Origin of the sequence: Micromonospora halotolerans (assembly GCF_032108445.1) — a bacterium.
Lineage (GTDB): Bacteria > Actinomycetota > Actinomycetes > Mycobacteriales > Micromonosporaceae > Micromonospora > Micromonospora halotolerans.
The window spans coordinates 4524485-4581617 of sequence record NZ_CP134876.1; the positions used below are offsets into that span (position 1 = coordinate 4524485).

Consider the following 57133-nt stretch of genomic DNA (forward strand, 5'->3'; position numbering starts at 1 on the left):
GTCTCCCGCGCGACGGCGACGGCCTCCGGCTCGTCCGCGTCACCCGCGGGCACCTCGTCGAGCAGCCGGTCCGGGTAGGGCTGCAACCACGGGACCTCGCCGCCGGTCGCGGGATCCGGGCGGCACCTGGCGAGCAGGTCCAGGCAGGCGTTGGTGGCGATCCGGTACAGCCAGGCCCGGAACGTCGACCGCCCCTCGAAGGTCTCCCGCCGGCGCCAGGCACGCAGGAACGTCTCCTGCACGGCGTCCTCGGCGTCCTCGAACGACCCGAGCATCCGGTAGCAGTGCACGTGCAGCTCCCGCCGGTGCCGCTGCGCCAGCCCCGAGAACGCCGGCTCGTCGACCTCGCCGAGCCCGCTCCCACCCAGACCGCCCACGCCCAGCTCCTCCAGCCGCGTTTCCGCACCCATCACGTCATCCTTCCGCCGCGTCGTGTCCCGTCACAGGTGTGACGGGTGCGGGCGCCACAACTCATCACCATCGGCTGGGAAATGCTCAATATGTGCCCAGCGGGACGTCGGCCGTGGCGCACCACGCTCGGCGCGAAGCGCAGTTCGTCGGGCCCACGGACTAGAGTCGCTGCCGTGACAGCTACGACGCCGCGCCTGCTCCTCGTCGACGGACATTCCCTGGCATACCGGGCGTTCTTCGCCCTGCCGGTGGAAAACTTCTCCACCACCACGGGGCAGCCGACCAACGCCGTCTACGGCTTCACCTCGATGCTGATCAACGTGCTCCGCGACGAGCAGCCCAGCCACATCGTGGTCGCCTTCGACGTCTCCCGCCGGTCCTTCCGCACCGAGAAGTACGCGGAGTACAAGGCCGGCCGCAGCGAGACCCCGACCGACTTCAAGGGCCAGGTCAGCCTGGTCAAGGAGGTCCTCGCGGCGCTGCGCATCCCGGTGGTGGAGAAGGAGGGCTACGAGGCCGACGACGTCATCGCCACCCTCGCCTGCCAGGCCCGCGACCAGGGCATGGACGTGCTGATCACCACCGGCGACCGGGACGCCTTCCAGCTCGTCGGCGACCGGGTCACCGTGCTCTACCCGCGCAAGGGCGTCTCCGACCTGGCCCGGATGGACCCGGCCGCGGTCGAGGCGAAGTACGGCGTCGGTCCCGGCCGCTACCGCGACCTGGCCGCCCTGGTCGGCGAGACCAGCGACAACCTCCCCGGCGTCCCCGGCGTCGGCCCGAAGACCGCCGCCAAGTGGATCAACCTCTACGACGGGGTCGAGGGTGTGGTCGCCCGGGCCGACGAGATCAAGGGCAAGGCCGGCGACAGCCTCCGCGAGCGGCTCGCCGACGTGATCCGCAACTACGAGATCAACTGCCTGGTCACCGACCTGGAGCTGCCGGTGCGTCCGGAGGACGCCCGCTGGCAGGGCTGGGACCGGGAGGCCGTGCACCAGGTGTTCGACACCCTCCAGTTCCGCATCCTGCGCGACCGGCTCTACCAGTACCTGGAGGCCGTCGAGCCGGAGGCCGAGGCCGGCTTCGAGCTGGCCGGGCAGGTGCTCACCGAGCCGGGTGCGCTCGCCGGCTGGCTGGCCACGCACGCCCCGGCCGGCACCCCGGTCGGCCTGGCGGTCAAGCTCGACACCGGCCCGAACCGCCGGCACACCGCCGCGGTGACCGGCATGGCGCTGGCCACCGTCGACGGCGCGGGCGCCTGGTTCGACCCCGCGCTGCTGGCGGCCGACGACGAGGCCGCGCTGGCCGGCTGGCTCGCCGACGAGGCCCGCCCCAAGGTGCTGCACGACAGCAAGCCGGCCGTGCTGGCCTTCGCCGCGCACGGCTGGGACCTGCAGGGCATCTCCCGCGACACCCAGATCGCCGCCTACCTGGCCCGGCCCGACCAGCGCTCCTACGACCTCACCGACCTGGCGCTGCGCTATCTGCACCGGGAGCTGCGGGTCGACGCGCCGCAGAGCGGCCAGCTCACCCTCGACGGGCTCGGCGACGACGAGGCGGCCGAGCAGAACCTGATGCTCCAGGCCCGCGCGACCCTCGACCTGGCCGACGCGATCGACGCCGAGCTGTCCCGCGACGGCGAGCAGTCCGCCCGGCTGATGGTCGGCGTCGAGCTGCCGCTCATGCGGGTGCTGGCCACCATGGAGCGCACCGGCATCGCGGCCGACACCCACTACCTCTCCGAGCTGGAGGCGCACTTCGCCGCCGAGGTGAAGGCCGCCGCCCAGGGCGCCTACGCGGCGGTCGGGCGGGAGTTCAACCTGGGCTCGCCCAAGCAGCTCCAGGAGATCCTCTTCGGTGAGCTGGGCCTGCCCAAGACCAAGAAGATCAAGACCGGCTACACCACCGACGCGGACGCCCTCCAGTGGCTCTACGCGCAGAACCCGCACCCGGTGCTCGAGCACCTGCTGCGCCACCGCGACGTCGCCAAGCTCAAGATGACCGTCGACGGGCTGCTCAAGTCGGTCTCCGACGACGGCCGGATCCACACCACCTTCAACCAGACGGTGGCGGCCACCGGCCGACTCTCCTCGACCGAGCCCAACCTGCAGAACATCCCGATCCGCACCGAGGAGGGGCGGCGGATCCGGCGCGCCTTCGTGGTCGGCGAGGGCTACGAGTGCCTGCTCACCGCCGACTACAGCCAGATCGAGATGCGGATCATGGCGCACCTGTCCTCCGACGACGCGCTGATCGAGGCGTTCAACTCCGGGCACGACTTCCACGCCGCCACCGCCTCCTCGGTCTTCACCGTCGAGGTCGACCAGGTCACCGCCGACCAGCGCCGCAAGATCAAGGCCATGAACTACGGCCTGGCGTACGGGTTGAGCGCGTTCGGCCTGTCCCAGCAGCTCGGGATCACCGCCGAGGAGGCGCGCGGGCTGATGGAGAACTACTTCGCCGGCTTCGGCGGGGTGCGCGACTACCTCCAGGAGGTGGTGGCGCGGGCCCGGCAGGACGGCTACACCTCCACCATCCTGGGCCGCCGCCGCTACCTGCCGGACCTGGTCAGCGACAACCGGCAGCGCCGGGAGATGGCCGAGCGGATGGCGCTCAACGCCCCCATCCAGGGCTCCGCGGCCGACATCATCAAGGTCGCCATGCTGCGCGTGGACACCGCGCTGCGCGACGCCGGGCTGCGCTCCCGGATGCTGCTCCAGGTGCACGACGAGCTGGTCTTCGAGGTCGCCCCGGGCGAGCGGGAGACCCTGGAGGCGCTGGTGCGCAGGGAGATGGGCGGGGCGCACCCGCTCTCCGTGCCGCTGGAGGTCTCCGTCGGCGAGGGCCGCGACTGGAACAGCGCCGACCACTGACCGGCGCGCCGAGACTCGGGCACCTCGGCCGGGTGCCGTTCGCCCCGAACGGCACCCGGCCGGGTTCTCCCGGCGTCGAGGGCTATGAGCTGATGAGGGTGCGGCCCGTTCCCGGCCGCGGGTCGTCGTCGGTGGCCGGGGTGGCGGCGGCGTCGCGTAGGGCGGCGGCGAGCCGGTCCCGCACCGCCAGCTGCGCGGCGATCCGGGCGTCCAGCACGGCCAGCCGCTCCCGCCCCACCCGCAGTCCGGCCGGGGAGGGCGGCGCGGCGGCCACGTCCCCGTCCAGGCAGGGCAGGAACACCCGGACGTCGTCCAGGGTCAGCCCGGCGCCGAGCAGGTGCCGGATGTTGCGCACCCGGGTGACCGTCGCGTCGTCGTACTCGCGGTAGCCGTTCGCCGCCCGCGTCGCGGCGATCAGCCCCTGCTCCTCGTAGTGCCGCAGGGCGCGCGGGGTGCAGCCGGTGACCTTCGCCAACTCGCCGATCCTCACGCGCCCGCCTCCGTCCCGCCCCGTCCCCCGCGCCCGCCCGTCAGGCGACCAGGGCGCCGCCGTCCACCGGCAGCACCACGCCGGTGACGAAGGCCGCCCCCGGGTCGCTGAGCCGCAGGATGGCCCAGGCTACGTCGTCGGGCCGGCCGATCCGTCCCAGGGGAGTGTGGTCGAGCTGCCAGCGGCGTACCGCGGCGCGCTGGTCGGGGGAGAGGCCCTGGTGTTCGCCGATGGGCGTGTCGATCGCGCCGGGTGCCACCGCCACCACCCGCACGCCGTGCGGGGCCAGCTCCACGGCCCAGCTACGGGTCAGCGAGTCGAGGGCGGCCTTGCCGGCCGCGTACACGGAGCTGCCCGGCCAGGCGCGCTGGCCGACGGTGGTGGTGACGTTCACGATCACGCCGCGGCTCGCGGTCAGCGGCTCGACCGCCGCGTGCGCCAGCCGGACGGGCGCCAGCAGGTTCGTGTCGAGCTGGCGGCGGGCCGCGGGCTCGTCCAGCCCGGCGAGCGGGCCACCGCCGGCGATCCCGGCGTTGTTGACCAGCACGTCGAGCCGGCCGTACCGGTCGAGGGCGGCGCCGACCACCCGGGCCGGCGCGTCGTCGTCGGTCACGTCGGCGGTGACCGGGGTGATCAGGGGGTGGCCGGCAGCCGTCTCCGTCAGTGGCGCGGCGCGCCGGCCGACGGCGAGGACGCGGGCGTCCGCGCCGGCGAAGGCGCGGGCGGTGGCCCGGCCGATGCCGGTGCCCGCGCCGGTGACCACCACGACCCGCTGCTGTTCGTCGTTCATGCCGCCGATCGTCCGACCCTGCCGTTAGTGGCAGGGTCAAGCGGCCGCCGTCAACGTCCCGGTCCCCGGCGTTCCTTCGGTGGGGCGCCGTGGCGTTCGAGGGCCTTGCGCGACGGGCCGCCGGGCGGCGGGAGCGGCCCCTTCACCGGGTCGTGGCCCCAGTTCATGAGGGAGTACCGCCACCGGGTCCGGCGCACGTCGCCGCTGGGTCGCTGGGCCATGTGGCGCCGGACGTACCCGACGACCTTGCGCATGTGCTTGTAGTCGGCGGCGGTGAGCTGGTCGCGCTTGCGGCGCAGCAGGTCGATGATCCGCCGGCCGGACTCGTGGCCCACCGATTCGCCGCCCCGGGTGCCCTTCCGCCAGCCGACGTGCTTGGACTCGTCGGTCTCCAACCACTGCTGGAGTTCACCCGGCTTCATGTTCACCGCGTCGGTGAACTCCCGGTAGGTCTGCTGCGGGTCGTCACCTCGGCTCACGGCGCAGCACCTCCGGTCGATGGGCGACGTCGCGGCCCGAGTCGTCGTTGCGGATCCGGTACTGCGGCTCCTCCGGCGACGCGTTCACGGCGTGCCCGCGCACGTGCGTGCGGTCGATGAGCTTCTCCCTGACGACCCCGTGCGCCCGGCCGCTGTGGCTGGCCCAGGAGACGTGGTCGCCCCGGCGGAACTCCTCCTTCTCGGCCATGCCGTCCGGTTACCCGGGGCCGGCGGGCGGAAACGGCGGCTCAGCCGGCGGCCGGCTTCTCCGCCACGAAGATGGCGGTGCCGGGGAAGAGCCGGCCGCGCAGCGGGCTCCACTGCCCCCAGATCCCCTCGTGCCCCGCCGGCCACTCCGGTTCCACGAGGTCCAGCAGGCGGAAGCCGGCGCCGACCAGCTCGCGGATCCGGTCGCCGAGCGTGCGGTGCTGCTCGACGTAGGTGGCCGCGCCGTGCTCGTCCTGCTCGACGTAGGGGGAGCGGTCGAAGTAGGAGTGCACGGCGGTCAGCCCGCCCTCGCCCGGGTCGTCCAGGAAGATCCAGCGCATCGGGTGGGTGACCGAGAAGACCCACCGGCCGCCCGGGCGCAGCACCCGCGCCACCTCCCGCATCGCCGCCGCCGAGTCGTCCACGAACGGGATCGCGCCGAACGCCGTGCACACCGTGTCGAAGGCGGCGTCGGCGAACGGCAGGGCGAGGGCGTCGGCCTGCACGAGCGGCACGCGTACGCCGGTCCGGGCGGCGGCCTCGGCGGCGTGGCGCAACATGCCGGCGGACAGGTCCAGGGCGACCGGCCGGGCGCCCTGCGCGGCGAGCCAGCGGGCGGCGGCGGCCGCGCCGCAGCCGAGTTCCAGGATCCGCCGGCCGGTCACCTCGCCGAGCAGCCGGGCGTCGGCCTCGCGCAGCCCCTCCGGGCACCACACGAAGTCCACCTCGCCGAGGAACGCGCCGTGCTCGGCCTGGTAGGCGTCGGCGTCGGCGTCCCACCAGCCCCGGTTGGCGCGGCGTACCTCGGCGGCGCCCACCCGGCGCCGGGCCACCCTGTCGTCGTCCACCCGCCCACGCTAGGCCCACGGACGGGTTGCGCGGCGGCCGGGCCGCTCCCGGCGACGGCGTGGCGGGTGGGACGGATGTGACGGACGAGACAGGTGTGGCACCTTACCGCGCGAAATCTCCGCTTTCGCAGCTGACGAGCCCGAGGAGACCCGGGAGGGCTTGCACGCTGTGGTAATGCAGCGGGTAGGCTAGACGATGCGCTCGCGGATCGTGTGCCTCGGCAGGGAGCAGGTGCGCGGTCACCGGAGCCACTAATGATCTTCTGATGGCGATCGTTCGGTGTGCCCGGTGGCGGATCCGCTGGCGCGGACTGAGTCACCGCGACGCCCACGCCTGCTGTGACAACCCATCCGACCGGAGCAACCGCCCACATGACGAGCAGCATCGAGGCCACCTCGAGCGCCAACAAGGTCACCGTCGACGACCTCGGCTCTGAGGAAGCTTTCCTCGCCGCGATCGACGAGACCATCAAGTACTTCAACGACGGCGACATTGTCGAAGGCACCGTCGTCAAGGTCGATCGGGACGAGGTCCTGCTCGACATCGGCTACAAGACCGAGGGCGTGATCCCCTCTCGGGAGCTGTCGATCAAGCACGACGTGGACCCGGCCGAGGTCGTTTCGGTCGGCGACCACATCGAGGCCCTGGTCCTCCAGAAGGAGGACAAGGAGGGTCGCCTGATCCTCTCCAAGAAGCGGGCGCAGTACGAGCGGGCCTGGGGCACGATCGAGAAGATCAAGGACGAGGACGGCGTCGTCCGCGGTTCGGTCATCGAGGTCGTCAAGGGTGGTCTCATCCTCGACATCGGGCTGCGCGGCTTCCTGCCCGCCTCGCTCGTCGAGATGCGGCGGGTCCGTGACCTGCAGCCGTACGTCGGCCGCGAACTCGAAGCCAAGATCATCGAGCTGGACAAGAACCGCAACAACGTGGTCCTGTCCCGCCGGGCCTGGCTCGAGCAGACGCAGTCCGAGGTGCGCACCGAGTTCCTCAACAAGCTGCAGAAGGGCCAGGTCCGCAAGGGCGTCGTGTCCTCGATCGTCAACTTCGGCGCGTTCGTGGACCTGGGCGGCGTGGACGGCCTGGTGCACGTCTCCGAGCTCTCCTGGAAGCACATCGACCACCCGTCCGAGGTCGTCGAGGTGGGCCAGGAGGTCGAGGTCGAGGTCCTGGACGTCGACCTGGACCGCGAGCGGGTCTCGCTGTCGCTGAAGGCGACCCAGGAGGACCCGTGGCGGCAGTTCGCCCGCACCCACGCGATCCAGCAGATCGTGCCGGGTAAGGTCACCAAGCTCGTGCCGTTCGGCGCCTTCGTCCGGGTGGACGACGGCATCGAGGGCCTGGTCCACATCTCCGAGCTGGCCGAGCGCCACGTGGAGATCCCGGAGCAGGTCGTGCAGGTCGGTTCCGAGGTCATGGTCAAGGTCATCGACATCGACCTGGAGCGCCGCCGGATCTCGCTGTCGCTCAAGCAGGCCAACGAGGGCTTCGTCGAGGGCGAGGAGCACTTCGACCCGACCCTCTACGGCATGGCCGCGACCTACGACGAGCAGGGCAACTACATCTACCCGGAGGGCTTCGACCCGGAGACGGGCGAGTGGCTCGAGGGCTACGACAAGCAGCGCGAGGCGTGGGAGCAGCAGTACGCCGAGGCGCGCCAGCGCTGGGAGGCCCACACCAAGCAGGTGCAGACCTCCCGTGCCGCCGACGCCGAGGCCGCTGCCAACCCGGCCCCGGCCGTGACCGGCACGACCTCGACCTCGACCGCGGCCCCGAGCCGTCAGGCCGAGGAGCCGGCCGGCACGCTGGCCACCGACGAGGCGCTCGCCGCGCTGCGGGAGAAGCTCGCCGGCGGCAAGTGACCCGGTGACGACACCGCCTCGGCACGTCCGAGGCCGGCGCAGTCGCTGACGGGCCCCGTCCCCGCGATCCGGTACCACCGGGTCGCCGGGGGCGGGGCCCTCGCCATGTCCGGGGCCGGTTGGCGCCGGACACGGCCATCGGGTTGACTGTTCCGGTGCTGAGGGTGGGGTTGACCGGCGGGATCGGGTCCGGCAAGAGTGCGGTGTCCAGCCGGCTGGCCGCGCTCGGCGCGGTGATCATCGACGCGGACCGGATCGCCCGCGAGGTGGTCGCCCCGGGCAGCGAGGGCCTCGCCGAGATCGTGGCGACCTTCTCCGACGCGGTCCTCGATGCCGACGGGGCGCTGGACCGGGCCGCCCTGGGCGCTCTGGTCTTCGGTGACGAGGGCGCCCGTCGCCGGCTGGAGGCGATCACCCACCCCCGGGTCCGCGCTCGCACCGCCGCGCTGATCGCCGCGGCGCCCTCCGACGCCGTCGTGGTCAACGACGTGCCGCTGCTGGTCGAGGTGGGGCTCGCGCCCACGTACCACCTGGTGCTCGTCGTGCAGGCGGCGGTGACCACCCGGCTGGAGCGGCTGGCCCGCGACCGCGGCATGGACCGCGCGGAGGCCGAGCGGCGGATCGCCGCCCAGGCCGACGACGCCCGCCGGCAGGCGGCGGCCGACGTGCTGCTCGGCAACGACGGCACGCTGGCCGACCTGCACGCCGCCGTGGACGCCCTCTGGCGCGAGCGGCTGCTGCCCTACGAGCGCAACGTGCGGGAACGTCACGCCGTCCGGCCCGAGCAGGTGGTGCTCGCCGAGCCCGACCCGACGTGGCCCCAGCAGTACGCCCGGCTGGCCGCCCGGATCCGGCACGCGGCCGGCGCCGAGCTGCGGATCGACCACATCGGCTCCACCGCCGTGCCCGGGCTGGCCGCCAAGGACGTCATCGACATCCAGCTCACCGTGCCGTCGCTCGCCGAGGCGGACGGACCGCTCGCCGATCGGCTGGCCGACGCCGGCTTTCCCCGGTTGCCCGGCGACTGGTGGGACAACCCCCGCCCGCCGGGCAGCCGCCGGTGGGAGAAGCGGCTGCACGGCAGCGCCGACCCGGGTCGCCCGGTGTACCTGCACCTGCGGGTGGCCGACTCGCCCGGCTGGCGGTATGCGCTGCTGATGCGCGACCACCTCCGCGCCGACCCGGGGCAGCGGTCCGCGTACCTGCAGCTCAAGCGGGAGCTGGCCGCCTCGGCGCCGGACAGCGCCACCTACGGCACGTTGAAGGACCCCTGGTTCGACGAGGAGCACCTGCGGGCCGAGGAGTGGGCCGCGCAGACCGGCTGGCGGCCCTGAGCGGGCTCAGCGGCGTTTCGCCGGCGGGCTGACCGCCCGCTCGGCGCCGGGCAGCGCCGGCACCCGCCCGGGCGCGAGGTCCAGCCAGACCCAGACGCCCCGGCCGGTCCGCAGCTCGAGGCGGCGCGGCAGCCCGCTCCGGTCGATCCACCAGCGCAGCCCGGGGCGTACCTCGATGACGTCCACCGTCCGGTCCGCCACCCGGTCGTCGCGGATCCGGACCGCCGCGGCGGCCGCGCCGCCGCCTCGCAGCGCGGCGTCGAGCAGCCGCTCCACGTCGTCGCGGGGCGGTCGCCCGCCCACCCGCACCAGCCCGGCCGGGGCGGGCAGCGGCGGGGCCGCCGGGCCGCCCGCCGGCATCACGAGCCGGGCCACGCTTCCCGGCCGTGCCCGCAGCAGCGTGCGGCGTCCCGGGTCGTCGCCGCCCACCGTCGAGAGGTACGCGGCGGAGCCCGCCCAGCTCACCCACCCGGAGCCGCTCAGGTCGGCGGAGGGGGCGGCCAGGGTCAGGCCGGCTCCGCCGGCCGCTCGCAGCCGGGCGGGCAACCGGGCCAGCCGGTCGGCCTCGGCGTCGGTGAGGGCCCGGGGCAGCCCGGGACGCCCGCCGAGCGCGTCCACCGGGCGCAGCGTGGGACGGTCGGCGCGGGCCAGCTCGACGGTCACCGGGGTCCCGTCCGGCAGCCGGCCGGCCAGCCGGTGGAGCCGGGCGTCCCGGTCGACCCAGAGGCGGGGCAGCCGGTCTGGTGGCGGGGTGCTCCGGTCGGCCGGCCGGAGTGTGGCGAGCGGGGCCTGGATGACGTCCACCGGGACCCCGTCGAGGGTCTCCCCGCGCAGCCAGTGGGCCTCCGGTTCGGCCGGGTCGACGCGGGCCGCGCCGAGCCCGAGCAGCAGGTCCCGCACCGCCGGCAGGCCCCGCCCGCCCGGCAGCTCCCGCAGCCGCCACCGGTCGCCCGGGGGCACCAGCGGGGGCGGCGCCGGGGCGGACGTCGCGCCGGGATCGGGCCGCACCAGCAGCGTCGACGTGGTCGCTTGGACGAGGCCCCGTTCGGCGCCCGCGCCGGGGCCGCTGACGTCCAGGTAGACCAGCGGCCGGGCCCAGTCGACCCAGCCGACCAGCTCGGTACGGCCACCCCCCGCACCCACGCTGACCCGGACCCCGGCACGGACGTCCCGCTGGTTGGTGACCCGCACGGCGGCCAGCCGGTCGGCCTCGGCGGCGGTGAGCGGGCGGGCCGCCTCGGTGGGCTCGGCCGGCTCGGGCGACCAGCTCAGCAGCCCGGCGACCAGAGCGGCCGCCGAGGCCGCGGCGGTGGCCGCGAGCGCGATCAGGACGGCGCGGCGGCGGCTGGGCCGCTCGACGGCGTCGCCGGTGCCGTCCACCTCCGGGTCGGCGGAGGGCTCGGCGGAGGCGGGCAGCCGTGGGGTGCTGGCCGCAGCGGCGCGTGGACCGCCGGGGGAGCCGGCGGGCGGGCTGGTGCTGGCGCGGCGGTGGCCGCGTCCGGGAGAGGTCTCCACGAGTGCACAACGCGGCTGCCGGGTTCCGGTGACGAAGCAGGGGCGCTCGCGGCGGCCGGTCAGCGCGTCGAGCGCGACCACCTCGGGTGCGCACGCCGGTTTCTCGGGTGCTGCGACCCCCGGTGCCGGGGACGGCCGGGCCCCGAAGGGGCGGCCACCTTGCCCGGTCGGCCGCCGCGAGCGGCCTACGGTACGAGGGTAGTCCGGTGAGATGAGCCACACAATGGGAATATCGAAGCCGATCAGGGACGGTGCGCGCTCGGCCCGGAAGTGTCGGAGCTCCGGCGTACCGTTGACGTCATGGCGCTCGACATTCCCCGGCTCGACGGCCGCTTCCAGGTCATCAGCGAGTTCCAGCCGGCCGGTGACCAGCCGGCAGCCATCGACGAGCTTGAGCGTCGTGTGCGACGCGGCGACCGCAACACGGTGCTGCTCGGCGCGACCGGCACCGGCAAGAGCGCCACCACGGCGTGGCTGGTCGAGCGGCTGCAGCGGCCCACCCTGGTGCTCGCGCCCAACAAGACCCTCGCCGCGCAGCTCGCCAAGGAGTTCAGCGAGCTGCTGCCGCAGAACGCGGTCGAATACTTCGTCTCCTACTACGACTACTACCAGCCCGAGGCCTACATCCCGCAGACCGACACCTACATCGAGAAGGACTCCTCGGTCAACGAGGAGGTCGAGCGGCTGCGGCACTCGGCGACCATGTCGCTGCTCACCCGGCGCGACGTGATCGTGGTGGCCACGGTGTCGGCGATCTACGGCCTGGGCACCCCGGAGGAATACCTGGACCGGGCCGTGCGGGTCGCCGTGGGGCAGGAGCTCGACCGTGACCAGCTGCTGCGCCGGCTGGTCGACATCCAGTACACGCGCAACGACATGGCCTTCCAGCGCGGCACCTTCCGGGTCCGCGGCGACACGCTGGAGATCATCCCGGCCTACGAGGAACTGGCCGTCCGGATCGAGCTGTTCGGCGACGAGATCGAGAAGCTCTACTACCTCAACCCGCTGACCGGCGACGTGGTCAAGGAGGTCGACCAGTTGGTCATCTTCCCGGCCACCCACTACGCGGCCGGCCCGGAGCGGATGGAGCGGGCGATCCGCGACATCGAGGCCGAGCTGGGCGAGCGGCTGGCCGAGCTGGAGCGGCAGGGCAAGCTGCTGGAGGCGCAGCGGCTGCGGATGCGCACCACCTACGACATCGAGATGATGCGTCAGGTCGGCTTCTGCTCGGGCATCGAGAACTACTCGATGCACATGGACGGGCGGCTGCCCGGCAGCCCGCCGCACTGCCTCCTCGACTACTTCCCCGACGACTTCCTGACCGTGGTCGACGAGTCACACGTGACCATCCCGCAGATCGGCGGCATGTACGAGGGCGACGCCTCCCGCAAGCGGATGCTGATCGACCACGGCTTCCGGCTGCCCAGCGCGGCCGACAACCGGCCGCTGCGCTTCGACGAGTTCCTGGAGCGGGTCGGCCAGATGGTCTTCCTCTCCGCCACCCCCGGCCCGTGGGAGCTGGAACAGGCCCAGGGCGAGTTCGTCGAGCAGGTGATCCGCCCCACCGGCCTGATCGACCCCGAGGTCATCGTGAAGCCGACCAAGGGCCAGATCGACGACCTGATGCACGAGATCAAGCTGCGGACCGAGCGCGACGAGCGGGTCCTGGTCACCACGCTGACCAAGAAGATGGCCGAGGACCTCTCCGACTACCTGCTGGAGAACGGCATCCGGGTGCGCTACCTGCACTCCGAGGTCGACACGCTGCGCCGGGTGGAGCTGCTGCGCGAGCTGCGCAAGGGCGACTACGACGTGCTGGTCGGCATCAACCTGCTCCGCGAGGGCCTCGACCTGCCCGAGGTCTCCCTGGTGGCGATCCTCGACGCCGACAAGGAGGGCTTCCTGCGCAGCGGCCGGTCGCTGATCCAGACCATCGGCCGCGCGGCCCGTAACGTCTCGGGCCAGGTCCACATGTACGCCGACAAGATCACCCCGTCGATGGCCGACGCGATCGACGAGACGAACCGGCGCCGGGCCAAGCAGATCGCGCACAACGAGGCCAACGGGATCAGCCCGGAGCCGCTGCGCAAGAAGATCCACGACATCCTCGACGACATCTACCGCGAGGCGGAGGACACCGAGAACAGCCGGGTCGGCGGGGCCGTCCGGCAGCTCTCGCGGGGCAAGGCGCCGGTCAAGGAGACCCGCAGCCGCAGCCGCGGCGGCGCGGCGACCCCGTCCCGGGAGGGCATGGCCCGGGCCGACCTGGCCAACCTCATCCAGGAGCTCAACGACCAGATGCTCGCCGCCGCGCGGGAGCTGCAGTTCGAGCTGGCCGCCCGGATCCGCGACGAGGTCGCCGACCTGAAGAAGGAACTCCGCGGGATGGACGCCGCCGGGGTGAAGTGACAGGTCGGGGTCGGGGGAGGCCGCCGTGCTGACCGAGGCCGTGGTCGGGCTTCCCGACCCCCGGCTCACGCCCTACGTGGACCGCTACCTCGGTTACCGCGAGCACGCGGTCGGTCCGCTGGTGCGCCGGGAGGCGGCCGGCGCCTTCGTGGTGCTGATCCTCGGGTGGGGCGCCCCGCTCGACGTCACCGACCCGCGCGCCGCCGACCGGGGCGCGTGGGGCACGAGCGCCTTCCTGGCCGGGCCGTTCGACGGCTGGTGCGTGACGCGTACGGCCGGTGAGGGCATGGGCGTGCAGGTGCTGCTGACCGCCCCGGCCGCCCGCCGGCTGCTCGGGCTGCCGCTGGGCGAGCTGGCCAACCGCGCGCTGCCGGTCGACCGGCTCGGCGGGTGGCTGGTCCGGCTCCGCGACGAGCTGGCCGATCTGCCCGACTGGGCGGGCCGGTTCGCCCGGCTCGACGCCGCGTTCGCCGCCCGGCTGGCGGTGACCGGGCCGGTCGATCCGCGCCTGGTGGGGGCCTGGCGGCTCCTCGCCGCCAGCGGCGGCGGCCTGGGCGTCGGCGCGCTGGCCGACGAGGTCGGGTGGAGCCGCCGCCACCTGGCGGTCCGGTTCCGGCGGGAGTTCGGGCTCCCGCCGAAGACGGTCGCCCGGCTGCTGCGCTTCCAGCGGGCGTACGCGATGGTGGGCGCCACGCCGGTCGGTGGCGGGGAGACCGGGCCGGGGTGGGCGGAGCTGGCCGTGCGGCTCGGCTACTACGACCAGTCGCACCTGATCCGGGAGTTCCGCGAGTTCGCCGGCGCGACGCCCGCGGCGCTGGCCGGATCACATTCGTCCAATCCGGGCTGACACCCCCGGCGGCACACTGGGACCCATGCGAAGCATCTATCCGGTCCTCCGGTATCCCGACCCCCGTGCCGCCGTCGACTTCCTCCGGTCCGCGTTCGACCTCACCGTCCACGAGCTGCACGAGGGGCCCGACGGCGAGGTGCGGCACGCCGAGCTCGGCTACGGCGGCAGCCTCGTCATGCTCGGCCCGGGGCCCGCCCCGGCGACCCGGCCGGCCGACGACGACTACCGCGTCTACGTGGCCGTCGACGACGTCGACGCGCACCACGAGCGGGCCCGGGCGGCCGGCGCGGAGATCGTCCGGTCGCCGTTCGACACCGACTACGGCTCCCGCGACTACGCCGCCCGCGATCTGGCCGGCCTGGTCTGGTCCTTCGGCACCTACCGTCCCTGACGGCCGGCCATAGCTCTGCGCGAGCAAGGTATTGCCCTGCGTGACGGTCATGCGTACTCTCCCTCGGTGGGGAGGCGCACATGCCGTTGTCAGCAAGTCCTGTCGTCCGGCGGGTGCGGCTCGGCGCGGAGCTGCGCCGGCTGCGCCGCCGGGAGTCGCTCACCCTGGAGCAGGTGTGCGGCCGGCTCGGCTGGGCATCCACATCGAAGCTGTCCCGCATCGAGCTGGGGCAGAGCCGGCCGGACCTGGCCGACGTGCTCGACCTGCTCGACGTCTACGGCGTGCCACCCCACCAGCGGGACGAGCTGATCGTCATCGCGCGGGACGCGGCCACCGGCCGCGGCTGGTCCCGGGCGCTGGGTGAGATGGGGGAGCGGCAGCGGGCGTACGCGGAGCTGGAGGCGGGCGCCGTCCGCATCGTGGACTACCAGCCGGTGCTGGTGCCCGGGCTGCTCCAGACCCCCGAGTACGCCCGGCTGCGGGTGTCGGCCGGCGCGCTGCTCGCCGAGGACGTCGACGTGGAGGCCGATGTCCGTGCCCGGGCGGTGCGCCAGGAGGTGCTGCGCCGGCCCGACCCGCCGCACTACACCGCGCTGATCGACGAACGTGCCTGCGACCCGGGCAGCCTCCCCGCCGAGGTGTGGCGGGAGCAGATCCGGCACCTGGCCGTCCTCGCCGAGTGGCCGCACGTGACCGTCCGGCTGCTGCCCCGCGACGCGGCGCCCCACGGCGACCTGCATCCGCTCGCGCCGTTCTCCTACTACGCGTATCCGGACCCGGCCGACCCGCGCACGGTGCTCGTGGAGACGCTCACCACCGACCTGCGGCTGGTGACCGAGGCGGACGTCGCCCGCTACGAGCAGCTGGTCGACTGGCTGCTCCTGGCGGCGCTGCCGGAGGAGGAGACGGTGGAGCTGCTGACCCGCCGGCTCGGCCCCGCGCCGGTGCCCCGGCCCCGCGAACCGCGCGAGGCAGACTGAGCGGGCCCGTCAGCCCGGCGCGGCGTCGGGCGCGCGGCCGCCGGGTCCGGCGCCCCCGATGCCCGTCGGGTACCGGCGGCCGGCGCGTCGCGCGCAGGCTATGCCAGGGGTACGACAGCGTCAGGCGGGCACGTCGACGAAGTGCTCGACGAGCGGCGGGCCGGCGAAGTGCGGGCCGATCAGTGCCCGCCACTGCGCGAAGCGCTCGCTCTGCCGGAAGTTGACGTCGTGCGCCTCGACCGAGTCCCACTCGACCAGCAGCACGAACCGGGACGGCGACTCGACGCCGCGGGTCATCCGCACCGAGCGGCAACCCTCGGTGCCGGCGAGGATCGGGCGCGCCGTCGCGTACGCGGCGGCGAAGTCGTCCTCGTGTCCGGGCGTCACGTCGATGAGCGCGACCTCAAGAACCATGCCCGAAGCCTCGCACGCCGCCCGTCGGCGGGTACGCCCCGGGGGCTGTTCCCCGCGCCACACCGCCTCTAGGGTGTTCGCGCGGGAAACGGGGAGGAACAGATGCTCGACTGGCTCACCGCCACGGCGTTCACGGTCCTGGGCGCCGGCACCACCTGGGCCGAGTTGCTCGGCTTCGCCACCGGTGTGGTCAACGTCTGGCTGGTGGCCCGGCAGCACATCGCCAACTGGCCGATCGGCATCGCCAACGTGCTGCTGCTCATGCTGCTGTTCTGGACCGCCGGCCTGTACGCCGACGCCGGCCTCCAGATCGTCTACGTCGTCCTCGGCCTGTACGGCTGGTGGCACTGGCTCTTCGGCGGGGAGCGGCGGAGCCGGCTGACCGTGGCCCGTACCGGCCGGCGGGAGTGGTGGGCGCTCGGGGTGGCCGGGGTGCTGCTCACGGCCGGGCTCTGGGCGTTGCTGGACCGGGCCACCGACTCCACGGTGCCGCTGGCCGACGCGGTCACCACCGCGCTGTCGCTGCTGGCCACCTACGGCCAGACCCGCAAGCTGGTGGAGAGCTGGTGGCTGTGGATCGCCGCCGACCTGATCTACATCCCGCTCTACGCGTACAAGGGACTCTGGCTGACCGGCGGCCTCTACCTGATCTTCCTGGCGCTCTGCGTGGTCGGCCTGCGGGAGTGGCGGGCGGACCTGCGCCGGCGGTCGGCGGCGATCCCGGTGCCGCCCGGCCCGGCCCCCGTCGCCGCGTGAGCGGGGGGAGCGGGCCGGGCCGGGAGTTCCGGCACGGCCTGGTGGTGGGCAAGTTCTACCCGCCGCACGCCGGGCACCACGCGCTCGTCGAGGCGGCCGCGGCCCGGTGCGCGGCGGTCACCGTGGTGGTCGCGCCGTCCCGGCGCGAGTCGATCCCGCTCGACCTGCGGGTCGCCTGGCTGCGCGAGGCGCACGCCGCCACGCCGTGGGTGCGGTTCGTCGGCCGCTACGACGACCACCCGGTCGACTACGCCGACCCGGCGATCTGGGACCTGCACTGCGCGGTGTTCGCCGACGCGCTCGGCGGGGAGCCGGTGGATGCGGTCTTCTCCTCCGAGGCGTACGGGACGGAGTTGGCCCGTCGTTTCGACGCGGTCGCGGTCTGCGTCGACCTGGACCGGCGGGTGGTGCCGGTCTCCGGCACCGCGGTGCGCGCGGACCCGGTGGCGCACTGGCGGCGCCTGAGCCCGCCGGTGCGGGCGTGGCTGGTCCGCCGGGTCGTGGTGGTCGGGGCCGAGTCGACCGGCACCACGACGATGGCGGCGGCGCTCGCCGCCCACTACGGCACCGCCTGGGTCCCGGAGTACGGCCGCGAGCTGACCGAGCGCAAGCTCGCCGGGCTGCGGCGCGTCCGGCCGGACGCGACGATCTTCGACGTCACGTGGGACCGGGCCGACTTCGTCGAGGTGGTCCGGGCGCAGCAGGCCGCCGAGGACGCGGCGGCCCGCACCAGCGGCCCACTGCTGTTCTGCGACACCGACGCGCGGGCCACCGCGATCTGGGAGGAGCGCTACCTGGGGTCCTCGTCGGAGGCGGTCCGGGTGGCCGCCCGCCGGCCGGCGCTGTACCTGCTGACCGGCCACGAGGGGGTGCCCTTCGCCGACGACGGGCTGCGCGACGGTGAGCACCTGCGGGGCTGGATGACCGGGCGGTTCCGGGAGGAGCTGGCCGGCTGCGGGGTGCCGGTGGTCGAGCTGCGCGGGCCGCACGAGGAGCGGCTGGCGGCGGCCGTCGCCGCCTGCGACGCCCTGCTGGCCGCCGGCTGGTCCTTCACCGACCCGCTGCTTCCGGCCTTGTAGGACCCGGCGCGCGAGGGGCCCCAGGTGGATCCCTAGCCTCCTAGGACGCCGTGCGCCGCGAGACCTGCCCCACACCAGAAGACCCTTACCCCGGCAAACGGGACCCCCGAAGATGCGGCGACCCGGGCCGATGGTGAACAATGGCGGCCGAGGAGGGGAGTATTCCCCCGCGACGGAGTCGTCAGCACGGAAGCGCGCCGGCCCCCCGGTGGCACGACCCGGCTCCGTCGGTCAGCGACCCTTCGGGGTCGGTGGCGGAAGAGACCTCCGACAGTCACCAGAGTCAGCGTCGACGCACCCCGGCTCCTCACCCGGCGTACGGTGTGCCCGACGCTGTGTGTCTGCCGGAGGATGGATTTGAACGTGTCCGGATGGGTGTGGGCGGGAACCCTGGTCGGGATGACCGCGGTCCTGCTGGTCGACCTGTTCATCATCGGTCGCCGCCCGCACGAGCCCAGCGTCCGCGAGTCGAGCCTGTGGGTCGGCTTGTACGTGGGGCTGGCCCTGCTCTTCGGGGCGGGCCTGTGGCTCACCTCAGGCCCCAGCATTGCGGGCCAGTTCTACACCGGGTGGCTCACCGAGTACAGCCTCTCGGTGGACAACCTCTTCGTCTTCGTGATCATCATGGCGCGCTTCGGGGTGCCCCGGCAGTATCAGCAGAAGGTGCTGCTCATCGGCATCCTGCTGGCGCTGGTCATGCGGGGTGGCTTCATCGCCGCCGGCGCGGCGCTGATCTCCCAGTTCTCCTGGGTGTTCTACATCTTCGGCGCGTTCCTGATCTACACGGCGGTCAACCTGGCCCGCCAGGGTGAGCCGGACGAGGACGAGTTCAGCGAGAACGTGCTGATCCGGTGGAGCCGCAAGGCGTTGCCGCTGTCCCGGGACTTCGACGGGGCGCGGATGACCACCCACGAGAACGGGCGGCGGCTGTTCACCCCGATGCTGATCGTGATGATCGCGATCGGCACCACCGACCTGATCTTCGCCCTCGACTCGATCCCGGCGATCTTCGGCATCACCCAGGAGCCGTACCTGGTCTTCACCGCGAACGTGTTCGCGCTGATGGGGCTGCGGCAGCTCTACTTCCTGCTCGGCGGCCTGCTGGACCGCCTGATCTACCTGAGCTACGGCCTGGCCGTGGTGCTCGGCTTCATCGGGGTCAAGCTGGTCCTGGAGGCCCTCGCCGACAACAACCTGCCGTTCGTCAACGGCGGCGAGCACGTGGGCTGGGCCCCGCACATTCCGATCTGGCTGTCGCTCACCGTCATCCTGGGCACCCTGGCCGCGGCCACCGTGGCCAGCCTGGTCAAGTCGTCCCGGGACCGGCGCCGCGAGCTGGCCGAGGCCCGTCGCTGACCGGACCGCACACGAAAGGGGCGCCCCGCGGTCGGGGGCACCCCTTTCGGCGTACGGGGGTCAGATGCGGTGCGCCCCGACCAGGGTGGCCTCCCGGTCCGGCGGGAGCCGCTCCTCGACGACCCGGCGCTTCACGTAGCAGGCGTGCAGCATCCGCCGCACCTCGCCCTGCGGCTCGGTGCTGACGATGCCGACGTGGTGGATCCGCCGGCCGGGCCGGGCGAAGAAGTAGAGGTCGCCGGGGCGTTCCTCGCCCAGCGCCAGGGGAGTGGTCGCCTCCGCCTGGTCGTCGGCGTCCCGGGGCAGGGTCAGGCCGTGCCGGCGCCAGGCCAGGTGCACCAGACCCGAGCAGTCGATGCCGTCGGTGGACAGCCCGCCCCAGATGTAGATCAGGTCGCGCAGGCGCTCGGCGAGGGCGAGCACCTCCTTGGCCTCCGGCCGCTCGGCGGGCAGCGGGACCAGGTCGCCCTCCGGGGCCCAGAGCGGGTCGGCCCGACCGGGCGCGAGGACCGGCCGCCAGCCGTCCACGGGCCGCCCGGCCGGGGCCAGGCGGGTGCCGAGGACCACGCCGGCCAGGACCGGCGGGCCGTCGGGGACGGCGCGCAGCGCGGTGTGTGCGGTGTCCACGACCAGCGGGGTGGCCGGTGAACCGGACTCCGCCGGGGCGCTGAGCTGGGCGGCGGGCAGCCACCCCGGATAGCCGCGTACGTCGAGCTTGGGGGCGGGCTGCGCCAGGGCGACGACGTGTGCCCAGCCGTCCGCGCGCAGCTCGGTGACCAGCACCCGCTCGCCGAGCAGCAGCTGGGTCAGGACGCAGTCGCCGACCTGCTGGTCGCGGTCCATGCCGGCGATCCAGGCGGCGACGTCCGGCGGATCGTCCAGCGCGGGGCGGTCGACGGGGCGGACCGCCTCGGGGCTGGCCCAGAGGGTCGCCACCGGGACCCGGACGACGGCCTCGCGGCCCGGTTGAAGCTTCATGCCCACCCCCACCTCACGACCCTATGAAAAATTCCAACGGCGCTCAACCATGCGATTGAACCTTTGCTTCACTCACGTTGGCGATCCCGAGGCCGGGCGCGTCCGGCAGCACGACGGTCGCGCCGTCGTACCGGATCCCGCCGGCGACCGGCGACCAGGCCAGCCACCAGGCGGCGTCGAGGTCCGACACGGCCGTGGTGCCGTAGGCGGCGACCAGGCTCGCCGCCGCGCCGAGGCCCACCTGGCTCTCCATCATCGAGCCCACGATGGTGCCCATGCCGTGCGCGGCGGCCAGGTCGAGCAGCGTCCGCGCGGTGTGCAACCCGCCGCACTTGGCCAGCTTGACGTTGACCATGTCGGCCGCCCGCCGCCGGATCACCTCGACCAGGTCGCGCAGGTCGAAGACCGACTCGTCGGCGAGGATCGGCAGCTCCACCCGGTCGCTGACCCAGGCCAGCCCGTCCAGGTCCCGCCGGTGCACCGGCTGCTCGACCAGCTCGACGTCCAGCCCGGCGTCCTCGATCCCGCGGATCACCCGGACGGCCTCGCGCGGCGTCCAGCCCTGGTTGGCGTCCAGCCGGATCCGCACGTCGGGCCCCACCGCGGCGCGGACCGCGCGGACCCGGTCCAGGTCGCCCGGCGCGTCCGTGCCGACCTTGAGCTTCAGCACGGTGAACCCCTCGGCCCGGCGCCGGGTGGCCGCCGCCGCCAGGTCCACCGCGTCCCCCGCGGCCAGCGTGACGTCCGTCGGGACGCGCAGGGTGGTGCCGCCGAGCAACCGCACCAGGGGTACGCCGAGCCGCCGCGCGGCCAGGTCGTGCAGGGCGACGTCGACGGCCGCCTGGGCCGACTCGTTGCCCACCACGGCCCGGCGCACCTCGGCGCAGCGGGCCTGGAGGTCGTCGGCGTCCCGCCCGGTCAGCAGCGGCCCGAGCAGTTGCCGGACGCACGCCTCGGCGCCGGCGACCGACGCGCCGGTCACCTGCCAGACCTGCGGCGCCTCGCCGAAACCCGAGCGGCCGTCGGCGTCCACCACCTCGACGACCAGGGTGTCCACGGTGGTGGTGCGGCGCAGCGCGGTGACGAACGGGGTGTGTAAGGGGGCCGAGAGCCGGTGGGTGCGTACCGCGGCGATCGTCATGTGCGGCACCCTATACGGAGCCGGTGGCGAACAGGGGAGGGCCGACGATGAGGCGGGACTGGGAGCTGGTGGGCGCGCCGAACGCCCGTGACCTGGGCGGGCTGCCCACCAGGGACGGGCGGCGGGTACGCGCCGGCCGGCTGCTCCGCACCGCGGCGCTCGGCCGGCTCACCGACGAGGACCTGCCGGTGCTGGGCAAGCTGGCCCCGGCCTGCGTGGTGGACCTGCGGCACGCCACCGAGCAGGCGGTCGCGCCGCCCGACCGCCTGGCCGGCGAGCCGCGGGTGGTGCACCTGCCGGTCTACGACGCGGCCCACCCGGTGTTCACCTACGTCTCGGCGGTGCTGCTCGGCCACGACCTCGACGCGTACGAGGAGCTGGCCCGGGAGGGCATGCCGGGGGCGATGGCGGCCATCTACCGCTGGTTCGTCACCGGCGAGTCGGCCCGGGCGGGGTTCGGGACGGCGGTGCGGCTGGCCGCCGACGGCGCGAACCTGCCGCTGCTGTTCCACTGTTCGGCCGGTAAGGACCGCACGGGCTGGCTGGCGGTGGTGCTGCTCACCGCGCTCGGGGTGGACGAGCCGGCGATCCGGGCGGACTACCTGCGGCACAACGAGCTGACCGAGAGCCTGCGCGAGGTGCTGCTGGCCGCCATGACCCGCCGCCGGCCGAACCTGGACCCGGCGGTCGCCCGGCCGCTGCTGGAGGTGCGGCCGGAATACCTGGACGCCGCCTATGACGAGGTGCGCCGCGTGCACGGCACCTTCGACGCGTACCTGCGCGACGGGCTGGGGCTGACCGACCGGACGCTGGCCGCGTTGCGGGCGAACCTGCTGGAGTGACCGGTCACCCGGCCAGGTCGTGCCGGGCCGCCCAGACCCGCTCGGAGACGTGCGCGATCAGGCGGCAGGCGTCGTCCTCGACCTCCTCGCCGCTCGGCCCGCCGTCGGCCAGCTCGGTGGTGGTGCAGACCACGACGGCGTACGGCGGGGCGTCGTCGGGGAAGACCACGCCGGCGCCGTGCCGGACGCCGCGTACCCAGCCGTTCTTGTGCGCGATCCGGGTCCCCTCGGGCAGCCCGGCGGCGAGGTCCTCGCGGTGCTCCTGGGCGAACAGCACGTCCAGCATGGCCGCGCAGCCGGCCGGCGAGGCCAGCGGGCCGGGCCGGCCGGCGCCGAGCGTCAGGCCCCCGAGCAGCGCGGCCAGGTCGGCGGCGGTGACCAGGTTGTCGATGCCGGCGTCGCGGGCCGCGAAGTCCTCGATGCCCCGGCCCGTGACGCTGTGCCGGGCCCCGGCCAGCGTCCAGGCCTCGGCCACGGCGGGCAGTCCGACCTGCGCGATGCAGACGTTGGTGGCCAGGTTGCTGGAGCGGACGATCATCCGTTCGGCGAGCCAGCGCAGCGGTGCCTCACCGCCCACCCGCGCCCAGACCGCGTCGTCGTTGTCGTAGTGCTGGGCGTTGCTGAAGCTCGGCGTGCCGGGCAGGGCGGACTCGAAGCTGTTGCGCACGGGGACCGGCCGGTCCAGGTCCAGCCGGCCGGCCTCGGCGGCGCGGTGCAGCGCCACCAGCACGGCGACCTTCATGGTGCTGGCCGCGTAGTGGGTGGCGTCGGCGTGCCGCGTCCAGGTGGGCGAGGCGCCGAGCCGCCCCACGTACGCCGAGACGGTGCCGGGCACCTTGTCCAGGTGCGCGTCGAGTTCCTCCCAGATCATGCCGGTGACCGTAGCGGATCATCGCGGGGGCTGCGGTGCGGCCCGGCCCGGGTCTAGCGTGCGGAGATGACGACCGCCGCGTACGACGCCATCGCCGACTGGTACGACGACTACGTCACGACCACCGCCACCGACTACAGCGACCGGGTCCGGTCGGTGCTGGCCGAGCTGCTCGGTCACGGTGCCGGGCGCTGCCTGGACCTGTGCTGCGGCACCGGGGCGCACGCCGCCGAGCTGCGCCGGCTGGGGTGGCGGCCGGTCGGGGTGGACCTGTCGGGCGGGCAGCTGCGCCACGCGCGGGGGCGCCTTCCGGTGGCCCGGGGCGACGCGACCGCGCTGCCCCTGCCGGCCGGCGCCGTGCCGGCGGTGGCCTGCGTGCTCGCCCACACGGACATGCCCGACTACCCGGCGGCGATCGCCGAGGCGGCCCGGGTGCTGGCGCCCGGCGGGCGGCTGGTCCACGTCGGCGTGCACCCCTGCTTCGTCGGGGCGTTCGCCGACCGCTCCGAGCCGGGGCGGGCCGTGATCGACGGCGGGTACGCCGAGCGGGAGCGCAGCTTCCGGTCCTGGAACACGGTCGGCGTGCGCGCCCGGGTCGGCGCCTGGCACCTGCCCCTGGCCGACCTGCTCAACGCGGTCACCGCCGCCGGCCTGACGCTGACCGCCGTCCGCGAGTCCGGCTCCGGCCCGGTCCCCGACATCCTCGCCCTCCAGGCCACCAAACCCTGACCCCACCTCCACCACCTCACCGCCCTGACCCGTTGATCATGAGGTTAGCGGCGGTGTCGATCTCCGAAACTGCCGCCAACTTCATGATCGAGGGCGGTGGGCGGAGGCCGGGTGGGGAGGGGGCCAGGGGGAGGGAGGGCGGGAATGGGTGGAGCCCGGTCCGCCGAGGGCGGGCCGGGCTCCGGGTGGGGCGTGTGTGGTCAGCCGGCGTGCTTGCGGCGGGCGGCCATCCGGCCGCGCTGGGTCTGGTCCAGCACCACCTTGCGGATCCGCACCGCGGTCGGGGTCACCTCGACGCACTCGTCCTCGCGGCAGAACTCGAGGGCCTGCTCCAGCGACAGCTTGCGCGGCGGGATCAGCTTCTCGGTCTCGTCGGAGGTCGAGGCCCGCATGTTGGTGAGCTTCTTCTCCTTGGTGATGTTGACGTCCATGTCGTCGGAGCGGGAGTTCTCCCCGACGATCATGCCCTCGTACACCTCGGTGGTCGGCTCGACGAAGAGCTGGCCGCGCTCCTGCAGGTTGATCATTGCGAACGAGGTGACCGCGCCGGCGCGGTCGGCGACCAGCGAACCGTTCTGCCGGGTCCGCAGCTCGCCGAACCACGGCTCGTACGACTCGAAGACGTGGTGCAGGATGCCGGTGCCCCGGGTGTCGGTGAGGAACTCGGTGCGGAAGCCGATCAGGCCGCGCGCCGGGACCAGCCACTCCATCCGGATCCAGCCGGTGCCGTGGTTGACCAGCTGTTCCATCCGGCCCTTGCGGGTGGCGAGGAGCTGCGTGATCGCGCCCAGGTACTCCTCCGGGGCGTCGATGGTCAGCCGCTCGACCGGCTCGCAGGTCTTCCCGTCGATCTCCTTGGTGACCACCTGCGGCTTGCCGACGGTCAGCTCGTAGGACTCGCGGCGCATCTGCTCGACCAGGATGGCCAGGGCCAGCTCACCGCGGCCCTGCACCTCCCAGGCGTCCGGCCGCTCGGTGGGCAGCACCCGCAGCGACACGTTGCCGACGAGCTCCTTGTCGAGCCGGTCCTTGACCATCCGGGCGGTGACCTTGGCGCCCTTGACCCGGCCGACCAGCGGCGAGGTGTTGGTGCCGATGGTCATCGAGATGGCCGGCTCGTCGACGGTGATCAGCGGCAGCGGGATCGGGTTCTCGGCGTCGGCCAGGGTCTCGCCGATCATGATCTCCGGGATGCCGGCGACCGCGATGATGTCGCCCGGGCCGGCGCTGTCGGCCGGCTTGCGCTCCAGGCCCTCGGTCATCAGCAGCTCCGAGATGCGGACCCGCTGGCTGCTGCCGTCGGTGCGGCACCAGGTGACCGTCTGGCCCTTGCTGATGGTGCCCTGGCGGACCCGGCACAGCGCCAGCCGGCCGAGGAACGGCGAGGCGTCGAGGTTGGTGACGTGCGCCTGCAGCGGCGCGTCCTCCTCGTACGCGGGGGCCGGGATGGTGTCCAGCAGGGTGCGGAACAGCGGCTCCAGGCTGTGGCTGTCGTCGGGCACCGAGCCGTCGGCCGGCTGGGTCAGCGAGGCGATGCCGTCGCGGGCGCAGGCGTAGACGATCGGGAAGTCGATCTGCTCCTCGTCGGCGTCCAGGTCGAGGAAGAGCTCGTAGGTGTCGTCCACGACCTCCTTGATCCGGGCGTCCGGCCGGTCCACCTTGTTGATCACCAAGATGATCGGCATCCGGGCCTTGAGGGCCTTGCGCAGCACGAACCGGGTCTGCGGCAGCGGGCCCTCGCTGGCGTCGACCAGCAGCACCACCCCGTCGACCATGGTCAGGCCGCGCTCCACCTCGCCGCCGAAGTCGGCGTGGCCGGGGGTGTCGATGATGTTGATGGTGACCGCGTCGGAGCCGTCCGCCGGCATGTACCGCACGCCGGTGTTCTTGGCCAGGATGGTGATGCCCTTTTCCCGCTCGAGGTCCATCGAGTCCATGACCCGCTCGGTGTCCTCACCACGGGCGCCGTAGGCGCCGGCCTGCCGCAACATGGCGTCGACCAGGGTCGTCTTGCCGTGGTCGACGTGGGCGATGATGGCGACGTTGCGGAGGTCGGTGCGAAGCTGCATACCCTCCATACTCCTGTCTGCGGTTGCCGGGGCACGCCTCGGGGTCACCCCGAGATCGCCCGGATCTCTGCCGAAAGTGCTGTCCCGACCGTTCCAGGGACTGGCATGCTGGCTCCCGTGCGGGGGACCGGATGCCTGACCTGCTGAACTGGCTGCAGGAGCTGCCGCCTCTGCTGATCTACCTGGTCGCCGCGACAATCGTCGCGGGCGAAACCGCGGTGATCTTCGGGCTGCTGGTGCCGGGTGAGGCGACCCTGCTGCTGGTCGGCTTCTTAGCCTACGCGGGGACGCTGCGGATTATTCCGGCGCTGCTGGCCATGACGGCGGCCGCCGTGATCGGAGACACACTCGCCTATCGCGCCGGCCGGCGGTACGGGCCGAAACTGCGCGCCTCCGGCCTCGGTGCCCGGATCGGGCCGCACCGGTGGCGGCGCGCCGACTCGCTGCTCGACCGCCTCGGCGGCCGGGGTGTGCTGGCCGCCCGCTGGGTGGCCTTCGCCCGCACCCTGGCGCCCCGGCTGGCCGGCGCGGCGGGCCTGCCGTACCGGCGGTTCGCCCCGTGGAACTTGGCCGGGGTGGTGAGCTGGGTGGGGGCGTCCGTGCTGGTCGGTTACGCCGCCGGTGAGTCCTATGAGCGGGTGTCCCGGTTCCTGGGCCGGGCCACCGGCGCGGTGCTCGTGCTGCTGGTCTGCCTCATCGGGGTGGTGCTGGCCGGCCGCTGGCTGGGTCGCAACCCGGACCCGGCGCGGGCGCTGGCCGCCCGCGCCGCCGCCCTGCCACCGCTGCGCTGGCTGCGCGCCCGCTACGGGGTGCTGTTCTTCCTGCTCGCCATGCGGTTCGGCCCGGCCGGGACGCTGCTGATCAACCTGGCGGCCGGCCTGCTGCTGCTGTTCGCCGCCGGGCTGGCCGTCGCAGCGGTGCTGGAGGCCGTGGTCCGGCACAGCGGGCTCGGGGTGCTCGACGGGCTCGTCGCGGACTGGTTCGCCGCCCGGCGTACCCCCGGGGTGGCCGACACGGCGCTGGCCGCGGTCTCGGTGCTGCGCGGCTGGGTGCTGATCGCCGCGGTGGCCCTCGTGGCGGCGGTGGTGGCCTGGCGGAGCCGGCCGTGGCGGGCCGACCTGCTCAGCGTCCTCGGCACGGTGGGGGCGTTCGTGCCGCTGGTGGTGCTGGTCGTGGTCGCCGGCGTGACCGCACCGGGCGGCCCGGACGGCGCTCCGGACCTGCTGCCCACCCAGAACGCGGTGGTCACGGCGAGTTTCGGCACCCTCGCGTGGCTGCTGTCCCGGGGCGCCCGCTGGCCGGTGGCGGTGGCGGTCTGGACGGGCGCCCTGGCCGGCGTGGTCGCCGTCACCGGCGCCCGGCTCTACCTGGGGTGGAGCACGGCCAGCGGCACCGCGACGTCGGTGCTGCTCGGTGCGGCCTGGGTCACCGTGCTCGTGGTCGCCTGGGCCACCCGGGACCACGCGGTCGGCGGGGACGACGCGCCGCCCGGCGCGGACGGGCTGGCCACAGGGGACGGATCGCCGCGGCCGCGGGCCCTCCCCGGCGGCGTCGCGGGTACCCCGCCGGCCCGTTGATCCCTGCTAGGGTGCGGCGGACGACCACGGGGGAGGTCTGATGCGTCGAGGAGTGGGCCGCTGGGCCACGGCGGCGGTCGCCGCGGTGCTGGCGGCGACCGTGGTCACCGGGTGCGGCGACGGCGACGGGCCGACCCGCGAGGTGGCGGTGGAGCTGCCCAGCGAGGCGCCCGTCGACGCGCCGGCGGACGGCCCCGCCGACCTGCCGAGCGACGAACCGCCGGCGGTCGCGGCCATGGGCGGGAAGCCCAGCGCCAAGCCCAGCCCGAGCGCGTCGTCGAAGCCGAAGCCGAAGCCGACCCGCACCACCACCGGCCCGCTCGCCAAGCCGAAGCCACCCACCGAGACCCAGGTGCCGCCGCCCCCGCCGAAGCCGCCGGCGAGCGGGTGCCAGCCCAGCTACCGGGGCACCCAGGCGACCCGCAGCCAGGTGAAGTCGGCGCTGTCCGACGCGGCGGCGCGCACCTACTGGCCCACCTCCGCGCCGGACATCAAGATCCCGCTGGCCCTGATGAAGGCGACCGCCTGGCAGGAGAGCGGCTGGCAGTCCAACATCGTGGCCTGCGACGGGGGCATCGGGCTCATGCAGGTCATGCCGGCCACCGCGGACTGGATGAACCAGCGGTTCGGCCAGTCGTACGACATCGATGCTTACCGCGACAACGCCTACCTGGGCGGCACCTACCTGGCCTGGCTCACCAAGTACATCGGCGACATGTACTTCGAGTCGGACTACCGGCTGGACGCCTCGCTCTGCACGTCGGAACTGAACTCCTGTCTGCTCAACGCGGTGATCGCGGCGTACAACTACGGGCACGGCGCGGTGGCCCGTGAGGGCGAGCCGCTGGCCATCCCGAACCCGCAGTACGTGCGCAACGTGCGGGCGCTGATGACGGAGTGCGTCTGCCTCAGCTACTGAGCGGACGAGAACGGGGCCCCGGCGGAGGATCGCCGGGGCCCCGGCCGTCTCAGTCCCGCGTGCCGGCCGGCGTGACCGCCGCCGTGGCGTCCTGCGCGGGGGCGCCGGGTTCGCGGACGATCCGCCCCGGCCACCAGAACCGGTCGCCGAGCAGGAAGGCCAGCGCCGGCACCAGCACGGTGCGGACCAGCAGCGTGTCCAGCAGGACGCCGACGCAGACGATGATCCCGATCTGGGTGAGGGTGATCAGCGGCAGCACGCCGAGCACGGCGAAGACCGCCGCGAGCAGCACGCCCGCGCTGGTGATGACCCCGCCGGTGACCCGCAGCGCGGAGCGCATCCCGTCCCGGGTGCCGGTCCGGCGCGCGTCCTCGCGGGCCCGGGTGACCAGGAAGATGTTGTAGTCCACGCCGAGCGCCACCAGGAACACGAAGGCGAGCAGCAGCACCCCGCTGTCCAGCGCCGGGAAGCCCAGCACCCGGTCGAACAGCAGCCAGGCCGCGCCGAGGCTGGCGAAGAACGACGCGATGACCGTCAGCACCAGCAGCACCGGTGCGAGCAGCCCGCGCAGCAGCAGCACCAGCACCGCCCCGACCAGCAGCAGGATGATCGGCAGGATCAGCCAGAGGTCCTTCGTGTTCGCCCGGTCCGAGTCGTAGGTGGCGGCCACCGTACCGCCGACCAGCGCGCCGTCCGGGGCGTCGGCGCCGGTGACCGCGGGCGGCGCGGAGTCCGGCACGGCGGCGACCGCGCCACGCAGCGCCTCGACGGTCCGGTCCGAGGCGGCGGTGCCCGGTTCGGCCGCCAGCACCACGTCGACCTGGGCGACCCGGTCGCCGGCGGCGCCGGGCCGGGCGGAGGCGACCCCGTCGACCGCGCCGGCGGCGGCCAGCACCGCCGGTGCCGCGCCCGGGTTGGTGAGCACGGCGACCGGTTGGGTGGCGCCGGCCGGAAAGGCCCGGGCCAGGGTCTCGGCGCCGGCCACCGCCTCCGGCTTCACCCGGAACTGCTCGGTCTCGGACAGCCCGGTGCGGATGCCCAGGCCGCCGAGGGCGAGGGCGGCGAGGAGCAGGACGGACAGCGCGGCGACGGGCAGCGGGCGGCGCGCGACGGCGAGGCCGAGCCGGCCCCAGACCCGGCCGTCCCGGGCCGTGTCGCCGACCCGGGGTACGAACGGCCAGAACAGCCCCCGTCCGAAGAGCACCAGGGCGGCAGGGAGCACGAAGAGCGCGGAGAGCATGGCGAGGACCACGCCGGTGGCGCAGGCCACCGCGAGCGCCCGGTTGGTCTCCTGCTCGGACAGCAGCAGGGTGAGCACGCCGAGCACCACGGTCGAGCCGCTGGCCAGGATCGGCTCGGCGGTGCGGCGCAGCGCGGCGCGCATGGCGGTGAACCGGTTCTCCTCGCGGTGCAGTTCCTCCCGGTAGCGGGCGATGAGCAGCAGCGCGTAGTCGGTCGCGGCGCCGAAGACGAGCACGCTCGCGATGCCGGTGACCTGGCCCTCCTGGAGGTGGATGCCGAGCGCGGGCACGATCGTGTCGACGGCTCGCAGGGTGAGCTGCTCGGTCGCGCCGACGACCAGCAGCGGCACGATCCACAGGAACGGGCTGCGGTAGGTGATCAGCAGCAGCAGCGCCACGACGCCGGCCGTGACCGCGAGCAGGGTGATGTCGGCGCCGTCGAAGACCTTGCTGAGGTCGGCGGTGAAGGCCGGGGCGCCGGTCACCTCGACGGTCAGCGCGTCGGGCAGGTCGGCCAGCGCCGCGCGGAGCCGGGCCACCTCGTCCACCACGGCCTCCTGGCCGCCGGCGGTGGCCAGCGGCACGGCGACCAGCGCCACGGTGCCGTCGGGGGAGAACTGGGCAGGCGCCACCTTCCCGCCGGCGGCGAGCCGGCCCAGCTCGGCGGACGCGCCGTCGAGCGCGGCCCGGTCGGCCGCGGCCAGCGGTGTCCGGTCGGCGCGGCTGACCACCACGACCGCGGGCTGCACGTCGCTGTCCGGCAACTGGTCCTGGAGGCGCTCGACCTGGGTCGACTCCCACTGCACCGAGAGGCCGGTGGCCGAGACGGGATCGGGGTTGTCGGGGCGGGGGAGGCCGATGACGACCGCGCCGACGACGAGCGCGGCGGCCACGGTGAGCCAGGCGGCCAGCCGGCCCCGGGCGACGCGGGTGAACAGTGACATCGGGGTGCCCTCTGGTGATCGTTTGCGGCGACGACTCTCGCTTACCAAGTATCTTGATAAGCGAGATTATCGGTGGAGGTCCTATGCTGCAAGCGGACGGTCCGGGCAGGGGGGAAGCGGCGAGACGTGGCGCAGAGCATGTACCGGCGGCGGGACGACCCGCGCGGGCGGATGATCGCCGACATCACCAACGACCTGCGCCGCTACTCGGTGGACGCGCAGCACATCGGGCACGCGTTCGCCGGCCTGCACGGCCTCAACGCCACCGACCTGCACGCCCTCATCGCGGTGATGGACGCCGAGCTGCTCGGCGACCCGATCACCCCCGGCCGGCTGGGTGAGGCGCTCAACCTCTCCTCCGGGTCGGTGACCGCGCTCATCGACCGGCTGGAGCGTGGCGGGCACATCCGGCGCGACCGGGACACCGCCGACCGGCGCAAGGTCCTCCTGCACTACGCCGACCGGGGCGCCACCCTGGCCCGCAGCTTCTTCGGCCCGCTCGGCCGGCGGACCGACGAGGTGATGGCCCGGTTCAGTGACGACGAGCTGGCCGTCGTGCACCGGTTCCTGGCCGAGATGGTGGTCTCGATGCGCGAGCACCGCGACGCCGTGCGCGCGGCCCGAGGCGAGCCGGGGCGCGGCACGCCGGAACCCGCCGCGGACTGAGCGTGCAGGGCGTCGTCACCCGGCTCGCCGCGGCGGCGCTGCGGCTGCCCGCCGCCCAGGCCCGGCGGATCACGGTCACCCGGGACCTCCCGGTCCGGGTCCGCGACGGGGTGACGCTGCGCACCGACCACTACGCCCCGGACCTGCCCGGGGCGGCCTGCGTGCTGATCCGCACCCCGTACGGGCGGGGCGGTCCCGTCCGGCTGCTCGGCCGCCTCCTGGCCGAGCGCGGCTACCACGTGGTGATCCAGTCCTGCCGGGGCACGTTCGGCTCCGGCGGCGAGTTCGCCCCGCTGGTGCACGAGCGCGACGACGGCCTGGACACCCTCGACTGGCTGCGCCGGCAGCCCTGGTGGACCGGCGCGTTCGGCATGTTCGGCGCCAGCTACCAGGGGTTCGTGCAGTGGGCGCTCGCCGCCGAGGCGGCCGACGAGCTGCGCGCCATGGTCGCCGTGGTCACCGCCTCGGCCACCCGCGACTCGACGTACGCGGGGGAGTCGTTCGCCCTGGACACGGTGCTCACCTGGGCGGAGCTGCTCCAAGCGCAGACCGTGCCCTGGCTGGCCCGGCAGTGGGAGCTCAAGCGCGGGCAGCCCCGGCTCACCCGCGCGCTGGCCCACCTGCCGCTGGCCGAGGCGGACCGGATCGCCACCGGGGCGACCGTGCCGTTCTTCCAGGAGTGGCTGCGCCACCACACGCCGGACGCCGACTACTGGCGGACCCGGATCTTCGGCGACCGGATCGCCGAGGTCCGCGCGCCCGTGGCGATGGTCAGCGGCTGGCAGGACATCTTCCTCCCCGCGCAGCTCGACGACTACGCCCGGCTCCGGGCGGCCGGCGCCCGCCCCCGGCTGACGATCGGCCCGTGGACCCACGGCAGCCCCGGGCTGCTCGTGGCGGCCCTGCGCGAGGGCCTCGACTGGCTCGACGAGCACCTGGCCGGGCGCCCGGCGCCGGGCCGCGCGCCGGTCCGGGTGCACGTCGGCGGTGCCGGCGGCGGCTGGCGTGACCTGCCCGACTGGCCCCCGCCGGCCGAGCCGACCCGCTGGCACCTGCACCCCGGCCGCGCGCTCGCCCCCGCGCCGCCCGCCGGCTCCGCACCCGACCGGGTCCACTACGACCCGGCCGACCCCACGCCGTCGCTCGGCGGCCCGCTCCTGGTCGCCCAGCGGGCCGGCGCCGTGGACAACCGGCCGGTGGAGGCCCGGCCGGACGTGCTGACCTACACGAGCGCACCGCTGGACGGGCCGGTCGAGGTGGTCGGCCCGGTGCGCGCCGAGATCCACGTCCGCAGCGAGCTGTCCTACCTGGACGTCTTCGTCCGGCTCTGCGACGTCGACCGGCGGGGGCGGTCCTGGAACGTCTGCGACGGGCTGGTCCGGGTCGCGCCCGGGCGCTTCCCGCGTGATCCGTCCGGTGTGGTCCGGGTGCCGGTCACCCTCTGGCCGACCGCACACCGCTTCGCGCCCGGGCACCGGCTGCGCGTCCAGGTCTCCGGCGGCGCCCACCCGCGCTACGCACGGAACCCGGGAACCGGCGAGCCGCTCGGCACTGCCGTCACTCTTCGTGCTGGTTGGCGGGAGGTGCTGCACGATTCCGAGCATCCTTCGGCCTTGGTGCTGCCGATGGTTCCGGTGGCGTCCACAGTCGCCCCATAGTTCCAGATAGCGCTCTGAGCTGGGCATTCACCTGCGAGTGTGGATATCCTCCATGCAAGTGCCCGGTGCCGTGCAGTTGCCCGGCGGGGCGCGTCCCCGGATCGTGCGCGTTCACGCGCAGTGATCGTCGTGCCCGCCGGCCATCGATCCGGAGGGGAGATCCCATGACGTCGGCTCCGGCGAACCTGTTGGCCGTCCGCAACCTGTTGCTCACCTATCTCAACGTCGACAAGAACACCGTACGGAGTCAGGACCTGGAGCCGGCCGAGGTCGGCATCGTGGGCGACCCCAACCACCGGGGCGGATACCACTGCGGATCAGACCGGGTGGTGGCCCGGGACTACTCGGTGGTGGAGTCGCCCCGGGACTCCTCCGGCCTGACCCTGCACGCGTCCGCGCTGGACGTCGGGACGTTCTCGGTCACGTCCGGCGGCGCGACGCACAACCTGCGTACCTTCTCCACCTGGTTCGTGTCGCAGTGTGTCGCGGGCGCCGCGGACGCCCGGGACATCCGGGAGATCATCTACTCCCCGGACGGCAGCACCGTGAAGCGGTGGGACCGGCTGGGCAAGCGCACCACCGGGGACAACAGCCACCTGTTCCACACCCACTTCAGCTTCTTCCGTGACTCCACCAAGGCGGGCCGGGACCAGACCCCGCTGTTCCGTCGCTACCTGACCGCGATCGGCCTGATCGCCCCAGCGAAACCGGAGACCGGCATGGAACAGACCGACAAGCTCATCGACAACACCGGATACCCGAACCGAACGGTCGGCAACGTCCTGGCCGACCTGGAGAACCTGCGCAACTGGCTGGTCTCCCCGGTCAACTCCACGGGCCTGGTCGCCCCGCCCCAGGCGAACTCGCCCCTGCAGCTCATGTTGGCCATGGCGCGGGCCTGGCCGGCGCTCGTCGCCCAGGTGACCGGTCTGTCCACCAAGGACTTCACCGACGAGCAGCAGATCGTCACCGGGGTGCTCGCCGGGCTGCCGCCGGAGAAGATCGCCGAGGCCATCCCGCCGCAGATCGCCCGCGACGTCGCCGACGAGCTGTCCCGGCGGCTGACCACCTGATCGACCCGGCCCGCGGCGAGTGCCGCGCCGCGGTCCCGGGCCGGAACTTAGGCAAGAGGTATTGCGCAATAGTTCTTGCGGATGCCATCCTCTCCGTATGGATCAGCCCACCGTCCGGCACGTCACCGACTCCCGCGTCCTCGCCGCGCTCGCCCACCCGCTGCGGCGCCGCCTCATGGACGTCCTCAAGGTGTACGGCCCCTGCACCGTCGGCCAGCTCGCCGAGCGCACCGGCCAGGCCCCCGCCAACGTCAGCCACCACCTCAAGGTCCTCGGCGGCGCCGACCTCGTGCTGGAGGCGCCCGAGCTGGCCCGGGACCGCCGGGAACGCTGGTGGCGGCTCCGCGACCGGGGGGTGCGCTGGTCCAACACCGACTTCGACGCCGACCCCGCCGCCCGGGCGGTGGCCGACGCGGCCAGCTCACTGAACCTGGACCGGCACGTCGCCCTGGTCCGGGCCTGGCACGCCGCGCCCGACGAGGACCACGCCGCATGGGGCGACGGCCCGTTCAGCACCGACAAGTGGCTGCGGTTGACCCCGGCGGAGCTGGCCCAGCTCAGCGACGAGATCAACGACCTGCTCGCCCGCTGGGCCGACCGCCCCGCCCCCGACGACGGGCAGCGACGCGAGCCGGTCTTCCTGTTCGCCCACGGCGTGCCGGGCCAGCCGTGACCGCCCCGGCCCGCGTGACCGCGCCGGACACCGATCCCCGGCCCCGCGGCGGCCTGCTCCGGCACCGCGACTTCCGGCTGCTCTGGGCCGGGCAGACGGTCAGCGCCGTGGGCAGCAACGTGACCGCCGTGGCCCTGCCCCTCGTTGCGGTGGCCGTGCTCGACGCGACCACGTTCCAGGTGGCGGTGCTCACGGCGGCGGCCTGGCTGCCCTGGCTGCTGGCCGGCCTGCCCGCCGGCGCCTGGGTCGACCGCGTCCGCCGGCGGCCCGTGATGATCGCCGCCGACCTCGTCTCGGCGGCGCTGTTCGCCAGCGTCCCGGTGGCCGCCCTGCTCGACCTGCTCACCGTCGGCCAGCTCCTGGTCGTCGCCCTCGGCGCCGGCCTGGCCCGGGTGTTCTTCGAGACCGCCGACCAGGTTTACCTGCCCACCCTGCTGCGCCCCGAGCAGGTGCCCGAGGGCAACGCCAGGCTGCACGCCACGCAGACGGCGAGCTACCTCGTCGGCCCCGGACTGGCCGGCCTCATCGCCCAGCTCGCCGGCGCGGTGACCGCGGTCCTGCTCGACGCCGTCAGCTTCCTGGTCTCCGCGGCCTGCCTGAGCCGCATCCGGGCCGTCGAGCCCCGCCCGGGCCGTCCCGCCGGGCCGACCTCGCTGCGCCGGGAGGTGGCCGACGGGTTGCGCTTCGTCGTCCGCGACCCGTACCTGCGGGTGCTGACGGTCTTCGGCGCGGCCAGCAACATCGGGCTCAGCGGCTACCAGGCCGTGCTCGTGGTCTTCCTGGTCCGCTCCGCCGGGCTGCCCGCCGGGCTGGTCGGGCTCCTCATCGGACTGGCCAGCGTGGGCGGGCTCGTCGGCGCCGCCCTGGCCACCGGGCTCGCACGGCGGCTCGGCTCGGCCCGCGCCCTGCTCGCCGCGGGCGCGCTCGCCGGACCGCCCGCGCTGCTCATCCCCCTGGCCGGCCCGGGCGGCCGGGTGGGCTGGCTGGTGCTCGGCGGCGCGCTGGTCAGCCTGGGCGTCGCCGTCGGCAACGTGGTGAAGGGCAGCTTCCGGCAGACGTACACGCCGCACGGGCTGCTCGGGCGGGTGACCGTGAGCATGCAGCTGCTCAACTACGGCACCATCCCGCTCGCCGCGCTGCTGGCCGGCACGCTGGGCGCCGTGTGGGGCCCGGCCGGGGCGATCCGCGTGATGACCGCCTGGCTCGCGCTGACGCCGCTCATCCTGCTCGCCGGGCCGCTGCGGCGGCACCGTGACCTGCCGGCGGCCCCCGCCTGAGGATGCGCTGCGGCGGCGGTCGGACAACCGACCGCCGCCACCGGCACGAAGCTACATCGGACGGACGTTGTCCGCCTGCGGACCCTTCTGCCCCTGGGTCACCTCGAACTCGACCTTCTGGCCCTCGTTCAGCTCGCGGTAGCCGCTGGATTGAATGGCCGAGTAGTGGACGAACACGTCCGGACCTCCGCCGTCCTGCTCGATGAAGCCGAAGCCCTTTTCCGAGTTGAACCACTTGACCGTGCCGGTTGCCATGCGTCTCTCCCTGTTCAATGCGGGTGAGCACCGGTCGCCGCCGGTGATCGCCCTTTACCTTCCCGACAGTAACCGCCCGAACCGCGATCCGCTGGCGGAAGTGCCGGCGTGGCCCATGATTACGCCGCCAGCGGGAAAGTCCCCCCGGCCCGGGGCGGCGAGGGGCATGCTTGCCCCGGTGAGGACACCGACGCCGCTGGCCGACCTGGAACGGGAGATCGCGGCGCCCGGCGACGGCCTGGACCGGCTGCGGCTGGTCGACGCGCCGTTCGTGCCGGAGGTGCGCCTGCACCTCGCCGAGGACGCCATTCTCTGGTGGGCCCGGATGGAGGCGGCGGCCGGCCGGCCCCTGCCGCCGCCCTACTGGGCCTCCGTCTGGGCCGGGGGGCAGGCGCTCGCCCGGCACCTTCTCGACCACCCCGAACTGGTCGCCGGGCGGCGGGTGCTCGACCTGGCCGCCGGCTCCGGGCTGGTCGCCATCGCCGCCGCGCTCGCCGGCGCCGACCGGGTGGTCGCCAACGACGTCGACCCGTGGGCGGTGGCGGCCGTGACGGTCAACGCCCGGGCCAACCGGGTGACCGTCGCCGCCACCGGGGACGACCTGCTGGACAGCACCGCCACCGCCGACCTCGTGCTGGCCGGGGACGTCCTCTACGACGAGGCGCTGGCCGCGCGGATGCTGCCGTACCTGCAACGGGCCGCCGACCGCGGCGTCCAGGTGCTGGTCGGCGACCCGGACCGGGGGCACCTGCCGCCGGACCGGCTGCAGCTGGTGGCTAGCTATCCGGTGCCGGTCACCGAACCCTCGGTCGACTCCCCGGTCCGCCGGGTCCAGGTGCTCCGCCCCCGCTGACCCCTCAGGGATCATCCGGAGGCGGACTCGGGGGACCGGTGGGGAGCAAACCCGATGTGCCGGGTCGCCCCGGGGCCCTAGCGTACGGAGCATGACGGATCTGCTGGCCCAGGTCGGGGAGCTGCCCACCACCCTGCTCATGGGGATGCTGGGCGTGGTGATGCTCGCCGACGCCGTACCCCTGCTCGGGGTGCTGGTCCCCGGCGACGCCGCGGTGCTCGCCGCGGTCGGCGCGGGGCGGCCGGCGACGGGGCTGGCGACCGTCGTGGCCGTGGTGGCCGGGTGCCTGGCCGGCTGGTCGTTGAGCTTCCTCGCCGGGCGGCGCTGGGGCGAGCGGCTGCGGCGCAGCCGACTCGGTGACTGGATCGGCGAGTCGCGCTGGGCGGCCGCGGAGACGCTGCTGCGCCGGGGCGGCGGGCGGATCGTGCTGGTGGCGCCGTTCCTGCCGGTGTTCAACGCGCTGCTGCCTCTCGCCGCCGGCGGCCTGCGGATGTCCTACCGGCGGTTCGCGGTCAGCGCGGCGCTCGGCGCGACGCTCTGGGCCGGCCTCTACGTGGCCCTCGGCATCACGGCGCGGACGCTGACCGGGCTGCTGCCCGGCGCGCCGAACCCGACAGTGCTCACCATGGCGGTCGGCCTGCTGCTCGCCGTGCCGGTGCTGCTCGGCACCCGGCACCGGCTCCGCGCGCTGACCGCCGCCGACCGGGCCGAGCAGGCCAGCCCGCCGCGGTCACCAGCCGCGGGCCCGCCACTGCGGCAGCGCGGGGCGCTCGGCGCCGAGCGTGCTGTCCTTGCCGTGGCCCGGGTAGAACCAGGTCTCGTCCGGCAGCCGGCCGAAGAGCTTCCGCTCCACGTCGTCGATGAGCTGGCCGAACCGCTCCGGGTCCTGCTCGGTGTTGCCGACCCCACCGGGGAAGAGCGAGTCCCCGGTGAACAGGTGCGGCACGCCGGACGGGTCACGGTAGAGCAGCGCGATCGAACCCGGCGTGTGCCCCTTGAGGTGGATCACCTCCAGCGCGCAGTCGCCGACCGGGACCGTGTCGCCCTCGCGCAGCGGCTCGGCGTCGATCGGCAGCCCCTCGGCGTCGTCCGCGTGCACCAGCGGGCGGGCGCCGGTCTTGGCGACCACCTCCTCCAGGGCGACCCAATGGTCCATGTGCCGGTGGGTGGTGACCACCGCGGCCAGCCCGTCGGCACCGGCCAGGTCGAGCAGGCGCGGCGCCTCGTTCGCGGCGTCGATCAGCACCTGCTCGCCGGTCTCCCGGCAGCGCAACAGGTAGGCGTTGTTGTCCATGGGGCCCACCGACAGCTTCGTGATGGCGAGCCGGTCGAGCTCGCGCACGGCCGGCGCACCGCCGGGCGTGACGTCTCCGTTGTAGGTCATGACGGTGTTCAGATCCATTCCGGTGGAGTCGGCAGGGGACCGGCGGGAGTGACGGTGAGCACCTCGCCCGCGCTGCGGCCGGTCAGCCAGGCGGCGAGTTCCGGCGCGGGGCCGGTGACGGTGGGCGCCCCCTCGGGGTCACCCACGACGAGTTCCTGGCGGACGCCGTCGAAGCGCAGCACCATGGCCGGCGCCTCCGGGTTGCCGGCGAGGCCGGCCACCACCTCGTGCAACAGCCGCTGGGCGAACGCGTCCGGCCAGTCGGCCGGCCGGTAGGCGGCCCCCAGGTCGACGTGGTGCACCTCGACCTCGCGCAGCCGGCCCCAGACCAGCATCGCCGCCGGCCACGGGCCGCGCCGGGTCTGCACGGTGGCACCCCACGCCTCCACCGGCATCTCGGCGACCGCCGCGGTGAACCGCTGCGAGCTGCGACGCAGGTCGTCCACGAGGTCGGCCGGCCCGCGGCCCGCGCCGGCCTCGATGTCGGCCGACCGGGCCTCGGGGCTGACGTACATCGGGATCGCCTCGCCGGTGCGCGCGGAGGTCAGCAGGTTGACGAAGCCGTCGGCGTTGCGGGACAGGTGGGTCAGGACGTGCCCGCGCGTCCAGCCCGGCAGCAGCGACGGCGCGGCCATGTCGTCGGCGCCCAGGGCGGCCACGGTACGCAGCAGCCGGGCGCTCGCCTCGTCCAGCTCACCGGTCAGCAGGAGAGGATCGCTCGTCATGCCGTCACCCCAGTCGTGCTCACGCACCGACCCTAGCGGTCGGCCGCCGTCGCGTCGCCGGGGAAATCGCTTTCGGCGCGTCGACGCGCCCTCTACGGTCGGTGCCGACGGTTTCAGGTCGCGGCGGGGCGTCAGACCGCGCCCGAGCTGACGTCGTCGCAGAGCGCGGCACCGGGAGTCGGAGCGGAGGTGGTGGTGAGCATGCCGGCCGTAGCACGCGTGATCCGCCAGGAACCCCCTCGACACCGATGAGGACAACATGACCATCGACCTGACCGCCCTCGGCTGGGATGCCGACCGGGCGGCGTACCCGAATCGACGCACTGACCGCCGACCGGGCCGGGTGGCCCGCGTCGACCGCGGCGTCTGCACCGTGCTCCGCCCGGAGGGGCCCGTCCGGGCCAGCCTGGGCGGCGGCCTGCTGGCCGCGGCGGCCCGCGACCTGACCGCGCTGCCCTGCGCCGGCGACTGGGTGCTGCTGGCCACGTGGCCGGACGGGCCGGTCACCGTGGAGACGGTGCTGCCGCGCCGCACCGCGCTGATCCGGCGTACCGCCGGCAAGGACGCCAGCGGCCAGGTGCTGGCCGCCAACCTCGACGCCGCCGCGGTGGTCGAGCCGGTGCACCCGGCGCCGGACGCCGCCCGCATCGAGCGGCTGCTCTCCCTGGCGCATGAGTCCGGCGCCGAGCCGCTCGTCGTGCTCACCAAGGCCGACCTGGCCCCCGACCCGGCGGCCGTGGCCCGGCAGCTCGCCGCCCTGGCGCCCGGGGTGCCGGTGCTGCCGGTCAGCGCCGAGCGCGGCACCGGGCTGGACCCGCTGCGCCCCTACGTGGCGCCGGGGCGCACGCTCGGCCTGCTCGGGCCCTCCGGCGCGGGCAAGTCGAGCCTGGTCAACGCCCTGGCCGGGGCCGACGTGATGCGCACGCAGGCGATCCGGCGGTCCGACGGCAAGGGCCGGCACACCACCACCTGGCGGGCGCTGGTGCCGATCCCCGGCGGGGGAGCGGTGCTGGACACGCCGGGCGTGCGGGCCGTCGGCCTGCTGGATGGCTCGGCCGGCCTGGACCGGGCGTTCGCCGACATCGCCGAGCTGGCCGCCGACTGCCGGTACGGCGACTGCGCCCACGAGGCCGAGCCGGCCTGCGCGGTGCGGGAGGCCCTGGAGACCGGTGAGCTGCCGGTCCGGCGGTGGGAGAACTGGCGCCGGCTCCAGCGCGAGGTGGCCTACGAGAGCCGGCGCCGGGAGGTCCGGCTGGCCGCCGAGCGGCGGGGCGGCTGGCGTGGCGGCCGGCGGCGGACCGGGCGTCCGGCGACCCCGCCCGGACCCGGGGGACTCTAGCGGGTACCGGGGCGGTCGGGCGGGCCACGCCGGTGTCCGCCCGACCGCGCTGAGCTGGGGGAATGTCCGCGCGACGGAAGTTGTCATACCTCGGGGCTAGAGTTGCCGAGGCGTCTTCCCTGCGCCCCGACAACCCTCGAAAACCGCTCAGACCTCGCGTCGGGCGGACAGATCCGCCTCACCATCTTCTTCCGGGAGCACACGCACCGTGGCCGACCGACTGATCATCCGTGGCGCGCGCGAGCACAACCTGCGTGACGTCAGTCTCGACCTGCCCCGGGACGCCCTGATCGTCTTCACCGGGCTCTCCGGTTCGGGCAAGTCGAGCCTGGCGTTCGACACCATCTTCGCCGAGGGCCAGCGCCGCTACGTCGAGTCGCTCTCGTCGTACGCCCGGCAGTTCCTCGGCCAGATGGACAAGCCCGACGTCGACTTCATCGAGGGCCTCAGCCCCGCGGTCTCCATCGACCAGAAGTCCACCTCGCGCAACCCGCGGTCCACCGTCGGCACCATCACCGAGGTCTACGACTACCTCCGCCTGCTCTTCGCCCGCATCGGCGAGCCGCACTGCCCGATCTGCGGCGAGCGCATCTCCAAGCAGAGCCCGCAGCAGATCGTCGACCGGGTGCTGGCCATGGCCGAGGGCACCCGGTTCATGGTGCTCGCCCCGGTCGTGCGCGGCCGCAAGGGCGAATACGTCGACCTCTTCGCCGAGCTCCAGGCCAAGGGCTACGCCCGGGCCCGGGTCGACGGCGTGGTGCATCCGCTGACCGAGCCGCCGAAGCTCAAGAAGCAGGAGAAGCACACCATCGAGGTGGTCATCGACCGGCTCAGCGTCAAGCCCAGCGCCAAGCAGCGGCTGACCGACTCGGTCGAGGCGGCGCTCGGCCTCTCCGGCGGCCTGGTGCTGCTCGACTTCGTCGACCTGGCCGAGGACGACCCGGCCCGGGAGCGCCGCTACTCCGAGCACCTGGCCTGCCCCAACGACCACCCCCTGGCGATCGAGGACCTGGAGCCCCGGGTCTTCTCCTTCAACGCGCCCTACGGCGCCTGCCCGGAGTGCACCGGCCTGGGCACCAAGAAGGAGGTCGACCCGGAGCTGGTCATCCCGGACCCGGAGCGCACCCTGCGCGAGGGCGCCATCCAGCCCTGGGCGACCGGGCACAACCTGGAATACTTCCTGCGCCTGCTGGAGGCGCTCGGCGAGGCCCAGCACTTCGACGTGGACACCCCGTGGCGGGCGCTGCCGTCCCGGGCGCAGAAGACGATCCTGCACGGCTCCGACGACCAGGTGCACGTCCGCTACCGCAACAAGTACGGCCGCGAGCGCTCCTACTACACCGGCTTCGAGGGTGTGATGCAGTGGATCGAGCGCCGGCACACCGACACCGAGTCGGAGTGGTCGCGGGACAAGTACGAGGGCTACATGCGCGACGTGCCCTGCGCGGCCTGTGGCGGCACCCGGCTCAAGCCCGAGGTGCTCGCGGTCACCCTGGCCGGTAAGAGCATCGCCGAGGTCTGCAACCTCTCCGTCGGTGAGGCCGCCGACCTGCTCGCCGGCATCGAGCTGACCGACCGGCAGAAGATGATCGCCGAGCGGGTGCTCAAGGAGATCAACGCCCGGCTCAAGTTCCTGCTCGACGTCGGGCTCGACTACCTCTCCCTGGACCGCCCGGCCGGCACCCTGTCCGGCGGCGAGGCGCAGCGCATCCGGCTCGCCACCCAGATCGGCTCCGGCCTGGTCGGGGTGCTCTACGTGCTGGACGAGCCCTCCATCGGCCTGCACCAGCGGGACAACCACCGGCTCATCGAGACGCTGCTGCGGCTGCGCGGGCTGGGCAACACGCTGATCGTGGTCGAGCACGACGAGGACACCATCCGGGTCGCCGACTGGATCGTCGACATCGGCCCGGGCGCCGGCGAGCACGGCGGCAAGATCGTGCACAGCGGGTCGGTGCCGGCCCTGCTGGAGAACGAGGAGTCGGTCACCGGGGCGTACCTGTCGGGGCGCAGGTCGATCCCGACCCCGGCCGTCCGCCGGCCGCAGACCCCGGGCCGCGAGCTGGTGGTGCACGGGGCGCGCGAGCACAACCTGCGCAACCTCACCGTGGGCTTCCCGCTCGGCCAGCTCATCGCGGTCACCGGGGTCAGCGGCTCCGGGAAGTCGACGCTGGTCAACGACATCCTGCACGCGGTGCTGGCCAACCAGATCAACGGCGCCCGGCTGGTCCCCGGCCGACACACCCGCATCACCGGCCTGGAGCACGTCGACAAGGTCGTCGGCGTCGACCAGTCGCCGATCGGCCGCACCCCGCGCTCCAACCCGGCCACCTACACCGGGGTCTGGGACCACATCCGCAAGCTCTTCGCGGAGACCACCGAGGCCAAGGTCCGGGGGTACGGCCCGGGCCGGTTCTCGTTCAACGTCAAGGGCGGGCGCTGCGAGGCGTGCTCCGGCGACGGCACCATCAAGATCGAGATGAACTTCCTCCCGGACGTCTACGTCCCCTGCGAGGTCTGCAAGGGCGCCCGCTACAACCGGGAGACCCTGGAGGTGCACTACAAGGGCCGGACGGTCGCCGAGGTCCTGGACATGCCGATCGAGGAGGCGGCCGAGTTCTTCTCCGCCATCCCGGCCATCCACCGGCACCTCAAGACGCTTGTCGACGTCGGCCTCGGCTACGTGCGTCTCGGCCAGCCCGCGCCGACGCTGTCCGGTGGCGAGGCGCAGCGCGTCAAGCTCGCCTCCGAGCTGCAGAAGCGCTCCACCGGCCGCACGGTCTACGTGCTCGACGAGCCCACCACGGGCCTGCACTTCGAGGACATCCGCAAGCTGCTCATGGTGCTGGAGGGCCTGGTCGAGAAGGGCAACACCGTGATCACGATCGAGCACAACCTCGACGTGATCAAGTCCGCCGACTGGATCATCGACATGGGCCCGGAGGGCGGCCACCGCGGCGGCACGGTGCTCGCCACCGGCACGCCGGAGGAGGTCGCCGAGGTGCCGGAGAGCCACACCGGCCAGTTCCTGCGGCCGATCCTCAAGCTCGACGGCGCGGCCAAGGGCGCCAAGGCGGCCACCACCCGGGCGGCCAAGGCCAACGGCGCCGCGGCGAAGCCCCGCACCCGCAGGGTGCCGGCGGCAGCGCGCTGAGTGACGGGTACGACGGACGGGCCGACCACGGCCCGCCCGTTTCGGATATCCATTTCGTGACGCGTCAGTATGAACCGTGCGCAAGAGTGATCCGTGTCGTGAAGTGAGGCCACGGATCACGACGGGTGGCGGCAGCCGAGAGAGAGGCCGGACATGAGTGACGACGAGGTGCTGACCGGGCCGGGGAGGCAGACTCGCCGGACCCTGCTGGCGGGCGCCGGCGCGGTCGGGGCGGCCGTGGTGCTGACCGCCTGCGGTGACGACGCCGGCGACACGGCCGGCGGCCCGGCCCCCACCAGCGCCGGCCCTCCCGGCGCCACCAACGCCGGCGACCCCGAGGGTGGCGACCGGGACAGCAAGGGTCCGCTCGCCCGGACCACCGACATCCCCGTCGGTGGCGGGGCGGTCTTCGCCAGCCAGGGTGTCGTGATCACCCAGCCCGAGGCCGGCCAGTTCAAGGCCTTCGACCCGATCTGCACTCACCAGGGCTGCCCGGTGTCGAACGTCGACGGCGGCACCATCAACTGCACCTGCCACAACAGCCGGTTCTCGATCACCGACGGCTCGGTGAAGCAGGGCCCGGCGACCAGGCCGCTCGCGCCGAAGAACATCAAGGTCACCGGCGAGCAGATCACCCTGGCCTGACCGTCCCGCCGCGTCCCCCGCCCGCCCGACCGGGGGCGGGGACGCGCGGCGACGGCCGGTTGTCGGGGGCGCGGACTACGCTTGGCGCGTGGCTGACCCCTCGACCTACCGTCCCGCACCCGGCACCATCCCGGAGTCGCCAGGGGTCTACCGCTTCCGCGACGGCACCGGCCGGGTGATCTATGTCGGCAAGGCGCGCAACCTGCGCAGCCGGCTCAACTCCTACTTCGCCGACCCGGTCAACCTGCACCAGCGCACCCGGCAGATGGTCTTCACCGCCGAGTCGGTGGACTGGATCACGGTCGCCACCGAGGTCGAGGCGCTCCAGCAGGAATACACCTGGATCAAGCAGTACGACCCGAGGTTCAACGTCCGCTACCGCGACGACAAGTCGTACCCCTACCTGGCGGTGACCCTCGACGAGGAATACCCGCGGCTGCAGGTGATGCGCGGCGCCAAGCGCAAGGGTGTGCGCTACTTCGGGCCGTACTCGCACGCCTGGGCCATCCGCGAGACGCTGGACCTGCTGCTGCGCGTCTTCCCGGCGCGGACCTGCTCCTCCGGGGTGTTCAAGCGGGCCGGCCAGGTCGGCCGGCCCTGCCTGCTCGGCTACATCGGCAAGTGCTCCGCGCCCTGCGTGGGCAGCGTCACGGCCGAGGAGCACCGGGAGATCGTCAACGGCTTCTGCGACTTCATGGCGGGCCGCACCGACACCATGGTGCGCCGGCTGGAGAAGGAGATGCTGGAGGCCAGCGAGCAGCTCGAATTCGAGCGGGCCGCCCGACTCCGCGACGACGTGGCGGCGCTGCGCCGCGCCATGGAGAAGCAGACCGTGGTGCTCGGTGACGGCACCGACGCCGACGTGGTGGCCTTCGCCGACGACCCCCTCGAAGCCGCGGTCCAGGTCTTCCACGTCCGCGACGGCCGGGTCCGCGGCCAGCGCGGCTGGGTGGTGGAGAAGACCGAGGAGCTGACCACCGGCGACCTGGTGCACCACTTCTGCACCCAGGTCTACGGCGGCGAGCAGGGCGAGGCCGACGTCCCGCGCGAGCTGCTCGTCCCCGAGCTGCCCGGCGACGTCGACGCGCTTGCCGACTGGCTGTCCACCCGGCGGGGCAGCCGGGTGTCGCTGCGGGTGCCGCAGCGCGGCGACAAGCGCTCGCTGCTGGAGACCGTCGAGCGCAACGCCAAGGACGCGCTCGCCCGGCACAAGCTCAAGCGGGCCGGTGACCTCACCACCCGCAGCCAGGCCCTCGACGAGATCGCCGACGCGCTCGGCATGCGCACCTCCCCGCTGCGCATCGAGTGCTTCGACGTCTCGCAGATCCAGGGCACCGACGTGGTGGCCAGCATGGTCGTCTTCGAGGACGGGCTGCCTCGCAAGAGCGAGTACCGCCGGTTCATCGTGCGGGGCGCCACCGACGACCTCTCCGCCATGTCGGAGGTGCTGCGCCGGCGGTTCGCCCGCTACCTCGACGCGCGCGCCGAGACCGGGGAGATCGGCGAGGAGACCGCGGGCGACCCGGACCGGCCGGGCATCGACCCGACCACCGGGCGGCCGCGCCGGTTCGCGTACCCGCCGCAGCTGGTCGTGGTCGACGGTGGCCCGCCGCAGGTGGCGGCCGCCGCGCAGGCCCTCGCCGAGCTGGGCATCGACGACGTGGCGCTCTGCGGGCTGGCCAAGCGGCTGGAGGAGGTCTGGCTGCCCGACGACGAGTTCCCGGTCATCCTGCCGCGCACCTCCGAGGCGCTCTACCTGCTCCAGCGGGTCCGCGACGAGGCGCACCGCTTCGCCATCACGTTCCACCGGCAGCGGCGCTCCAAGCGGATGACCGAGTCGGCGCTGGACAACGTCCCCGGCCTCGGCGAGGTACGCCGCAAGGCCCTGCTGCGGCACTTCGGCTCGCTGAAGCGGCTCAGCGCGGCGACGGTGGAGGAGATCACCGAGGTGCCGGGGGTGGGCAAGCGGACCGCCGAGGCGATCCTGGCCGCCCTCGACGACGGCGCCCAGCCCACCCCCACCCCCTAACCCCTCGCGGGTCTCCACTCCTCCCACCCGCCGCCTCCCACGCCGACCCCTTGTTGATCAAGGAGTTTGCGTCAGATCGAGGTCCATTCCCGACGCAAACTCCTTGATCAACGCGGATGGGGCGTGGCTGGCTGGGGGAGTGGGGTGTGCGGCGGGGAGGATCTACCGCCTCGTGGAGATGGATCGCCCCCCATTGCCTGTCCCGCCGCCGGGCGCGCCGGTTCCCGCCCCGCTGCCGGACGCGCCGGTTCCCGCTGCCGGGCGCGTCGGTGGAACGCCATGGGTGTCTCTGGGCGGTGGAGACACCCATGGCGTTCCACTCACCGCCGCACGTTCCCGGCGGGCGATTCCGGCCCTGTGCGAATGTCCCTTGTGTGCGCTCCAGTGCCTGTCGTCGGCGAGGGCCACCACCCTCCGGTTCGCCCGCTGCTCATGGTTGCGGGCGTCACCTGCGCGGATCTTGGAGACTTGCCGTTTCGCGGTGAACGGGAACTCACCAAGATCTGCGATGTCGGGCTGCCACCGGCATCTTCTGCCGATGGCCTCAGCGGGGTCGGCTGGTGAGCGGCTCGTGGCTGCGGTGGCCAAGGGTCGGTTGTATGGGCGGCTACGAACTTGATGACGTGAATGGATCGGCGCGGCGACAGGGTCGGCCTGTCTCGGCCGGTGCCCTGTCGAGCTGATGTCGGGAGACCGGAGGTTCGTTGCTGGCTGCGCAGGCTGGGGTGGATGTCGGGTTTCGGGCAGGTCGTATGGGGCGGGTGTCCGCGTTTCGGCCTCGCTGTCAGGTGGTCGGCGCCACCGTGGCGGCGGAATCATGGCGGGGGTGGGGTCGTTGTACATGGCAGACCGCGCAGCAGCCCGCCCCTCGGGCGAGGCGGATCGCCGGTCGGAATGACCCGGCCCCGCCGGTCGTTACACCCCCCGGACCGTGCAGGTTCGAGCCGGTCGAGCCGGCGGGAATGACCTCTCGGCCCCGGTCGTTACATCCCCCGGACCATGCACCACCGGTCCGAGCCGGTCGAGCCGGGGAATGACATCTCGGCCCCGGTCGTTACATCCCCTGGACCGCGCACCACCGGTCCGAGCCGGCCAGCCAGGGAATCATCCCGCGGCGCCGGTGGTTACATCCCCCGGGACATCGGATCAGGTCGAGGGAATCGCTTCCCCACCGCCGATGGTTACACCCCCGGACCGCCCGAGCAGGTCACCCCCGATCGCCGGGCACCGCACAGACTTTCCCCCCTTTTGCGGCGGCACCCCCGCACCCCCCTGTGGGTGCCGCTCACCCCCGAACGGAAGGCGCTGATCTCATCATGCGTACCAACACCATGCTGCGGAACACCGTCCTGACCGCTGCCGGCTTCGCCGCCACCGCCGGTGGAATCGCCGGCCCCGCGATCGCCGCCCACGCCGCCCCGGCCGAGAAGACCACCCAGGTCAGCACCGACCGCAAGGGCCACGGCGAGCGCGAGCTGAACGTCCGCTACGAAGCCCAGCCCAACTTCTACTACTGCGGCCCCGCCGCCGCCCGTAACGCCATCAGCGTGCTCGGCAAGAACATCGACGTCGACGCCATGGCCAAGGAGATGGGCACCACCGAGAACGGCACCAACAGCATCAACGACATCACCCCGGTGCTGAACAAGGAGACCGGCAAGCACTACCGGTCGGTGGAGATCCGCGACGGTAAGGCCGACGACAAGCAGACCGACACCCTGCGCGCCGACATCGTGCGCACCGTCGACGACGGCCGCGCCGTGGTCGCCAACATCGCCGGCACCACCACCGACACCGACGGCAACACCCACTCCTTCGAAGGCGGCCACTACATCAGCGTCGTCGGCTACCACGACAACGGCCACACCGTCACCATCGCCGACAGCGCCAACCCGAACATGGCCTCCTACCGCATCACCGTCGACAACCTCGCCGACTGGATCGCCACCCGCGGCTACAGCGCCTCCTGACCGGCTATCCGCTGACAGGAGCGAGCACGAAGGGCCGGCCCCCACAAGGGGCCGGCCCTTCGTCGTGTCTGCGGACCGGGTCTCAGGACTCGGCGAGCACGCCGAGGATCCCCTCGCCGTACTTGGCCAGCTTGTTGTCGCCGACGCCGCTGATCCGGGACAGCTCGGCCAGCGAGGTGGGCGCCTCGGTGGCGATCTGCCGCAGGGTGGCGTCGTGGAAGATCACGTACGCCGGGACGCCCTGTTCCTTGGCGGTGGCCGCCCGCCAGGCGCGGAGCCGCTCGAACACCGGAACGGCGGCCGGGGCGAGGTCGGCCACCACGGTGGCCGCACCCCGGGGCTTGCCGGACCGGCCGGACGCGGGCCGTTCCGGCTCGCGCCGCATGGTGACGGTCCGCCGGCGGCCCAGCACCTCGGCGCTCGCCTCGGTGAGGGCCAGCGTGCCGTAGTCGCCCTCGACGGCGAGCAGGCCCTCGGCCAGCAGCTGCCGCACCACGCCCCGCCACTCGGCCTCGCGCAGGTCGGTGCCGATGCCGAAGGTGCTCAGCGAGTCGTGGCCGTGCTGGTCGATCTTGTCGGTGCGCTTGCCGAGCAGGATGTCCACGCAGTGGCCGGCGCCGAACCGCTGGTTGCGTTCGCGGTCGAGCCGGTAGACGGTGGAGAGCAGCTTCTGCGCGGCGACCGTGCCGTCCCAGGACTCCGGCGGCTCCAGGCAGGTGTCGCAGTTGCCGCAGTTGGGTGTGCCGCCCTCGCCGAAGTATTCGAGGAGTTGCGCGCGGCGGCAGCGCACCGTCTCGCAGAGCGCCAGCATGGCGTCGAGGTGGGCGGCGAGGTTGCGCCGGTGGGCCAGGTCGCCCTCCGAGGTCTCGATCATCTTGCGTTGCTGCACCACGTCCTGGAGCCCGTACGCCAGCCAGGCCGTCGACGGCAGCCCGTCGCGCCCGGCGCGGCCGGTCTCCTGGTAGTAGCCCTCCACCGACTTGGGCAGGTCGAGGTGGGCGACGAAGCGGACGTCGGGCTTGTCGATGCCCATGCCGAAGGCGATGGTGGCGACCATGACGAGGCCGTCCTCGCGCAGGAACCGCTGCTGGTTGGCCGCCCGGGTCGCCGCGTCGAGCCCGGCGTGGTATGGCAGCGCCGCGATCCCGTTGGCGACGAGGAACTCCGCGGTCTTCTCCACGGAGGCGCGGGACAGGCAGTAGACGATGCCGGCGTCGCCCGGGTGCTCGTCGCGCAGGAGGGCGAGCAGCTGCTTGCGCGGCTCCCGCTTGGGCACGATCCGGTACTGGATGTTGGGCCGGTCGAAGCTGGCCACGAAGTGCCGGGCGTCGGTGAGCTTGAGCCGGGTGGCGATCTCCGCCCGGGTGGCCTGGGTGGCGGTGGCGGTCAGCGCGATCCGCGGCACCCCCGGCCAGCGCTCGTGCAGCATCGACAGGTTGAGGTAGTCGGGGCGGAAGTCGTGCCCCCACTGGGAGACGCAGTGCGCCTCGTCGATCGCGAACAGCCCGATCCGCCCGCGCTCCAGCAGGGCGAGCGTGGCGCGCGTCGCCAGCGCCTCGGGGGCGAGGTAGAGCAGGTCGAGCTCGCCGGCGAGGAACGCCGCCTCGACCCGCCGCCGCTCGGCGAGATCCTGGGTCGAGTTGAGGAACCCGGCCCGGACGCCGACCGCGGTCAGCGCGTCGACCTGGTCCTGCATGAGCGCGATCAGCGGCGAGACGACCACCGCCACGCCGTCGCGGACCAGCGCCGGGATCTGGTAGCAGAGCGACTTGCCGCCCCCGGTCGGCATGAGCACCAGCGCGTCACCGCCGGCCACCACGTGCTCGACGACCTCGTGCTGGAAGCCGCGGAAGGCGTCGTAGCCGAACACCCGGCGCAGCACCCGCAGCGCGTCGTCGGTCCGCTGATCGGTGGGGGAGACCATCCGCGCAGTCTACGAGCGCCCGCCGACACCGCCCCGCCCCGAACGGGGGTGTGGCGGTAACCGAACGCGGCGACCGGGCCTCCGCACGCGGCAACCGGGCCTCGACCGGGCGGCGGCCGGACCTTGACAAAACGGACAAGCGCCTGTTCCGGTCGTCACCCCGTGGAATCCCGGGCGGGGTCGGAGCCGTTAGAGTCGCTGACTGACCAACGTGCGGCCGACCGGCCGCGGCGCCACGGCTGGGGGTAGCGGGTGAGCGAGGCGCGGACGACGGGAGACCTGGTGCCGACCAACGCGGAGACAGCTCTCGGGCGGCCGGCGCCGGCCGAGGCGGAGACCACCCTGGTGGTGGTGACCGGCCTGTCCGGCGGTGGCCGCAGCACGGTGGCCCGGGCGTTGGAGAACGTCGGCTACTACGTGGTGGACAACCTGCCCCAGGCGCTGATGCTGGACATGGCCGAGCTGGCCTTCAAGGCCGGCGGGGCGGCCCGGCGTACGGCGATGGTGCTGGACGTCCGCTCCCGGGCCTTCTCCACCGACCTGGCCGGGGCGATCCGGGAGCTGCGCGAGCGCGGCTTCCAGCCCCGGGTGGTCTTCGTCGACGCCGACGACGAGGTGCTGATCCGCCGCTTCGAGAGCGTCCGCCGCTCGCACCCGCTGCAGGGTGACGGCCGGCTGGCCGACGGGATCGCCGTCGAGCGGGCGCTGCTGGAGGAGGCCCGCGACCAGGCCGACGTGATCATCGACACCAGCCACCTGAACGTGAACCAGCTCCGCCGCCGGGTCGAGGAGCTGTTCGGCGGGGAGGACTCCCGCCGGCTGCGGATCACCGTGCTCTCCTTCGGCTTCAAGTACGGCCTCCCGCCGGACGCCGACTTCGTGATGGACGCCCGGTTCCTGCCGAACCCCTACTGGGTGCCGGAGCTGCGCGAGCACACCGGGCGCGAGGAGGCGGTCAGCGCGTACGTGCTGGGCCAGGAGGGCGCGGACGCCTTCGTGGCCGGGTACGCGGACCTGGTCAACGCCACCACCGCCGGTTTCGAGCGGGAGGGCAAGCGCTACCTGACCGTGGCCGTGGGCTGCACCGGTGGCAAGCACCGCAGCGTGGCGATCGCCGAGGAGCTGGCCGCCCGGCTGCGCCGCTCCGGCATCGCCGCCAACCCCCAGCACCGGGACCTGGGGCGGGAATGAACCCGACGAGGGTGGTCGCCTTCGGCGGCGGGCACGGGCTGTCGGCGTCGCTGCGGGCGCTGCGGCACTGCGTACCCGGACTGGATCTGGACATCACCGCGGTGGTCACGGTCGGCGACGACGGCGGCTCCAGCGGGCGGCTGCGCGCGGAGCGCGGCGGCCTCCCGCCGGGCGACCTGCGACAGGCGCTCGTGGCCCTGGCCGGCGACCACCCGGCCACCCGGCGCAGCGCGGCGCTGTTCCAGCACCGCTTCGCCGCGGCCGGGGGCGGGCCCGACGGTGCCGATTCGCTCGCCGGCCACGCGGTCGGCAACCTGCTGCTGCACGGGCTGACCGAGCTGCTCGGCGACCCGGTGGTGGCGCTCGACCACGCGGGCGCGATGCTCGGCGCGGTCGGCCGGGTGCTGCCGATGTCCCGGCAGCCGGTGGGCATCGAGGCCCAGGTACGCGGCGCCGACCCGGACCGCCCGGACGAGGTCCGCACGGTGCGCGGCCAGCACCAGGTGGCGGTCACCGCCGGCACGGTCGAGTCGCTGCGGCTCACTCCGGCCGCGCCGGCCGCCTGCGCCGAGGCGGTGACCGCGGTGCGCGCCGCCGACTGGTTGATCTTCGGGCCGGGCAGCTGGTACACCAGCGTGCTGCCGCACCTGCTGGTGCCCGGCCTGGCCGACGCGATCGTCTCCAGCCCGGCCCGTCGGCTGGTGACCCTCAACCTGGTGGCGGAGAAGGAGACCCTCGGCCTCTCCCTGCCCGACCATCTGGACACACTCCGGCGCTATCTGCCCGAGTTGAAGGTGGACATGGTGCTGGCGGATTCCACGGCGGTGGGTGATCCCGTGGCGGTCGAACGTGCGGCAGAATCGCTGGGTGCCCGGCTGGTCCTCGCTCCCGTCGCCGTCACCGACGGCACGCCCCGTCATGATCCGGCCGCCCTGGGCGCCGCGTTGGTGCCTGTCCTGGGCGCCGATCGTTAGACACGTACGTAATCACCGGCGACACGCCGGAACCCGGTCCGTGAGGGGGCGCGCAACATGGCGATGACGGCTGCGGTCAAGGACGAGCTGAGTCGGGTCGATGTGCCAAAGCCCTGCTGCCGGCGGGCGGAGATGGCTGCCCTGCTCCGGTTCGCCGGAGGGCTGCACATCGTGTCGGGCCGCGTCGTGGTCGAGGCGGAGCTGGACACCGGCGCGGTGGCCCGGCGGCTCCGCCGGGAGATCGCCGAGGTCTACGGCTACCCGAGTGAGATCCACGTGCTGGCCTCCGGCGGCCTGCGCAAGGGCAGCCACTTCATCGTGCGGGTGGTGAAGGACGGCGAGGCCCTGGCCCGGCAGACCGGCCTGCTGGACGTCCGGGGCCGCCCGGTGCGTGGCCTGCCCCCGCACGTGGTGGCCGCGAACGTCTGCTGCGCGGTCTCCGCCTGGCGGGGCGCGTTCATGGCGCACGGCTCGCTCACCGAGCCGGGCCGGTCCAGCGCACTGGAGATCACCTGCCCCGGCCCGGAGTCCGCGCTCGCCCTGGTCGGCGCCGCCCGCCGGATCGGCATCACCGCCAAGAACCGCGAGGTGCGCGGGGTGGACCGGGTGGTGGTCAAGGACGGCGACGCGATCGCCGCGCTGCTCACCCGGATCGGCGCCCACTCCAGCGTGCTGGCGTGGGAGGAGCGGCGGGTGCGCCGCGAGGTGCGGGCGACCGCCAACCGGCTGGCCAACTTCGACGACGCCAACCTGCGCCGCTCGGCCCGTGCCGCGGTGGCCGCCGCCGCCCGGGTCACCCGCGCGCTGGAGATTCTCGCCGACGACGCCCCCAACCACCTGACCTCGGCCGGCCGGCTGCGGCTGGAGCACCGGCAGGCCTCCCTGGAGGAGCTGGGCGCGCTGGCCGAGCCGCCGCTGACCAAGGACGCGATCGCCGGCCGGATCCGTCGGCTGCTCGCGCTCGCCGACAAGCGGGCGCGCGACCTGGGCATCCCGGATACCGAAGCGGCCGTCACGCCCGACATGCTCGTGGTCTGATAGGAGCGGTGAGGCGTCGGGCTGCGAGGGGATCACCACCCGCCGCAGCGCGGCGGCGCGCGCTCGGATAAGGTCGCTGCGTACGGCAAGGGGGCCGGCAAAGGCACCCCTCGCCGTGCTCACCGCCTCGGGCGGTCTGGTCTCCTGGGACCGCGGCGGGGTGGCCGAGATGAACCGTCAACGGCCGGCTCCACCGGTCGGCGAACAATCTCCGCCGGCCGGGGTTCGACGCCGGCGGACCAGAACGCGAGGAGATGGGCCTGTGACCATCCGGGTTGGCATCAACGGCTTCGGCCGGATCGGCCGCAACTTCTTCCGGGCAGTGCTGGCGTCCGGCGCTGACATCGAGGTCGTGGCGGTCAACGACCTGACCGACAACGCGACGCTCGCCCACCTTGTCAAGTACGACAGCATCCTGGGTCGCCTCCCGCACGAGGTGAAGGCCACCGCCGACGAGATCACGGTGGGCGGCAAGACCATCAAGGCGTACGCCGAGAAGGACCCGGCCAAGCTGCCGTGGGGCGAGGTCGGCGCCGACGTCGTCATCGAGTCCACCGGTTTCTTCACCGACGCCACCAAGGCGAAGGCGCACGTCGACGGCGGGGCCAAGAAGGTCATCATCTCCGCCCCGGCGAAGAACGAGGACGTCACCTTGGTCATGGGCGTCAACCAGGACCAGTACGACCCGGCCAAGCACACGATCATTTCGAACGCCTCCTGCACCACCAACTGCCTCGCCCCGATGGCCAAGGTGCTGCACGACACGTTCGGCATCCAGCAGGGTCTGATGACCACCATCCACGCGTACACGCAGGACCAGAACCTGCAGGACGCGCCGCACAAGGACCTGCGCCGCGCCCGGGCCGCCGCGCTCAACATCGTGCCGACCTCGACCGGCGCCGCGAAGGCGATCGGCCTGGTCCTGCCGGACCTCAAGGGCAAGCTGGACGGCTACGCGCTGCGCGTGCCGATCCCGACCGGCTCCGCCACCGACCTGACCGTCACGGTCGGCCGGGAGACCACGGTGGACGAGGTCAACGCCGCGCTCAAGGCCGCCGCGGACGGCCCGCTCAAGGGCATCCTGGTCTACAACGATGACCCGATCGTCTCCGCCGACATCGTCACCGACCCGGCGTCCTGCATCTTCGACGCGCCGCTGACCAAGGTGATCGGCAACCAGGTCAAGGTCGTCGGCTGGTACGACAACGAGTGGGGCTACTCGAACCGCCTGGTCGACCTGGTCAAGCTGGTGGGTAGCTCGCTGTGAGCATCCGCAACCTCGACGACCTGCTCGGCGAGGGGGTGTCGGGTCGGCGCGTGCTGGTGCGCGCCGACCTGAACGTCCCGCTCGACAAGCAGAGCGGTGAGATCACCGACGACGGCCGGATCCGGGCCGTGCTGCCGACCCTGAGCGCGCTGGTCCAGGCCGGCGCCAAGGTGGTCGTCTGCTCGCACCTGGGCCGCCCGAAGGGCGCGCCGGACCCGCAGTTCAGCCTCCGCCCGGTCGCCGGGCGGCTCGGCGAGCTGCTCGGCGCGCCGGTGCACTTCGCCGAGGACACCGTCGGCGACTCGGCCCGTTCCACGGTGGAGGGCCTGGCCGACGGCCAGGTCGCCCTGCTGGAGAACCTGCGCTTCAACAAGGGCGAGACCAGCAAGGACGACGCCGAGCGGGGCGCCTTCGCCGATCAGCTCGCCGCCTTCGGCGACGCGTACGTCGACGACGCCTTCGGCGCGGTGCACCGCAAGCACGCCAGCGTCCACGACGTGCCGGCCCGGCTGCCGCACGTCGCCGGCCGCCTCGTGCTGCGCGAGGTGGAGGTGCTCAGCAAGCTCACCGGCGACCCGCAGCGGCCTTACGTGGTGGTGCTGGGCGGCTCCAAGGTCTCCGACAAGCTGGCCGTGATCGAGGCCCTGCTGCCCACGGTCGACCGGCTGCTCATCGGCGGCGGGATGTGCTTCACCTTCCTCAAGGCCCAGGGCCACGAGGTGGGCACCTCGCTGCTGGAGGAGGAGATGGTCGAGACCTGCCGCAACCTCCTGGAGCGGTCCGGCGGCAAGATCCTGCTCCCGGTCGACGTGGTGGCCGCGGACGCGTTCGCGCCCGACGCCACCCACGACACCGTGCCCGCCGACGGCATCCCGAGCCACCGGATGGGGCTGGACATCGGCCCGGAGACGGTGGCCGGCTTCGCCGCCGCGCTGTCCCAGGCTAAGACGATCTTCTGGAACGGCCCGATGGGCGTGTTCGAGATGGCCGCGTTCGCCAACGGCACCCGGGGCGTCGCCGAGGCGATCACCAAGGCCGACGCGTTCAGCGTGGTCGGCGGCGGCGACTCGGCCGCGGCGGTGCGGGCCCTCGGCCTGGACGAGTCGTCGTTCGGCCACATCTCCACCGGCGGCGGCGCCTCCCTGGAATACCTCGAGGGCAAGACCCTCCCCGGCATCGCGGCCCTGGAGAACTGAATGGCGAGCACCACCCGCCGGCCGCTGATGGCCGGCAACTGGAAGATGAATTTGAACCACCTCGAGGCCAACCTGCTGGTGCAGAAGCTGGCCGCGAGCCTCAACGAGAAGCAGCTCACCGAGGTCGAGACGGTGGTCCTGCCGCCCTTCACCGACCTGCGCACCGTGCAGACCGCGGTGGACGGCGACAAGCTCCTGATCGGCTACGGCGCACAGGACCTGTCGCCGTTCCAGTCGGGCGCGTACACCGGGGACATCTCCGGGCCGATGTTGGCCAAGCTGGGGTGCACCTACGTGGTGGTCGGCCACTCCGAGCGGCGGCAGTACCACCACGAGGACGACGCCCTGGTCAACGCCAAGGTGGCCGCCGCGCTGGCGAACGGGCTCACCCCGATCCTCTGCATCGGCGAGGGGCTGGAGATCCGCGAGCAGCTCCGGCACGTGCCGCACTGCTGCGACCAGCTGGACGCCGCGCTGAACGGGCTCACGGCGGAGCAGGTCACCAAGGTGGTCGTGGCGTACGAGCCGGTCTGGGCGATCGGCACCGGCAAGACGGCGACCCCGGAGGACGCCCAGGAGGTGTGCGGGGAGGTGCGCAAGCGCCTGGTGGAGACCTTCGGCCAGGACACCGCGGACCAGGTCCGGATCCTCTACGGCGGGTCGGTGAAGTCGTCGAACGTGGCGGCGACCATGGCCCAGCCGGACGTGGACGGGGCCCTGGTCGGGGGCGCCAGCCTGGACGCCGAGGAATTCGCGCAGATCTGCCGGTTCCCGGAGCACATCGCCCGCTGATCGCTCGCTATCCTTGACGCTGCCCGCCCACCGGTCGGTGCCGCTGTGCCCGTCAGGACCGGGCAGTGATCGCAACGAGAGGATTGACCCCCGCCATGCCGATCTGGTTCGCCTACACGATGATCACGTTGCTGGTCATCACGAGCATCCTGCTCACCCTGCTGATCCTCCTGCACCGCGGTAAGGGCGGCGGGTTGTCGAGCATGTTCGGCGGCGGCGTCAGCTCCAGCCTGGCCGGTTCCTCCGTGGCCGAGAAGAACCTCGACCGCTACACGGTTCTGGTGGGGATCATCTGGTTCGCGTGCATCGTCGGGATCGGGCTCTGGCTCCGGCTCCAGACGGGCAGCGGCGCCTGAGCGAGCGCTCCGAGTCGTACAATCTGCGCGCGGTCCGTAACGGGCCGCGCGCAGATTGTTTCTCCGCGCGTCGCCCGCCGCCCACCCCCGAAGGCGGCGGTCCCCTCCGACGACAGGAGCGACCAGCCGTGTCCAGTGGCAACGTCATCCGCGGCACCCGGATCGGGTCCGCCCCCGAGCGGTTCGAGCAGCGCATCGAGCCGGCGCCCCGCCGGCCCGTCACCTACTGGTGCGCGAACGACCACCGCGTCCGGTTCCTCATCGCCGCCGAGGCGGAAGCCCCGGAGACCTGGGACTGCCCGCGGTGCGGGGAGCCGGCCGGCCCCGACCGGGGCAACCCG

At 73.5% G+C, this 57133-nt stretch carries 50 protein-coding genes and 1 pseudogene (2 of these 51 cut by a window edge); 34 read left to right on the plus strand and 17 right to left on the minus strand.

The window, feature by feature from the left end:
- Positions 1-410, minus strand: the 5' end (the start) of a protein-coding gene (locus RMN56_RS21415) for an RNA polymerase subunit sigma-70 (RefSeq protein WP_313719302.1). Its footprint begins 604 nt before the window's first position; the window shows 410 of its 1014 coding nt (coding positions 1-410); the start codon lies at positions 408-410; its stop codon lies beyond the left edge, outside the window.
- A gap of 174 nt (positions 411-584) precedes the next feature.
- Here RMN56_RS21415 and polA point away from each other — a divergent pair, with 174 nt between their 5' ends.
- Complete coding sequence (gene polA, locus RMN56_RS21420; RefSeq protein WP_313719303.1) at positions 585-3284, plus strand: DNA polymerase I; 2700 nt, start codon at positions 585-587, stop codon at positions 3282-3284.
- Between the two features lie 82 nt (positions 3285-3366).
- Here polA and RMN56_RS21425 read toward each other — a convergent pair whose 3' ends face one another.
- The 5 genes from RMN56_RS21425 to RMN56_RS21445 are packed head-to-tail and all read right to left on the minus strand — an operon-like array spanning position 3367 to position 6098.
- Positions 3367-3774 carry a MerR family transcriptional regulator gene (locus RMN56_RS21425; RefSeq protein WP_313719304.1) on the minus strand — a complete coding sequence of 136 codons (408 nt, stop codon included), beginning with the start codon at positions 3772-3774 and terminating at the stop codon, positions 3367-3369.
- Between the two features lie 40 nt (positions 3775-3814).
- Positions 3815-4564 carry an SDR family NAD(P)-dependent oxidoreductase gene (locus tag RMN56_RS21430; RefSeq protein ID WP_313719305.1) on the minus strand — a complete coding sequence of 250 codons (750 nt, stop codon included), beginning with the start codon at positions 4562-4564 and terminating at the stop codon, positions 3815-3817.
- A 50-nt stretch (positions 4565-4614) separates the two neighbouring features.
- A complete protein-coding gene (locus RMN56_RS21435; protein ID WP_313719306.1) occupies positions 4615-5043 on the minus strand; it encodes a DUF3140 domain-containing protein in 429 nt (142 codons plus the stop codon).
- Positions 5030-5251 carry a hypervirulence associated TUDOR domain-containing protein gene (locus RMN56_RS21440; RefSeq protein ID WP_313719307.1) on the minus strand — a complete coding sequence of 74 codons (222 nt, stop codon included), beginning with the start codon at positions 5249-5251 and terminating at the stop codon, positions 5030-5032. Before RMN56_RS21440 ends, RMN56_RS21435 begins: the two co-directional genes overlap by 14 nt.
- Before the next feature lie 40 nt (positions 5252-5291).
- Positions 5292-6098: a class I SAM-dependent methyltransferase gene (locus RMN56_RS21445; RefSeq protein WP_313719308.1), complete on the minus strand. Its 807-nt coding sequence runs from the start codon at positions 6096-6098 to the stop codon at positions 5292-5294.
- A gap of 372 nt (positions 6099-6470) precedes the next feature.
- On the opposite strand from RMN56_RS21445, the gene rpsA reads away from it, so the two are divergent.
- Positions 6471-7958, plus strand: coding sequence for a 30S ribosomal protein S1 (gene rpsA / locus RMN56_RS21450; RefSeq protein WP_313719309.1), 1488 nt, complete (start codon positions 6471-6473; stop codon positions 7956-7958).
- 155 nt (positions 7959-8113) lie between these two features.
- Complete coding sequence (gene coaE, locus RMN56_RS21455; RefSeq protein ID WP_313719310.1) at positions 8114-9292, plus strand: dephospho-CoA kinase; 1179 nt, start codon at positions 8114-8116, stop codon at positions 9290-9292.
- A 6-nt stretch (positions 9293-9298) separates the two neighbouring features.
- On the opposite strand, the gene RMN56_RS21460 is transcribed toward coaE, so the two are convergent.
- Positions 9299-10888, minus strand: coding sequence for a hypothetical protein (locus RMN56_RS21460; RefSeq protein WP_313719311.1), 1590 nt, complete (start codon positions 10886-10888; stop codon positions 9299-9301).
- 219 nt (positions 10889-11107) lie between these two features.
- Here RMN56_RS21460 and uvrB point away from each other — a divergent pair, with 219 nt between their 5' ends.
- The 4 genes from uvrB (at position 11108) to RMN56_RS21480 (ending at position 15437) form a co-directional block, all read left to right on the plus strand.
- On the plus strand, positions 11108-13216 hold the full coding sequence (uvrB, locus tag RMN56_RS21465; protein WP_313719312.1) for an excinuclease ABC subunit UvrB: 2109 nt from the start codon (positions 11108-11110) through the stop codon (positions 13214-13216).
- 25 nt (positions 13217-13241) lie between these two features.
- Positions 13242-14063: a helix-turn-helix domain-containing protein gene (locus RMN56_RS21470; RefSeq protein WP_313719313.1), complete on the plus strand. Its 822-nt coding sequence runs from the start codon at positions 13242-13244 to the stop codon at positions 14061-14063.
- Between the two features lie 25 nt (positions 14064-14088).
- Positions 14089-14457 carry a VOC family protein gene (locus tag RMN56_RS21475; RefSeq protein WP_313719315.1) on the plus strand — a complete coding sequence of 123 codons (369 nt, stop codon included), beginning with the start codon at positions 14089-14091 and terminating at the stop codon, positions 14455-14457.
- A gap of 80 nt (positions 14458-14537) precedes the next feature.
- The gene (locus RMN56_RS21480) at positions 14538-15437 is read left to right on the plus strand and encodes a DUF5753 domain-containing protein (RefSeq protein WP_313719316.1); all 900 of its coding nucleotides are present in this window, start codon (positions 14538-14540) and stop codon (positions 15435-15437) included.
- 120 nt (positions 15438-15557) lie between these two features.
- On the opposite strand, the gene RMN56_RS21485 is transcribed toward RMN56_RS21480, so the two are convergent.
- A complete protein-coding gene (locus tag RMN56_RS21485) occupies positions 15558-15851 on the minus strand; it encodes an antibiotic biosynthesis monooxygenase family protein (protein ID WP_313719317.1) in 294 nt (97 codons plus the stop codon).
- A gap of 102 nt (positions 15852-15953) precedes the next feature.
- Here RMN56_RS21485 and pnuC point away from each other — a divergent pair, with 102 nt between their 5' ends.
- The 3 genes from pnuC (at position 15954) to RMN56_RS21500 (ending at position 19042) form a co-directional block, all read left to right on the plus strand.
- On the plus strand, positions 15954-16607 hold the full coding sequence (gene pnuC / locus RMN56_RS21490; protein ID WP_313719318.1) for a nicotinamide riboside transporter PnuC: 654 nt from the start codon (positions 15954-15956) through the stop codon (positions 16605-16607).
- Positions 16604-17686, plus strand: a complete 1083-nt coding sequence (locus RMN56_RS21495; protein ID WP_313719319.1) for an AAA family ATPase — start codon at positions 16604-16606, stop codon at positions 17684-17686. Before pnuC ends, RMN56_RS21495 begins: the two co-directional genes overlap by 4 nt.
- A 357-nt stretch (positions 17687-18043) precedes the next feature.
- Positions 18044-19042, plus strand: a complete 999-nt coding sequence (locus RMN56_RS21500) for a TerC family protein (protein ID WP_313719320.1) — start codon at positions 18044-18046, stop codon at positions 19040-19042.
- Positions 19043-19102: 60 nt separating this feature from the next.
- Here RMN56_RS21500 and RMN56_RS21505 read toward each other — a convergent pair whose 3' ends face one another.
- On the minus strand, positions 19103-20020 hold the full coding sequence (locus tag RMN56_RS21505; RefSeq protein ID WP_313719321.1) for a C40 family peptidase: 918 nt from the start codon (positions 20018-20020) through the stop codon (positions 19103-19105).
- 43 nt (positions 20021-20063) lie between these two features.
- A complete protein-coding gene (locus RMN56_RS21510; RefSeq protein WP_313719322.1) occupies positions 20064-21161 on the minus strand; it encodes a mandelate racemase/muconate lactonizing enzyme family protein in 1098 nt (365 codons plus the stop codon).
- Positions 21162-21208: 47 nt separating this feature from the next.
- Here RMN56_RS21510 and RMN56_RS21515 point away from each other — a divergent pair, with 47 nt between their 5' ends.
- Positions 21209-22003, plus strand: a complete 795-nt coding sequence (locus RMN56_RS21515; protein ID WP_313719323.1) for a tyrosine-protein phosphatase — start codon at positions 21209-21211, stop codon at positions 22001-22003.
- A 4-nt stretch (positions 22004-22007) separates the two neighbouring features.
- Here RMN56_RS21515 and RMN56_RS21520 read toward each other — a convergent pair whose 3' ends face one another.
- Positions 22008-22874 (minus strand): serine hydrolase, encoded by an 867-nt coding sequence (locus RMN56_RS21520; RefSeq protein ID WP_313719324.1) that lies wholly within the window; start codon positions 22872-22874, stop codon positions 22008-22010.
- Positions 22875-22940: 66 nt separating this feature from the next.
- On the opposite strand from RMN56_RS21520, the gene RMN56_RS21525 reads away from it, so the two are divergent.
- Positions 22941-23603 carry a class I SAM-dependent methyltransferase gene (locus tag RMN56_RS21525; RefSeq protein ID WP_313719325.1) on the plus strand — a complete coding sequence of 221 codons (663 nt, stop codon included), beginning with the start codon at positions 22941-22943 and terminating at the stop codon, positions 23601-23603.
- A 200-nt stretch (positions 23604-23803) separates the two neighbouring features.
- Here RMN56_RS21525 and typA read toward each other — a convergent pair whose 3' ends face one another.
- Positions 23804-25672 carry a translational GTPase TypA gene (typA, locus tag RMN56_RS21530; protein ID WP_313719326.1) on the minus strand — a complete coding sequence of 623 codons (1869 nt, stop codon included), beginning with the start codon at positions 25670-25672 and terminating at the stop codon, positions 23804-23806.
- 131 nt (positions 25673-25803) lie between these two features.
- Here typA and RMN56_RS21535 point away from each other — a divergent pair, with 131 nt between their 5' ends.
- Complete coding sequence (locus RMN56_RS21535; protein WP_313719327.1) at positions 25804-27249, plus strand: DedA family protein; 1446 nt, start codon at positions 25804-25806, stop codon at positions 27247-27249.
- Between the two features lie 40 nt (positions 27250-27289).
- Complete coding sequence (locus RMN56_RS21540) at positions 27290-28168, plus strand: lytic transglycosylase domain-containing protein (RefSeq protein WP_313719328.1); 879 nt, start codon at positions 27290-27292, stop codon at positions 28166-28168.
- 49 nt (positions 28169-28217) lie between these two features.
- On the opposite strand, the gene RMN56_RS21545 is transcribed toward RMN56_RS21540, so the two are convergent.
- Complete coding sequence (locus tag RMN56_RS21545; protein ID WP_313719329.1) at positions 28218-30353, minus strand: MMPL family transporter; 2136 nt, start codon at positions 30351-30353, stop codon at positions 28218-28220.
- A 138-nt stretch (positions 30354-30491) separates the two neighbouring features.
- Here RMN56_RS21545 and RMN56_RS21550 point away from each other — a divergent pair, with 138 nt between their 5' ends.
- The 5 genes from RMN56_RS21550 to RMN56_RS21570 all read left to right on the plus strand — a co-directional run bounded on the left by RMN56_RS21550 (position 30492) and on the right by RMN56_RS21570 (position 35700).
- Positions 30492-31019, plus strand: coding sequence for a MarR family winged helix-turn-helix transcriptional regulator (locus RMN56_RS21550; protein ID WP_313724820.1), 528 nt, complete (start codon positions 30492-30494; stop codon positions 31017-31019).
- A gap of 2 nt (positions 31020-31021) precedes the next feature.
- Positions 31022-32677, plus strand: a complete 1656-nt coding sequence (locus RMN56_RS21555; RefSeq protein ID WP_313719331.1) for a CocE/NonD family hydrolase — start codon at positions 31022-31024, stop codon at positions 32675-32677.
- Positions 32678-32841: 164 nt separating this feature from the next.
- Entirely contained in the window at positions 32842-33750 is a 909-nt protein-coding gene (locus RMN56_RS21560; RefSeq protein ID WP_313719332.1) for a hypothetical protein, read from the plus strand.
- A 97-nt stretch (positions 33751-33847) separates the two neighbouring features.
- Positions 33848-34423, plus strand: a complete 576-nt coding sequence (locus RMN56_RS21565; protein ID WP_313719333.1) for an ArsR/SmtB family transcription factor — start codon at positions 33848-33850, stop codon at positions 34421-34423.
- Positions 34420-35700, plus strand: coding sequence for an MFS transporter (locus RMN56_RS21570; RefSeq protein WP_313719334.1), 1281 nt, complete (start codon positions 34420-34422; stop codon positions 35698-35700). The genes RMN56_RS21565 and RMN56_RS21570 overlap by 4 nt, the downstream gene beginning before the upstream one ends.
- A gap of 51 nt (positions 35701-35751) precedes the next feature.
- Here RMN56_RS21570 and RMN56_RS21575 read toward each other — a convergent pair whose 3' ends face one another.
- Positions 35752-35955, minus strand: coding sequence for a cold-shock protein (locus RMN56_RS21575; RefSeq protein WP_013287480.1), 204 nt, complete (start codon positions 35953-35955; stop codon positions 35752-35754).
- A 166-nt stretch (positions 35956-36121) separates the two neighbouring features.
- On the opposite strand from RMN56_RS21575, the gene RMN56_RS21580 reads away from it, so the two are divergent.
- Positions 36122-36808: a class I SAM-dependent methyltransferase gene (locus tag RMN56_RS21580; RefSeq protein WP_313719335.1), complete on the plus strand. Its 687-nt coding sequence runs from the start codon at positions 36122-36124 to the stop codon at positions 36806-36808.
- 91 nt (positions 36809-36899) lie between these two features.
- Positions 36900-37556: pseudogene (locus RMN56_RS21585) on the plus strand (DedA family protein); the annotation flags it as partial.
- Here RMN56_RS21585 and RMN56_RS21590 read toward each other — a convergent pair.
- Positions 37539-38192 carry an MBL fold metallo-hydrolase gene (locus tag RMN56_RS21590; RefSeq protein WP_313719336.1) on the minus strand — a complete coding sequence of 218 codons (654 nt, stop codon included), beginning with the start codon at positions 38190-38192 and terminating at the stop codon, positions 37539-37541. The pseudogene RMN56_RS21585 and the gene RMN56_RS21590 sit on opposite strands and share 18 nt — an antisense overlap.
- Before the next feature lie 8 nt (positions 38193-38200).
- Positions 38201-38917, minus strand: a complete 717-nt coding sequence (locus tag RMN56_RS21595) for a maleylpyruvate isomerase family mycothiol-dependent enzyme (protein ID WP_313719337.1) — start codon at positions 38915-38917, stop codon at positions 38201-38203.
- Between the two features lie 259 nt (positions 38918-39176).
- On the opposite strand from RMN56_RS21595, the gene rsgA reads away from it, so the two are divergent.
- From rsgA to RMN56_RS21620, 5 genes are all read left to right on the plus strand, one after another.
- Positions 39177-40256: a ribosome small subunit-dependent GTPase A gene (rsgA, locus tag RMN56_RS21600; RefSeq protein WP_313719338.1), complete on the plus strand. Its 1080-nt coding sequence runs from the start codon at positions 39177-39179 to the stop codon at positions 40254-40256.
- A 208-nt stretch (positions 40257-40464) separates the two neighbouring features.
- A complete protein-coding gene (gene uvrA, locus RMN56_RS21605) occupies positions 40465-43410 on the plus strand; it encodes an excinuclease ABC subunit UvrA (protein WP_313719339.1) in 2946 nt (981 codons plus the stop codon).
- Between the two features lie 153 nt (positions 43411-43563).
- Complete coding sequence (locus tag RMN56_RS21610; RefSeq protein WP_313719340.1) at positions 43564-44055, plus strand: Rieske (2Fe-2S) protein; 492 nt, start codon at positions 43564-43566, stop codon at positions 44053-44055.
- Between the two features lie 88 nt (positions 44056-44143).
- Positions 44144-46084: an excinuclease ABC subunit UvrC gene (gene uvrC, locus RMN56_RS21615; protein ID WP_313719341.1), complete on the plus strand. Its 1941-nt coding sequence runs from the start codon at positions 44144-44146 to the stop codon at positions 46082-46084.
- Between the two features lie 1316 nt (positions 46085-47400).
- On the plus strand, positions 47401-48054 hold the full coding sequence (locus tag RMN56_RS21620; protein ID WP_313719342.1) for a C39 family peptidase: 654 nt from the start codon (positions 47401-47403) through the stop codon (positions 48052-48054).
- 82 nt (positions 48055-48136) lie between these two features.
- On the opposite strand, the gene recQ is transcribed toward RMN56_RS21620, so the two are convergent.
- Positions 48137-49978: a DNA helicase RecQ gene (gene recQ, locus RMN56_RS21625; protein ID WP_313719343.1), complete on the minus strand. Its 1842-nt coding sequence runs from the start codon at positions 49976-49978 to the stop codon at positions 48137-48139.
- A 282-nt stretch (positions 49979-50260) separates the two neighbouring features.
- Between recQ and rapZ the strand changes: the two genes are divergently transcribed.
- The 8 genes from rapZ to RMN56_RS21665 all read left to right on the plus strand — a co-directional run.
- Positions 50261-51169, plus strand: a complete 909-nt coding sequence (rapZ, locus tag RMN56_RS21630; RefSeq protein ID WP_313724821.1) for an RNase adapter RapZ — start codon at positions 50261-50263, stop codon at positions 51167-51169.
- Positions 51166-52143, plus strand: a complete 978-nt coding sequence (locus RMN56_RS21635) for a gluconeogenesis factor YvcK family protein (protein ID WP_313719344.1) — start codon at positions 51166-51168, stop codon at positions 52141-52143. Before rapZ ends, RMN56_RS21635 begins: the two co-directional genes overlap by 4 nt.
- A gap of 57 nt (positions 52144-52200) precedes the next feature.
- Complete coding sequence (gene whiA, locus RMN56_RS21640; protein ID WP_018788213.1) at positions 52201-53181, plus strand: DNA-binding protein WhiA; 981 nt, start codon at positions 52201-52203, stop codon at positions 53179-53181.
- A 262-nt stretch (positions 53182-53443) separates the two neighbouring features.
- Positions 53444-54448: a type I glyceraldehyde-3-phosphate dehydrogenase gene (gap, locus tag RMN56_RS21645; RefSeq protein ID WP_313719345.1), complete on the plus strand. Its 1005-nt coding sequence runs from the start codon at positions 53444-53446 to the stop codon at positions 54446-54448.
- Positions 54445-55644 (plus strand): phosphoglycerate kinase, encoded by a 1200-nt coding sequence (locus RMN56_RS21650; RefSeq protein WP_313719346.1) that lies wholly within the window; start codon positions 54445-54447, stop codon positions 55642-55644. Before gap ends, RMN56_RS21650 begins: the two co-directional genes overlap by 4 nt.
- A complete protein-coding gene (tpiA, locus tag RMN56_RS21655) occupies positions 55645-56436 on the plus strand; it encodes a triose-phosphate isomerase (RefSeq protein WP_313719347.1) in 792 nt (263 codons plus the stop codon). It begins immediately after the preceding gene.
- Positions 56437-56531: 95 nt separating this feature from the next.
- Entirely contained in the window at positions 56532-56792 is a 261-nt protein-coding gene (secG, locus tag RMN56_RS21660) for a preprotein translocase subunit SecG (RefSeq protein ID WP_313719348.1), read from the plus strand.
- 128 nt (positions 56793-56920) lie between these two features.
- Positions 56921-57133 carry the 5' portion of an RNA polymerase-binding protein RbpA gene (locus tag RMN56_RS21665; RefSeq protein WP_313719349.1) on the plus strand. Its footprint extends 132 nt past the window's final position, so the window shows 213 of its 345 coding nt (coding positions 1-213); it begins with the start codon at positions 56921-56923; its stop codon lies beyond the right edge, outside the window.

Excerpts from the sequence above, each read along its gene's own strand:
- recQ (WP_313719343.1), bottom strand. The coding sequence starts at position 49,978 with ATGGTCTCCCCCACCGATCAGCGGACCGACGACGCGCTGCGGGTGCTG.
- RMN56_RS21440 (WP_313719307.1), bottom strand. The coding sequence starts at position 5,251 with ATGGCCGAGAAGGAGGAGTTCCGCCGGGGCGACCACGTCTCCTGGGCC.
- tpiA (WP_313719347.1), top strand. The coding sequence starts at position 55,645 with ATGGCGAGCACCACCCGCCGGCCGCTGATGGCCGGCAACTGGAAGATG.
- RMN56_RS21540 (WP_313719328.1), top strand. The coding sequence starts at position 27,290 with ATGCGTCGAGGAGTGGGCCGCTGGGCCACGGCGGCGGTCGCCGCGGTG.
- RMN56_RS21590 (WP_313719336.1), bottom strand. The coding sequence starts at position 38,192 with ATGACCTACAACGGAGACGTCACGCCCGGCGGTGCGCCGGCCGTGCGC.
- RMN56_RS21550 (WP_313724820.1), top strand. The coding sequence starts at position 30,492 with ATGTACCGGCGGCGGGACGACCCGCGCGGGCGGATGATCGCCGACATC.
- RMN56_RS21595 (WP_313719337.1), bottom strand. The coding sequence starts at position 38,917 with ATGACGAGCGATCCTCTCCTGCTGACCGGTGAGCTGGACGAGGCGAGC.
- RMN56_RS21505 (WP_313719321.1), bottom strand. The coding sequence starts at position 20,020 with ATGAAGCTTCAACCGGGCCGCGAGGCCGTCGTCCGGGTCCCGGTGGCG.
- RMN56_RS21565 (WP_313719333.1), top strand. The coding sequence starts at position 33,848 with ATGGATCAGCCCACCGTCCGGCACGTCACCGACTCCCGCGTCCTCGCC.
- RMN56_RS21515 (WP_313719323.1), top strand. The coding sequence starts at position 21,209 with ATGAGGCGGGACTGGGAGCTGGTGGGCGCGCCGAACGCCCGTGACCTG.
- RMN56_RS21535 (WP_313719327.1), top strand. The coding sequence starts at position 25,804 with ATGCCTGACCTGCTGAACTGGCTGCAGGAGCTGCCGCCTCTGCTGATC.
- RMN56_RS21610 (WP_313719340.1), top strand. The coding sequence starts at position 43,564 with ATGAGTGACGACGAGGTGCTGACCGGGCCGGGGAGGCAGACTCGCCGG.
- RMN56_RS21520 (WP_313719324.1), bottom strand. The coding sequence starts at position 22,874 with ATGATCTGGGAGGAACTCGACGCGCACCTGGACAAGGTGCCCGGCACC.
- RMN56_RS21480 (WP_313719316.1), top strand. The coding sequence starts at position 14,538 with ATGCCGTTGTCAGCAAGTCCTGTCGTCCGGCGGGTGCGGCTCGGCGCG.
- pnuC (WP_313719318.1), top strand. The coding sequence starts at position 15,954 with ATGCTCGACTGGCTCACCGCCACGGCGTTCACGGTCCTGGGCGCCGGC.
- RMN56_RS21485 (WP_313719317.1), bottom strand. The coding sequence starts at position 15,851 with ATGGTTCTTGAGGTCGCGCTCATCGACGTGACGCCCGGACACGAGGAC.
- RMN56_RS21510 (WP_313719322.1), bottom strand. The coding sequence starts at position 21,161 with ATGACGATCGCCGCGGTACGCACCCACCGGCTCTCGGCCCCCTTACAC.
- uvrB (WP_313719312.1), top strand. The coding sequence starts at position 11,108 with ATGGCGCTCGACATTCCCCGGCTCGACGGCCGCTTCCAGGTCATCAGC.
- secG (WP_313719348.1), top strand. The coding sequence starts at position 56,532 with ATGCCGATCTGGTTCGCCTACACGATGATCACGTTGCTGGTCATCACG.
- rpsA (WP_313719309.1), top strand. The coding sequence starts at position 6,471 with ATGACGAGCAGCATCGAGGCCACCTCGAGCGCCAACAAGGTCACCGTC.
- whiA (WP_018788213.1), top strand. The coding sequence starts at position 52,201 with ATGGCGATGACGGCTGCGGTCAAGGACGAGCTGAGTCGGGTCGATGTG.
- RMN56_RS21620 (WP_313719342.1), top strand. The coding sequence starts at position 47,401 with ATGCGTACCAACACCATGCTGCGGAACACCGTCCTGACCGCTGCCGGC.
- RMN56_RS21560 (WP_313719332.1), top strand. The coding sequence starts at position 32,842 with ATGACGTCGGCTCCGGCGAACCTGTTGGCCGTCCGCAACCTGTTGCTC.
- RMN56_RS21525 (WP_313719325.1), top strand. The coding sequence starts at position 22,941 with ATGACGACCGCCGCGTACGACGCCATCGCCGACTGGTACGACGACTAC.
- RMN56_RS21575 (WP_013287480.1), bottom strand. The coding sequence starts at position 35,955 with ATGGCAACCGGCACGGTCAAGTGGTTCAACTCGGAAAAGGGCTTCGGC.
- RMN56_RS21430 (WP_313719305.1), bottom strand. The coding sequence starts at position 4,564 with ATGAACGACGAACAGCAGCGGGTCGTGGTGGTCACCGGCGCGGGCACC.
- RMN56_RS21580 (WP_313719335.1), top strand. The coding sequence starts at position 36,122 with ATGCTTGCCCCGGTGAGGACACCGACGCCGCTGGCCGACCTGGAACGG.
- RMN56_RS21475 (WP_313719315.1), top strand. The coding sequence starts at position 14,089 with ATGCGAAGCATCTATCCGGTCCTCCGGTATCCCGACCCCCGTGCCGCC.
- RMN56_RS21635 (WP_313719344.1), top strand. The coding sequence starts at position 51,166 with ATGAACCCGACGAGGGTGGTCGCCTTCGGCGGCGGGCACGGGCTGTCG.
- RMN56_RS21545 (WP_313719329.1), bottom strand. The coding sequence starts at position 30,353 with ATGTCACTGTTCACCCGCGTCGCCCGGGGCCGGCTGGCCGCCTGGCTC.
- rsgA (WP_313719338.1), top strand. The coding sequence starts at position 39,177 with ATGACCATCGACCTGACCGCCCTCGGCTGGGATGCCGACCGGGCGGCG.
- typA (WP_313719326.1), bottom strand. The coding sequence starts at position 25,672 with ATGCAGCTTCGCACCGACCTCCGCAACGTCGCCATCATCGCCCACGTC.